The organism is Staphylococcus lloydii (genome assembly GCF_015775975.1).
In the GTDB taxonomy this organism is placed as follows: domain Bacteria; phylum Bacillota; class Bacilli; order Staphylococcales; family Staphylococcaceae; genus Staphylococcus; species Staphylococcus lloydii.
Genome location: NZ_CP064056.1, coordinates 288,358 through 346,028, shown reverse-complemented (window position 1 = coordinate 346,028; position 57,671 = coordinate 288,358). Strand labels below are relative to the sequence as shown.

51 protein-coding genes and 2 pseudogenes (2 of these 53 only partly in view) are annotated in these 57,671 nt (G+C 33.1%); 28 read left to right on the top strand and 25 right to left on the bottom strand.

The genetic code is table 11. From position 1 onward, the window contains the following. The 4 genes from fadD to ISP08_RS01495 all read left to right on the top strand — a co-directional run. On the top strand, positions 1–1,373 hold the 3' portion of the coding sequence (gene fadD / locus ISP08_RS01510; protein WP_195719097.1) for a long-chain-fatty-acid--CoA ligase FadD. The gene continues 151 nt to the left of window position 1, outside the view; the window shows 1,373 of its 1,524 coding nt (coding positions 152–1,524); its start codon lies off the left edge, out of view; its stop codon occupies positions 1,371–1,373. 81 nt (positions 1,374–1,454) lie between these two features. Then, positions 1,455–2,660 carry an acyl-CoA dehydrogenase FadE gene (fadE, locus tag ISP08_RS01505; RefSeq protein WP_048793723.1) on the top strand — a complete coding sequence of 402 codons (1,206 nt, stop codon included), beginning with the start codon at positions 1,455–1,457 and terminating at the stop codon, positions 2,658–2,660. Between the two features lie 34 nt (positions 2,661–2,694). Beyond that, the gene (gene fadB / locus ISP08_RS01500; protein WP_195719096.1) at positions 2,695–4,950 is read left to right on the top strand and encodes a 3-hydroxyacyl-CoA dehydrogenase/crotonase FadB; all 2,256 of its coding nucleotides are present in this window, start codon (positions 2,695–2,697) and stop codon (positions 4,948–4,950) included. Between the two features lie 31 nt (positions 4,951–4,981). After that, positions 4,982–6,166 (top strand): thiolase family protein, encoded by a 1,185-nt coding sequence (locus ISP08_RS01495; protein ID WP_195719095.1) that lies wholly within the window; start codon positions 4,982–4,984, stop codon positions 6,164–6,166. Between the two features lie 139 nt (positions 6,167–6,305). Here the strand turns inward: ISP08_RS01495 and ISP08_RS01490 are convergent, their stop codons facing one another. Further along, positions 6,306–8,297 (bottom strand): catalase, encoded by a 1,992-nt coding sequence (locus ISP08_RS01490; protein WP_195719094.1) that lies wholly within the window; start codon positions 8,295–8,297, stop codon positions 6,306–6,308. A 315-nt stretch (positions 8,298–8,612) separates the two neighbouring features. Here ISP08_RS01490 and ISP08_RS01485 point away from each other — a divergent pair, with 315 nt between their 5' ends. The 7 genes from ISP08_RS01485 to ISP08_RS01455 all read left to right on the top strand — a co-directional run bounded on the left by ISP08_RS01485 (position 8,613) and on the right by ISP08_RS01455 (position 18,414). After that, positions 8,613–9,992, top strand: coding sequence for an amino acid permease (locus ISP08_RS01485; protein WP_195719093.1), 1,380 nt, complete (start codon positions 8,613–8,615; stop codon positions 9,990–9,992). Between the two features lie 258 nt (positions 9,993–10,250). Then, positions 10,251–11,951, top strand: coding sequence for a dihydroxy-acid dehydratase (gene ilvD, locus ISP08_RS01480; protein WP_195719092.1), 1,701 nt, complete (start codon positions 10,251–10,253; stop codon positions 11,949–11,951). Between the two features lie 176 nt (positions 11,952–12,127). Next, positions 12,128–13,783: a 5'-nucleotidase C-terminal domain-containing protein gene (locus ISP08_RS01475; RefSeq protein ID WP_195719091.1), complete on the top strand. Its 1,656-nt coding sequence runs from the start codon at positions 12,128–12,130 to the stop codon at positions 13,781–13,783. 305 nt (positions 13,784–14,088) lie between these two features. Further along, positions 14,089–15,612 (top strand): DUF6583 family protein, encoded by a 1,524-nt coding sequence (locus tag ISP08_RS01470; protein ID WP_195719090.1) that lies wholly within the window; start codon positions 14,089–14,091, stop codon positions 15,610–15,612. A 24-nt stretch (positions 15,613–15,636) separates the two neighbouring features. Further along, complete coding sequence (locus ISP08_RS01465) at positions 15,637–16,803, top strand: ABC transporter permease (RefSeq protein ID WP_195719089.1); 1,167 nt, start codon at positions 15,637–15,639, stop codon at positions 16,801–16,803. Then, on the top strand, positions 16,800–17,723 hold the full coding sequence (locus ISP08_RS01460) for an ABC transporter permease (protein ID WP_195719088.1): 924 nt from the start codon (positions 16,800–16,802) through the stop codon (positions 17,721–17,723). Before ISP08_RS01465 ends, ISP08_RS01460 begins: the two co-directional genes overlap by 4 nt. Positions 17,724–17,733: 10 nt before the next feature. After that, the gene (locus tag ISP08_RS01455) at positions 17,734–18,414 is read left to right on the top strand and encodes an ABC transporter ATP-binding protein (RefSeq protein WP_195719087.1); all 681 of its coding nucleotides are present in this window, start codon (positions 17,734–17,736) and stop codon (positions 18,412–18,414) included. 69 nt (positions 18,415–18,483) lie between these two features. Here ISP08_RS01455 and ISP08_RS01450 read toward each other — a convergent pair whose 3' ends face one another. From ISP08_RS01450 to ISP08_RS01435, 4 genes are read right to left on the bottom strand one after another with little or no spacing between them, the layout of a single operon-like run. Beyond that, complete coding sequence (locus tag ISP08_RS01450) at positions 18,484–19,611, bottom strand: M20 family metallopeptidase (RefSeq protein WP_195719086.1); 1,128 nt, start codon at positions 19,609–19,611, stop codon at positions 18,484–18,486. 12 nt (positions 19,612–19,623) lie between these two features. Further along, positions 19,624–20,445: a MurR/RpiR family transcriptional regulator gene (locus tag ISP08_RS01445; RefSeq protein ID WP_195719085.1), complete on the bottom strand. Its 822-nt coding sequence runs from the start codon at positions 20,443–20,445 to the stop codon at positions 19,624–19,626. Positions 20,446–20,463: 18 nt separating this feature from the next. Further along, complete coding sequence (locus tag ISP08_RS01440; RefSeq protein ID WP_195719084.1) at positions 20,464–21,348, bottom strand: succinylglutamate desuccinylase/aspartoacylase family protein; 885 nt, start codon at positions 21,346–21,348, stop codon at positions 20,464–20,466. Between the two features lie 26 nt (positions 21,349–21,374). Continuing rightward, positions 21,375–22,757 carry a YfcC family protein gene (locus ISP08_RS01435; RefSeq protein ID WP_229294155.1) on the bottom strand — a complete coding sequence of 461 codons (1,383 nt, stop codon included), beginning with the start codon at positions 22,755–22,757 and terminating at the stop codon, positions 21,375–21,377. A gap of 246 nt (positions 22,758–23,003) precedes the next feature. On the opposite strand from ISP08_RS01435, the gene ISP08_RS01430 reads away from it, so the two are divergent. Then, positions 23,004–23,975 carry an SMP-30/gluconolactonase/LRE family protein gene (locus tag ISP08_RS01430; protein ID WP_195719083.1) on the top strand — a complete coding sequence of 324 codons (972 nt, stop codon included), beginning with the start codon at positions 23,004–23,006 and terminating at the stop codon, positions 23,973–23,975. 81 nt (positions 23,976–24,056) lie between these two features. Here ISP08_RS01430 and ISP08_RS01425 read toward each other — a convergent pair whose 3' ends face one another. Together ISP08_RS01425 and ISP08_RS01420 are read right to left on the bottom strand one after the other, a co-directional pair. Continuing rightward, positions 24,057–25,550 (bottom strand): hypothetical protein, encoded by a 1,494-nt coding sequence (locus ISP08_RS01425; protein ID WP_195719082.1) that lies wholly within the window; start codon positions 25,548–25,550, stop codon positions 24,057–24,059. 326 nt (positions 25,551–25,876) lie between these two features. After that, positions 25,877–26,641 (bottom strand): CHAP domain-containing protein, encoded by a 765-nt coding sequence (locus ISP08_RS01420; protein WP_048793707.1) that lies wholly within the window; start codon positions 26,639–26,641, stop codon positions 25,877–25,879. Positions 26,642–27,116: 475 nt separating this feature from the next. Between ISP08_RS01420 and ISP08_RS01415 the strand changes: the two genes are divergently transcribed. Next, positions 27,117–28,034 carry an AEC family transporter gene (locus ISP08_RS01415; protein ID WP_195719081.1) on the top strand — a complete coding sequence of 306 codons (918 nt, stop codon included), beginning with the start codon at positions 27,117–27,119 and terminating at the stop codon, positions 28,032–28,034. Between the two features lie 55 nt (positions 28,035–28,089). Here ISP08_RS01415 and ISP08_RS01410 read toward each other — a convergent pair whose 3' ends face one another. Beyond that, entirely contained in the window at positions 28,090–28,839 is a 750-nt protein-coding gene (locus ISP08_RS01410; protein WP_195719080.1) for a class I SAM-dependent methyltransferase, read from the bottom strand. Positions 28,840–29,032: 193 nt separating this feature from the next. Here ISP08_RS01410 and ISP08_RS01405 point away from each other — a divergent pair, with 193 nt between their 5' ends. Beyond that, a complete protein-coding gene (locus ISP08_RS01405; protein WP_195719079.1) occupies positions 29,033–29,605 on the top strand; it encodes a histidine phosphatase family protein in 573 nt (190 codons plus the stop codon). 240 nt (positions 29,606–29,845) lie between these two features. Here the strand turns inward: ISP08_RS01405 and ISP08_RS01400 are convergent, their stop codons facing one another. Continuing rightward, positions 29,846–30,319, bottom strand: a complete 474-nt coding sequence (locus tag ISP08_RS01400) for a peptide-methionine (S)-S-oxide reductase (RefSeq protein WP_195719078.1) — start codon at positions 30,317–30,319, stop codon at positions 29,846–29,848. A 119-nt stretch (positions 30,320–30,438) separates the two neighbouring features. Here ISP08_RS01400 and ISP08_RS01395 point away from each other — a divergent pair, with 119 nt between their 5' ends. After that, positions 30,439–31,371 carry a VOC family protein gene (locus ISP08_RS01395; protein ID WP_195719077.1) on the top strand — a complete coding sequence of 311 codons (933 nt, stop codon included), beginning with the start codon at positions 30,439–30,441 and terminating at the stop codon, positions 31,369–31,371. Between the two features lie 150 nt (positions 31,372–31,521). Continuing rightward, positions 31,522–31,893 carry a YbaN family protein gene (locus ISP08_RS01390; RefSeq protein ID WP_080985262.1) on the top strand — a complete coding sequence of 124 codons (372 nt, stop codon included), beginning with the start codon at positions 31,522–31,524 and terminating at the stop codon, positions 31,891–31,893. Positions 31,894–31,937: 44 nt separating this feature from the next. Here the strand turns inward: ISP08_RS01390 and ISP08_RS01385 are convergent, their stop codons facing one another. Continuing rightward, positions 31,938–33,971: a DUF4064 domain-containing protein gene (locus ISP08_RS01385; RefSeq protein ID WP_195719076.1), complete on the bottom strand. Its 2,034-nt coding sequence runs from the start codon at positions 33,969–33,971 to the stop codon at positions 31,938–31,940. Positions 33,972–34,263: 292 nt separating this feature from the next. Between ISP08_RS01385 and ISP08_RS01380 the strand changes: the two genes are divergently transcribed. From ISP08_RS01380 to ISP08_RS01365, 4 genes and pseudogenes are all read left to right on the top strand, one after another. Continuing rightward, positions 34,264–35,055, top strand: coding sequence for an arylamine N-acetyltransferase family protein (locus ISP08_RS01380; protein ID WP_195719075.1), 792 nt, complete (start codon positions 34,264–34,266; stop codon positions 35,053–35,055). 99 nt (positions 35,056–35,154) lie between these two features. Beyond that, positions 35,155–35,373 (top strand): hypothetical protein, encoded by a 219-nt coding sequence (locus tag ISP08_RS01375; RefSeq protein ID WP_048793701.1) that lies wholly within the window; start codon positions 35,155–35,157, stop codon positions 35,371–35,373. A gap of 211 nt (positions 35,374–35,584) precedes the next feature. Continuing rightward, positions 35,585–35,680, top strand: coding sequence for a type I toxin-antitoxin system Fst family toxin (locus ISP08_RS01370; RefSeq protein WP_195719074.1), 96 nt, complete (start codon positions 35,585–35,587; stop codon positions 35,678–35,680). A 432-nt stretch (positions 35,681–36,112) separates the two neighbouring features. Beyond that, positions 36,113–36,595 (top strand): annotated as a pseudogene (locus ISP08_RS01365) (recombinase family protein). Between the two features lie 213 nt (positions 36,596–36,808). Here the strand turns inward: ISP08_RS01365 and ISP08_RS01360 are convergent. After that, positions 36,809–37,495: an ArsR/SmtB family transcription factor gene (locus ISP08_RS01360; protein ID WP_195719073.1), complete on the bottom strand. Its 687-nt coding sequence runs from the start codon at positions 37,493–37,495 to the stop codon at positions 36,809–36,811. A 107-nt stretch (positions 37,496–37,602) separates the two neighbouring features. On the opposite strand from ISP08_RS01360, the gene ISP08_RS01355 reads away from it, so the two are divergent. Next, the gene (locus ISP08_RS01355; protein WP_195719072.1) at positions 37,603–38,979 is read left to right on the top strand and encodes an MFS transporter; all 1,377 of its coding nucleotides are present in this window, start codon (positions 37,603–37,605) and stop codon (positions 38,977–38,979) included. Positions 38,980–39,427: 448 nt separating this feature from the next. Here the strand turns inward: ISP08_RS01355 and ISP08_RS01350 are convergent, their stop codons facing one another. Then, complete coding sequence (locus ISP08_RS01350) at positions 39,428–40,396, bottom strand: amidohydrolase family protein (RefSeq protein ID WP_195719071.1); 969 nt, start codon at positions 40,394–40,396, stop codon at positions 39,428–39,430. Positions 40,397–40,568: 172 nt separating this feature from the next. Between ISP08_RS01350 and ISP08_RS01345 the strand changes: the two genes are divergently transcribed. Continuing rightward, a complete protein-coding gene (locus ISP08_RS01345) occupies positions 40,569–41,192 on the top strand; it encodes a TetR/AcrR family transcriptional regulator (protein ID WP_195719070.1) in 624 nt (207 codons plus the stop codon). A gap of 129 nt (positions 41,193–41,321) precedes the next feature. Here ISP08_RS01345 and ISP08_RS01340 read toward each other — a convergent pair. The 3 genes and pseudogenes from ISP08_RS01340 to ISP08_RS01330 form a co-directional block, all read right to left on the bottom strand. Continuing rightward, a pseudogene (locus ISP08_RS01340) lies at positions 41,322–41,513 on the bottom strand (rhodanese-like domain-containing protein); the annotation flags it as partial. A gap of 221 nt (positions 41,514–41,734) precedes the next feature. After that, positions 41,735–42,724 carry an alpha/beta hydrolase gene (locus ISP08_RS01335; protein WP_195719069.1) on the bottom strand — a complete coding sequence of 330 codons (990 nt, stop codon included), beginning with the start codon at positions 42,722–42,724 and terminating at the stop codon, positions 41,735–41,737. Then, positions 42,714–43,886 (bottom strand): MFS transporter, encoded by a 1,173-nt coding sequence (locus ISP08_RS01330; protein WP_195719068.1) that lies wholly within the window; start codon positions 43,884–43,886, stop codon positions 42,714–42,716. Before ISP08_RS01330 ends, ISP08_RS01335 begins: the two co-directional genes overlap by 11 nt. A 120-nt stretch (positions 43,887–44,006) precedes the next feature. Here ISP08_RS01330 and ISP08_RS01325 point away from each other — a divergent pair, with 120 nt between their 5' ends. After that, complete coding sequence (locus ISP08_RS01325; RefSeq protein WP_195719067.1) at positions 44,007–44,903, top strand: LysR family transcriptional regulator; 897 nt, start codon at positions 44,007–44,009, stop codon at positions 44,901–44,903. 300 nt (positions 44,904–45,203) lie between these two features. Beyond that, a complete protein-coding gene (locus ISP08_RS01320) occupies positions 45,204–45,299 on the top strand; it encodes a type I toxin-antitoxin system Fst family toxin (RefSeq protein WP_195719066.1) in 96 nt (31 codons plus the stop codon). Positions 45,300–45,573: 274 nt separating this feature from the next. On the opposite strand, the gene ISP08_RS01315 is transcribed toward ISP08_RS01320, so the two are convergent. Both ISP08_RS01315 and ISP08_RS01310 read right to left on the bottom strand, forming a co-directional pair. Then, a complete protein-coding gene (locus ISP08_RS01315) occupies positions 45,574–45,768 on the bottom strand; it encodes a hypothetical protein (RefSeq protein ID WP_229294154.1) in 195 nt (64 codons plus the stop codon). A gap of 103 nt (positions 45,769–45,871) precedes the next feature. Continuing rightward, positions 45,872–46,171 carry a DUF2089 family protein gene (locus ISP08_RS01310; RefSeq protein WP_195719065.1) on the bottom strand — a complete coding sequence of 100 codons (300 nt, stop codon included), beginning with the start codon at positions 46,169–46,171 and terminating at the stop codon, positions 45,872–45,874. A gap of 241 nt (positions 46,172–46,412) precedes the next feature. Here ISP08_RS01310 and ISP08_RS01305 point away from each other — a divergent pair, with 241 nt between their 5' ends. After that, a complete protein-coding gene (locus ISP08_RS01305) occupies positions 46,413–46,508 on the top strand; it encodes a type I toxin-antitoxin system Fst family toxin (protein ID WP_152906113.1) in 96 nt (31 codons plus the stop codon). 190 nt (positions 46,509–46,698) lie between these two features. On the opposite strand, the gene ISP08_RS01300 is transcribed toward ISP08_RS01305, so the two are convergent. The 3 genes from ISP08_RS01300 to ISP08_RS01290 all read right to left on the bottom strand — a co-directional run bounded on the left by ISP08_RS01300 (position 46,699) and on the right by ISP08_RS01290 (position 50,582). Then, positions 46,699–47,316: a poly-gamma-glutamate hydrolase family protein gene (locus tag ISP08_RS01300; protein ID WP_195719064.1), complete on the bottom strand. Its 618-nt coding sequence runs from the start codon at positions 47,314–47,316 to the stop codon at positions 46,699–46,701. Positions 47,317–47,701: 385 nt separating this feature from the next. Next, positions 47,702–48,940 carry an aminoacyltransferase gene (locus ISP08_RS01295; RefSeq protein WP_195719063.1) on the bottom strand — a complete coding sequence of 413 codons (1,239 nt, stop codon included), beginning with the start codon at positions 48,938–48,940 and terminating at the stop codon, positions 47,702–47,704. Between the two features lie 508 nt (positions 48,941–49,448). Further along, positions 49,449–50,582 carry an FAD-dependent oxidoreductase gene (locus ISP08_RS01290; RefSeq protein ID WP_195719062.1) on the bottom strand — a complete coding sequence of 378 codons (1,134 nt, stop codon included), beginning with the start codon at positions 50,580–50,582 and terminating at the stop codon, positions 49,449–49,451. Between the two features lie 283 nt (positions 50,583–50,865). On the opposite strand from ISP08_RS01290, the gene ISP08_RS01285 reads away from it, so the two are divergent. Then, entirely contained in the window at positions 50,866–51,222 is a 357-nt protein-coding gene (locus ISP08_RS01285) for a DUF488 domain-containing protein (RefSeq protein WP_195719061.1), read from the top strand. Positions 51,223–51,260: 38 nt separating this feature from the next. Here ISP08_RS01285 and ISP08_RS01280 read toward each other — a convergent pair whose 3' ends face one another. The 5 genes from ISP08_RS01280 to ISP08_RS01260 all read right to left on the bottom strand — a co-directional run bounded on the left by ISP08_RS01280 (position 51,261) and on the right by ISP08_RS01260 (position 55,690). Beyond that, positions 51,261–51,440 carry a hypothetical protein gene (locus ISP08_RS01280; RefSeq protein WP_048793941.1) on the bottom strand — a complete coding sequence of 60 codons (180 nt, stop codon included), beginning with the start codon at positions 51,438–51,440 and terminating at the stop codon, positions 51,261–51,263. A 391-nt stretch (positions 51,441–51,831) separates the two neighbouring features. Continuing rightward, positions 51,832–52,869, bottom strand: a complete 1,038-nt coding sequence (locus tag ISP08_RS01275) for a ferrated catecholamine ABC transporter substrate-binding lipoprotein SstD (RefSeq protein ID WP_195719060.1) — start codon at positions 52,867–52,869, stop codon at positions 51,832–51,834. A gap of 106 nt (positions 52,870–52,975) precedes the next feature. Beyond that, positions 52,976–53,776, bottom strand: a complete 801-nt coding sequence (locus tag ISP08_RS01270) for an iron ABC transporter ATP-binding protein (protein WP_048793943.1) — start codon at positions 53,774–53,776, stop codon at positions 52,976–52,978. After that, entirely contained in the window at positions 53,773–54,732 is a 960-nt protein-coding gene (locus tag ISP08_RS01265) for an iron chelate uptake ABC transporter family permease subunit (protein ID WP_195719059.1), read from the bottom strand. The genes ISP08_RS01270 and ISP08_RS01265 overlap by 4 nt, the downstream gene beginning before the upstream one ends. Beyond that, a complete protein-coding gene (locus ISP08_RS01260) occupies positions 54,722–55,690 on the bottom strand; it encodes an ABC transporter permease (RefSeq protein ID WP_048793945.1) in 969 nt (322 codons plus the stop codon). The genes ISP08_RS01265 and ISP08_RS01260 overlap by 11 nt, the downstream gene beginning before the upstream one ends. Positions 55,691–56,170: 480 nt before the next feature. On the opposite strand from ISP08_RS01260, the gene ISP08_RS01255 reads away from it, so the two are divergent. Continuing rightward, positions 56,171–57,337 carry a hypothetical protein gene (locus ISP08_RS01255; protein WP_195719058.1) on the top strand — a complete coding sequence of 389 codons (1,167 nt, stop codon included), beginning with the start codon at positions 56,171–56,173 and terminating at the stop codon, positions 57,335–57,337. Positions 57,338–57,353: 16 nt separating this feature from the next. Further along, positions 57,354–57,671, top strand: partial view of a metal-dependent hydrolase family protein gene (locus ISP08_RS01250; RefSeq protein ID WP_195719057.1) — the beginning only. 906 nt of this gene lie beyond the right edge of the window; only the first 318 of its 1,224 coding nucleotides appear in the window; it begins with the start codon at positions 57,354–57,356; its stop codon lies off the right edge, out of view.

The following is a 57,671-nucleotide window of genomic DNA, read 5'->3' as shown; positions in this document are numbered from 1 at the left end:
GCGGTGACGTCATAGGTATTTTCGGACCAAATGACGTTGCGATTTTAGATTTATTATTCGCTTCTATAAAATTAGGCGCCGTATTTCTACCTATAAATTGGCGTTTAAATCCAGAAGAAATTTCAACCATCGTAGAAGATTCGGGCGTTAAAAAAATTTTTTACGAGACTAAACATCTATCATCTCTAACTAAAATAGATGAGTCACTATTATATATGGATATCAATTCTCAGGAATACGATAATATCGTAGATCCTTCTCATCATAATGTATTTGAAAGTGTTGAATTACAGGGGGACGATTTAGCATCGCTATTATATACAAGTGGTACAACTGGAGTTCCAAAAGGTGTTATGTTCTCGCATGATTCTTTTGTAAGTAACGGCATAAATTTAAACCATACACTACCAACTTATCCGACAGACGTTTCAATAGTCGCGTTACCACTGTTCCACGTATTTGGTTTTAATGATTTAACATTACCAGCATTGTTCAATGGTGGCACACTTGTGTTGCAACGCTATTTTAACGCTGAAGAACTCAATAATCTCATGATGGAATATAAACCAGACTATATGTTACTTATTCCAACAATGTTATATGCAATGCTTGTGGCAGATAATTTTAATCCTGAAGGCTACCAAAGTGTACGTTATTTAATACAAGGTGGTTCTCCACCACTGCCAGCAGTACAGGCAAAATTATTAAATATGAATATTGCACTTATTAATGGTTATGGTCTAACTGAGGCGCCTATTGTTTCTGTAAATACAGTAAGCAATTCAAAACTTAAGCCTAAATCAATCGGAAATCCTGTCATTTTCACTGAAGTACGTATCTTTGATGATGATTTTAACGAAGTAGCGACAGGTGAAATTGGTGAATTAGGCGTACGTGGCAAAAACGTTACGCCAGGTTATTGGAACAAGCCAGAAGCTACGGCAAAAAGTTTTCATGATAATTTCTTTTTAACTGGTGATCTGGCGACAATTGATGAAGATGGTGATGTATATATTGTTGACCGTAAGAAAGAGATGATTATTACCGGAGGGGAAAACGTACTACCATCAGAAGTTGAAGCGGTATTATCAGAGCATCCATTAGTCGCACAATGTGTCGTCGTAGGCTATACAAGTCCTAAATACGGCGAATCCGTATCGGCTGCAGTAGTTTTAACGGAAGCGGATGACAATTTTGAAGAGAAATTAGATGCCTTCGCACGTGAAAAACTAGGTGGCTATAAAGTGCCTAGAATGTATTTAAGTATTAATCATATGCCATTAAACTCAACATCCAAACCAGATAAACTCGCATTACAGCAACGTATGAATGAAAAAGCTGAGCAATTACATCAAGGTGATGAGTTGGCATAAATGCAACACCTACTTAAATACTATAAAAATTTTTACCTGTCTATGTAAGCGCTATCATAACAATTATTGGAGGTTTTATATATGTCCACAAAAACTGAAATATTAAAAGAATTATATCCAGAAGATACGTTAAATATCGCTAAAGAATTAACTGAAGGTGAAGTTAAATTTTTAAAACAGTTAGACGACATGTTAGAAAACAATTATCGTGATTCAATTAATGATCACTGGGCTAATGCCACAATTCCAGAAGGCTTCTTCGAAGAATTAGGCAAATTAGATTATTTTAATAATCCCCTACTCTTTGAAGGACGTGGCGATGCAAAGACTACAAGCCAAATGTTCCAATTTTTCTTATCTTATACAGTAGCAAGATTTGACGTCTCACTCGTTACTTTATTAGGCGTACACCAAGGCTTAGGCCATAATGCATTCTTATTTGGAGGTAGTAAAGAGCAAGTTGCTTATTATGTTCCAAAATTGCAATCTCATGAACTACGTACTTGTTTTGCATTAACTGAGCCAAACCACGGCTCTGACGTAGCAGGCGGTTTAGAAACTGTCGCAACAAAAGATGGAGATAAATGGGTTCTAAATGGTGAAAAGAAATGGATTGGTGGCGCACATTTATCAGACGTTATACCAGTATTCGCAGTTGATGCAGAAACTAAAAAGCCTAAATGTTTTATCGTTCGTCCAGAACAAGAAGGCGTAGAGATTGATATTCTTCAAAATAAGATCGCATTAAAAATTGTGCCTAACGCACATATTAAATTAACAAATGTCGTCGTTGAAGAACAAGAACGTCTACAAAATATTAATAGCTTCAAAGATGTGGCTAAAATACTTTATTCAACTCGTGCTGGTGTAGCATATATGTCTACTGGCGCTATGGCTGGAGCTTTACGTGCCACTTTAAAATACGTTAAAGAGCGTAAACAGTTCGGCAAAGAAATTAGTAAGTTCCAATTAATCCAAGAAAAATTAGCCATGATGCAAGGTAACTTATCACAAGCAATGGCTATGTCGGCACAACTTGCACGCATGCAAGCAAATGGCGAGTACGATGAAGTAGCAACTTCAACGGCTAAAATGATGAACTCATTACGCTTCAGAGAATCCGCTGCAATGGGTCGTGGCATCACAGGCGGTAACGGCATCTTAGCTGAATACGACATCGCAAGATTTTTCTCAGACGCAGAAGCAATTTACACATATGAAGGTACACACGAAGTGAATGCTTTAGTTATCGGTAGAGCTCTTACTGGCGACTCTGCATTTATCTAATATGACTAATTAATAATCACTTGGAGGTATTTATATGACTATACGCAAAGCAACAGTATTAGGTGCTGGCACAATGGGCAGTCAAATCGCTGCCCTATTCGTAAATGCTGGTTTGAAAGTAAAATTGTTAGATATCGTAATAGATGACAATGATCCAAACAAGATTTCTAAAAAAGCATATGAAACGATTACCAATAAAAAAAGACCGATGTTATTTAATTTAGATTATGCTTCGAATTTAACTTACGGTAACTTTCAAGAAGATTTAGCCCATGATGATGCAGACATTTATATCGAAGCAGTCAAAGAAGATGTAGACGTTAAACACCAAATATGGCAACAAGTGCAACAACATGCTAAAGAAGGCGCAATCTTTGCAACGAACACTTCTGGTATCCCTATTGAATCTATCGCGCAAGCGTTCAATGACGACACGAGACAAAGATTTTTAGGATTACATTTCTTTAATCCACCACGCATTATGAAATTAGCAGAAATTATTCCTAATGAGCATACAGAAAACGCCGTTATTGAGAGCGTTAAATCTTTTGCCGAAGACATATTAGGTAAAGGTACTGTCGTAGCAAATGACGTTGCAGGCTTTGTTGCCAATAGAGTCGGTACGCAATCTATGAATGATGTGATGTACAGAGCAGAGCAACAAGGTTTTTCTATTACAGAAGTCGATGCGCTAACTGGACGTGCTATCGGTAGACCTAATACGGGTACTTATGGACTTACTGATTTAGTTGGTCTTGATATAGCTCAAACAGTAACGGACGGTATGCGACGCGTGCCTGAAGAGCAACCCTATTTCAAGGAAGTTCAATTAAGTAAGAAACTTTTTGAAGCTGGCGCATTAGGTCGTAAAACAAAACAAGGTTTTTACAAGAAAGAAAATAAAAAACGACTCGTATTGGACCCTGAAAAAAATGAATATGTAGAACCACAACAGCCTACAATTGATATCTTAGGCCAATTCAATAAAGATTTAGCACACAATCTAGACGTTATTTTCAACGCTACAGACGATGCCGGTAAATTTTTATGGGAAACATTAAGAAATAATTTCTATTACGCGGCAATTAACGTTCCAAAAGCCGCAGCCGATTTTAAAGACATAGATCGTGCTATCGTTTGGGGCTTCAACTGGAAAAAAGGACCTTTCCAATTATGGGACTTAATGGGCTTTGACCGAGTTAAAGACCGCATTAAAGACGAAATTGGTGATTTACCTGATTGGGTCGACAAACAACAAGGTTCATTCTATGCTGAAAATGAATCTATTGAACGCGTAACTGATGTTTCTAACTTTATCGACAGCGAAGTTTGGGACAAAGAAGACTCAAATTTATCTGTAGCTAATAAAGATCAACTATTATTAAAACTACAAAGTAAAAATAACGTTATCACAAATGAATTTGTCGAAGATTTAAATGACGCTATAGATACATTGGAAAATGGTGATTACACAAGCATGGTTATTTATGCTGATGGCAATAACTTTAGCGTCGGTGCTAACTTATTTATGATGAAAAAGGCACACGAAGATGGTCTTGTAGAATCACAAGTTAAACCAGCAGTAGAAAGACTACATTATGTGTTTAGTCGTTTAAAATATGCGCTTAAGCCTATCGTCACTGCGACACAAGGTAAAACTTTAGGTGGCGGTTGCGAACTCGTTATGCATTCACCTTTCGTCGTAGCATATAGCGAAACATATATAGGCTTAGTCGAAACTGGCGTTGGCTTATTGCCAAGCGGTGGTGGACTTGCAGAAATAGCTACAAGAGTATTAAGTGCAGATCATCAAAACGATGATAAACAAGCTACAATGAGCAAAATTTTGATGAATATTGGCTTAGCCAAAGTAGCAACTAATGCACATGAGGCTGTCAGATATGGTTATTTAAAAGAGACAGATACAATCATAATGAATAAAGAAAAACGTATCGAAATCGCGCTCAAACGCGCACGTTATGAATCAGAAACAAATTACATGCCTGCACCAAAAGAAAACTTTATCGCCCTAGGTAAAGACTTTAAAGCATTGGCACAAGGCCAATTAGATGCACAACGCTTAGGTCACTTTATTAGTGATTACGATTATGAAATCACGCTTAAAATCGCAGACATCTTAGCTGGCGGTGATTTACCACGTAATACCTATGTGAACCAACGCTACTTACAAAATTTAGAAAAAGCTGGATTTGTTGAACTACTACAAAATAGTAAAACGTATGACAGAATTTCTCATATGTTAAAAACAGGCAAACCATTACGCAACTAATTATAAGTAAGAGAAGAGAGGATGAAGTGAAATGCGAGATGCATATATCGTAGCTTATGGTCGTTCGGCAGCAAGTAAGGCTAAGGGAGGTGCTATGTTTCATGAAAGACCAGATGAAGTGGCAGGACAAGTACTTAAAGGCGTACTTGAACGCGTAGATGGCCAATTTGATCCGAGTATGGTTGAAGACGTGATTGTCGGCAATGCCTTTCCTGAAGGCTTGCAAGGTCAAAACATTGCACGTACGATTGCCCTATTAGCTGGCATGCCAGATAGTGTACCTGGCCAAACAGTAAACCGCTATTGTTCATCCGGTTTACAAACAATAGCTACTGCAGCAAACCAAATTAAAGCTGGCCAAGGCGACATATTAGTGGCTGGCGGCATAGAATTGATGAGTGCGGTACCTATGGGCGGGAATGAACCAACGAATAATCCAATTTTACAAGATGAAGACCGTGGTGTGTCTTATCCAATGGGCTTTACAGCGGAAATGGTCGCAGAAACTTATAATGTTTCACGTGAAGACCAAGATGCTTACGCCGTTCAAAGTCATCAACGTGCAAAAGCAGCACAAGATGCGCATAAATTTGATGACGAAATTATACCTATTGAAGTTAATGACGTGAATTATAACAGCAACGGGCCAGTCGTATCCAAAGTTCAGTTTAAAACAGATGAAATGATTCGTCCTGATACTAATATAGAAGACTTATCACAATTACGTACAGTCTTTAAAGCGGACGGCACAGTAACTGCCGGAACTTCTGCACCATTAACAGATGGTAGTGGTTTCGTTGTACTTATGTCTGGTGATAAAGTTAAAGAATTAGGTGTGACACCTATTGCACGTTTCGTTGGGTTTAAAGCAGTCGGTGTTGATCCAAAACTTATGGGTATCGGCCCTGCTTACGCTATTCCAGAAGTATTGAAAGAAAGTGGTTTATCTATCGAAGATATTGACTTAACAGAATTAAATGAAGCCTTTGCTTCACAAACGCTTGCATCAATGAGAGAAACTGGACTAGACAAAGATAAAACAAACGTTAACGGAGGCGCTATCGCCTTAGGTCACCCATTAGGTGCTACTGGTGCGATGTTAACTAGTCGCTTACTAGCAGAAATGAAAAAACGTCCAGATACTAAATACGGTATGGTAACGATGTGTATCGGTGTCGGCATGGGTGCAGCAGGCATTTTCGAATACGTACGTTAAACTTTAATTTCTAAATAGCAACAAAGCCTAGCAGATTTGTGCTTATCTGCTAGGCTCTTTTTATATTCAACTGCTTATATTTGAATTGTCGCTCATAACAAAAAGAGAACTGAAATAAATCAGTTCTCAATGAATCAAATTATCTATCCCAATATCTTGCACGGCCAAATGCTTCAACAATCGTTTCAGGATTGTCTGAAATAAAGACACCTGGCGCATCTAGTTTTAATTTTGCTTCTTTTAATTGCTCTGCAGCCTGTTCATTAAACACTAATGGTTTGTTGTGTTTATAAGCCATTTCAGCAAATGATTCTGCATCTGGATTTAAGTCTGAACCGTCTGATAATACAATTAGACTATCAAATAATGTTGGATGTGCAGTTGCATAAGTTTCTGTAACGCCAAAGTCTTCATCAATATCTTTAGGTTGCTTACCTACAAATGCATAGTTTAATTTTTGTTGTGTGAATGTTTTGGCATAAGATTTTAACGTATCTTCTGAAATATCTCCATTTAATAAAACCGCAACTGAATGTCCAGCTAATGGAATATCAAATTTTTCCATAGTCAACTTACTATCTTTAGCATCAGAATCTACTTCTTCATTTTGCTCAGGTACTTTAACACCAACATTTTCAGCCACAGTTTCAGCTAGTTGTCTATCAACTTTGTTTAATTGGCTAACTGCATTTTCTTTTACCATGATAGATTTACACATGCCAATTTCGAATGAGAAGCCATCAACCATATGCTTATACTCAGCTTCAGTTAAACTATTTAAATATAACTTAGGTTGTGAGTAATAATCTTTGAAACTTTCGCTTCGTTTTCTAATCTTTCTACCTTCTACTTTTTCTTGATAATGTTCATAGCCACCTTCTTCTTTTGATGTCGTATGTGGCTCATTATCATTTAAAGCATTGTTGTGATATGCCGTTTGCCCTTTATGCACATGTTGTTGGTGCATTGCATCACGTTGATTATTGTGAACTTCATTGACTGGTCTATTGATAGGAATTTGATTAAAGTTTGGTCCACCAAGGCGTGAAATTTGAGTATCTGTATAGGAGAATAAACGCCCTTGCAATAATGGGTCGTTAGAGAAATCAATACCAGGTACAATGTGACCAGGATGGAACGCAGCTTGTTCAGTTTCATCGAACACATTGCTTACATTTTGATTTAAAGTCATTTTACCCACGCGTTGCACTGGCACTTGATCTTCTGGCCAAATCTTAGTCGGATCTAAAATATCAAAATCAAAATCAAATTCTTGGTCTGGCGTAATGATTTGTAAACCTAATTCCCATTCAGGATAATCGCCTTTTTCGATTGATTCATATAAATCTTTACGATGGAAGTCTACATCTTTACCATGTAGGATTTGTGCTTCATCCCATACAAGAGATTCTAAACCTTGCAATGGTTTCCAATGGAATTTAACGAAATAAGACTGTCCTTCGCTATTTACTAAGCGGAACGTGTGGATACCAAATCCTTCAATTTGTCTGAAGTTTTTCGGAATACCTCTATCACTCATCGCCCACATCGTTGTGTGCGTAGATTCTGGATTTTGTGCGAAGAAGTCCCAAAATGTATCGTGTGCAGAACCACCTTGAGGTACTTCATTGTGTGGTTCTGGTTTAACAGCATGGATTAAGTCTGGGAACTTAATTGCGTCTTGAATAAAGAATACTGGTATATCGTTACCTACAAGGTCAAATATACCTTCATCCGTATAAAATTTTGTGGCAAAACCACGTACGTCTCTTACTGTATCTGGAGAACCTTTTGACCCTTGAACAGTTGAGAATCTTACAAATACAGGTGTCGTTTTATCTGGATTTGTTAAAAAATCTGCATACGTATATTGTGATAAATCTTCATATACTTTGAATTCACCATGTGCGCCGAAACCACGTGCATGCACGATACGTTCTGGAATACGCTCATGGTCAAAATGCATTATTTTTTCTCTAAAACGAAAGTCCTCTAATAAACTAGGTCCGCGTTCACCAACAGTTAAAGTATTCTCATCTTCACTCACTTTAACGCCGTTATTTGTTGTCATGGCTTTACCGTCATTATTCTTTTCATCTTGTTTTAACTGATCGAGTTTTTTATTTGTCATAATAATCCTCCTTTCTATTTATAGATACCCCTTGTGTTTATGAAAAAACTGAAAAGTGTATTACATAATTGTGAAATTAATATATTGTAGCAATCATATTTCGTTTTCATATAAATTTAAGATTATAGATAAATAAAAATTACTTTATTTTCGATTTATTTATTAGTCGTATAAGTCACATTACTCACGGTTAATAACCTTTTCATTAAATTAATCAGCCCAAAGATATTTGAATTATTAAAAAAAGAGTGGCAGTATATAAAAAAACAAAGTATTATGAAAGCGCATACATTTTATAATTTAAGGGGTAAAGATATGGAAGATAAATTACAAAGAGCACTCAGTAATAGACATATTCAATTAATTGCGATTGGGGGCGCAATTGGTACCGGATTGTTTTTAGGTGCAGGTGAATCAATTCACCTCACTGGTCCATCAATATTATTCACGTACATGATTGTTGGCTTAGCATTATTTTTATTCATGCGTGCGATGGGAGAAATGTTGCTATCCGACACAAAGTTTAATTCATTTGCTGATATTACTAATGAATTTGTTGGACCGTTAGCAGGATTTATTACAGGTTGGTCTTATTGGTTAACTTGGATTGTTTCTGGCATGGCAGAAGTTACGGCTGTTGCTAAATATGTATCCTTTTGGTTCCCAGACATTCCAAACTGGTTAACTGCATTAGCTTGTGTGTTATTATTAATGTCATTTAATTTAACGAGTGCTAAATTATTTGGTGAATTAGAATTTTGGTTCTCAATTATTAAAGTACTTACAATATTAGCGCTAATCGTTATTGGTATTATCCTAGTTATTATGGCGTATAAAACACCATATGGTACTTCAAGTTTTACAAATATTTATAGTCATGGTGGCATGTTCCCTCATGGCATATCTGGTTTCTTAATGTCTTTCCAAATGGCTATTTTTTCATTTTTAGGTATTGAGATGATCGGTATTACTGCAGCTGAAACGAAGAATCCACATAAAACGATACCACAAGCAATTAACAACGTACCTATTAGAATATTATTATTTTATGTTGGGGCGATTGCAGTCATTATTTCAGTTATACCATGGAATCATTTAAGTCCAGATGATAGTCCTTTCGTTAAAGTGTTTGGTCTAGCAAGCATACCTTTTGCTGCCGGAATTATTAATTTCGTCGTTTTAACTGCAGCTGCATCGGCTTGTAATAGTGGTATTTTTGCGAATAGCCGTACATTGTTTGGTTTAGCTGATAGAAAACAGGCACCACCTAAATTTCAAGCAACCAATCGTAGAGGTATTCCAGTTATCGCTATTTTAATCACATGTGGTATGTTATCAATTTCAGTAATACTCAATTACGTTATCCCTAATGCCACAACGGTATTTGTTTATATTTCTACCGTTTCAACAGTATTAAGTATATTCATCTGGACATTGATTACAATTGCCTATTATAGATATACAAAAAAGCGCCCTGAAGAGCATAAGAATAGTAAGTTTAAATTGCCAGGTGGTCGTGTAACATCCATTATTATTATCATATTCTTTATCTTTATCTTTGGTATATTATTGGTTAATCCAGATACACGTACAGCGGTTTACTTTACACCAGTATGGTTAATTATTTTGTCACTGATGTATCTCAAATACTCTAGAGAAAAAGCAAAAGAATATCATGAACAAAACAAGTATTAATTAAATTAACGACCACACACGATTTAACAGTGTGGTCGTCTTTTTATTCTATTTTTTACTTTGCCCCCTATTATCATTCATTTAAAAGTTTATAACATTCGATATAGGTTATATATTATAAATAACTTTCTAAGATGATATATATAAATCGCCTATTACCTTAACAAACTTATGTATGTTATCATGGCTCAATATTATATATAAAATTTGATCACCTCAGATATGCAAAAGTAGTTTATTTTACTAGGAGGTAATATTATGAGTTGGGAGAAAAATGACACTAACGAGGGAAAAGATTTACGTATTAAGAGTAAGGTGATTAGCGAAGGTGTCAATCGTACACCGAACCGTTCTTATTTACGTTCACTCGGTTTTGAAGACGAAGATTTTCAAAAACCGATGATTGGTGTTGCAAGTACTTGGAGTGAAGTGACACCTTGTAACGTACATATCGATGGTTTGGCTCGTGCTACAAAAAGAGGCATAAGTGAAACAGGTGCCAATCCGTTAATATTTAATACCATTACTGTTTCTGACGGTATTTCAATGGGTACTGATGGCATGCGATTTTCATTACCAAGCCGAGAATTAATCGCGGATTCTATCGAATCAGTTGTAAGTGCTGAAAATTTAGATGGCGTGGTCGCCATTGGTGGTTGTGACAAAAACATGCCAGGATGCATGATTGGGATAGCACGTCTCAACTTACCTGCCGTTTTCGTTTATGGTGGTACAGTATTACCTGGGAAATTAGATGGCAAAGACTTAGACGCGGTTTCAGCATTCGAAGGCGTTGGCCAATATAACAATGGTGAAATTGATGACAAACAATTGCATAAAGTTGAGTGTAACGCATGTCCAGGTGCAGGTTCATGTGGCGGCATGTTCACTGCCAATACGATGTCTTCGGCAATCGAAGCTATGGGTATGAGTCTGCCAGGCAGTGCTTCTCATCCAGCTGTATCTGCAGACAAAGCTAAAGACAGTCGTGCTGCAGGTAAAGCCGTTTATAACTTACTAGAAAAAGGAATTTATCCTAAAGATATTATGACGAAAGAAGCATTTGAAAATGCGATTACTGTTGCGATGGCACTTGGTGGTTCAACGAATGCTATTTTACATTTATTAGCAATTGCCCACACTATCGAAGTAGATTTAACTTTAGATGATTTTGAAAAAATTCGTCAACGTGTCCCTCACATTGCGGATTTACGTCCTAGCGGTAAATATGTAATGTCTCATCTTAATGATGTAGGCGGCGTACCTGGCGTGATGAAATTATTATTAGATAAAGGTTTAATTCATGGAGATTGCTTAACAGTTACAGGTAAGACTGTCGCTGAAAACTTAGCCGAAGAAGACGCACTCTCGGATGATCAAGAAATCATAAACTTTGACGAGCCTAAACACCCTACCGGCCCACTCGTTATTTTAAAAGGTAATTTAGCGCCAGAAGGTGCTGTAGCTAAAATTTCAGGACTTAGCGAAACATATATTAAAGGTCCAGCAAAAGTATTCGATACTGAAGACGCTGCAACTAAAGCGATTTTAAATAATAAAATCAAACCTGGTGATATTGTCGTAATAAGATATGCAGGTCCTAAAGGCGGACCAGGTATGCCTGAAATGTTATCTGCTTCATCTATACTTGTTGGTAAAGGTTTAGGCGAGTCTGTAGGTCTATTAACAGATGGTCGTTTCTCTGGTGGTTCACACGGATTAGTTATTGGCCATGCCGCACCAGAAGCACAAGTTGGCGGACCAATGGCATTATTAGAAGAAGATGACACGATTACGATAGACGCTGAAAATCGTGAAATCACATTCGATGTTTCTGATGAAGAACTTGAACGTCGTAAAGCCAACTGGACTCAACCGCAACTAAAAGTATCACGTGGTACTTTATACAAATATGCAAAACTTGTATCTTCAGCCTCAAAAGGTGCTATTACAGATTAATATGCCATAGACATCACTGTCTTACTACAAACGTTACTATGCAAAAGTTCTACTTTTGGTAGTAACGTTTTTTTATAACTATGACACTTCAAAAAGTTTTCAATTTTATGTTAGTTATGCGTTATTTAGTGAATGTATTAAACTATAAAGTTCTATTTGAATTGGAGGTTTTAGTTATGCAGAAAATAATCGGAGCCCTTCTGGGCTTATTACTATGTTGTACGATCATTTCGACAGGGGCATTTGCAGCTGCAAAGCAACAATCACACCACTCTAAAAAGACGACTTCACAACATACTATCTTACATACGAATGATATTCACGGCAGAATGGTTGAAGAAAAAGGTTCTATCATTGGCATGGCCAAACTTAAAACTTTAAAAGATCAACAGCATCCAGACCTTATGTTAGATGCTGGTGATGCCTTCCAAGGTTTGCCCGTTTCCAATAATTCTAAAGGTGAAGAAATGGCAAAAGCTATGAATAGCGTCGGTTATGATGCGATGACTTTAGGTAACCATGAATTTGATTTTGGTTACAAACAATTATTACATTTGAAGAAGCAATTAAACTTCCCTATTATTTCGTCAAATGTTTATAAAAATGGTAAGCGCCCTTTTAAACCGTCTACGGTTATTAAAAAAAATGGTGTGCGTTACGGTATCGTAGCAGTTACTACGCCTGAAACAAAAGTTAAGACAAGACCCGATAGTATTAAAGGCGTTAAATTTGCCGATCCAGTAAACAGTGCTGAAAAAGAAGCGAAGAAGCTACATAACAAAGCTGACGTCATTGTCGTACTCTCTCATTTAGGTGTAGATCCAGTGACTAAGAAATCTTGGCGTGGCGACAATTTAGCACAACAATTGAATGCCAAAAAATCAATCAAGCAACCTGTTATTGTCATAGATGGACATTCTCACACTGTTTTAGACAAAGGTGAAAAATTCGGCAAAGGGATTTTAGCACAGACAGGAACCGCGCTAGAGAACGTAGGCGCTATCACATTTAATTATTCACAAAATAAAGTGAGCCATTTAGCCGCTAAAATGATTAACGTTAAAGACGTAAGTAAACTTAAAGGTAATCAAACAATCGCACATCAAGTTAATAGCGCGAACAAGAAATTCTTAAAACAGACTTCAAAAGTCGTAAGAGCACATAATAATGTTAAATTTGAAGGCGATAAAAACATCGCAAGAACTAAAGAAACAAATTTAGGTAATTTAATTACAGATGCTATGGAAAGTTATGGTAATAAAGAATTTAAACATAAACCAGATTTTGCCGTAACAAATGGTGGTGGCATCAGAGCATCAATCGATAAAGGCAAAGTGACACAGAATAATATTATCACCGTCTTACCATTTGGTAATACTATTACCCAGATAAGCGTTAAAGGTAGCGACGTTGAAAAAGCATTTGAACATAGTTTAAGCTCACCTACTAAAACGGAAAATCATAAAAAAGTATTAACGCCTAATGGTGGTTTCTTACAAGCTTCCAAATCTATTCGTGTTACTTATAATTTAAATAAAGCAAAACAACATCGCGTCACTTCAATTAAAGTATTAGATAAAAAATCAGGTCACTTTAAAAAATTAGATCCAGACAAAAAATATTACGTCGCAACTAACGACTTCACCGCTAACAAAGGCGACGGTTATAAAATGTTTGGTGGTAAAAGAGAAGAAGGTATTTCTTTAGATGAAGTCGTAGCTAAATACTTCAAACAAGCGAAATTAAAACAATATGACACAAGCGAGCCACAACGCGTTAAAGAACAGAAATCAGAAAAAGAAAAATCCAACCAAAAAGATGAAGCAGCATAACAAAATTCAAATCATCACAACCCTATTGTTATTAAACATAGGGTTGTTTTTTTATACCAAACAATAGTTATTATAAAAAATATAAATTACTCTTTTTATTACAAAGTATACCGCAACCATTTTTTTAATAACTTTAAAGTTTTTTCACTTTCAATGAATCTTAATTTAATACAAAAAATATTTTTTTATAATTATGCCTTTGTTTTTATTTTCAAAAATTAATTAAAAAACAAAATTTTCTATTACATTTTACATTAATTGTGCTATTATGTGTACAAGCAACTAAACTGGGGAGGTAGACGACAATGTCTAAATTAGTGAAAATTATAATTGCTGCGGTTATTGCATTGCTGCTTATTGTAGGAATTGGGGGCGCAATAACATACTATTTAGTGAAGAATACGCCTAAGAACACCTACTTGTTGAGTGAACAAGAAACAGCCAAGAAACTTCAAGATTATGGGAAAGATCGCTTTAAGAATGAATTTAAGTTTCAAGATAAGTTGAAAGATAGTGCCTACTTAGTAAACATGAATCTCAGTGCAGATGTACCAGAAAAATTATTGAAATCTTCTGACATTACAAAATCTACTGTTGATTCATCAAAAATAAACTTAAAAGTGGGACACGACCCTGATAAAGATAAATCACTGTTAGCCTTGAATCCAACAATTGCTGATAACGAAATCGGCAAATTCCAATGGGCCGCTGATAGTAAAAACCAATATTTTGAAGCACCTATTTTGGATGATAGTTACAAAGCAAAAAATAGTGAACTTGTAGATGTTTATAAAAAAATTACAGGCGATTCACCTTCATCGTCTAGTTACTCAAGTTCATCAAAATATTCAAGCGGTCAAAACAATATCACAAACGATAGCTTAAACTTAAATACTATTTTGTCTAGTGCTCAAATTTCTAATGACGACGTAAAAGATATTGGGAATCATTACAGTAAATTTATCGTTGATAAATTAGATAAAGACAATTTCAAAAAAGATAATGCGAAAGTTACTGTAGATGGTAAAAAAGAAGATGTTAAGAAAGTTACGATGAAATTAAGCCGTGGCGAAACGAAAAAATTAACGGTAGCTGTCTTGAAAGAAGCAAAAAAAGATGGTGACATTAAGAAAATTGCTAAAGATAAATTCCAAAACAAATCATATAAGCAATCTATCAACAAAGCATTAAAAGATGCTAAAAAAGCCGACTCAGATAAATATCCGAAAATCACTTCTACAATTTGGGAAAAAGACAATCAAATTTTAAAACGTGACCTATTACTTAAGGGACAATATGGTTCAGACGTCAAAGTTACAGGTACAAGCCGCATTAGTGATGATAAACTATTTGTAGACTACAAAGTAAAACAACGACAAGATACATTTAGCATTAAAGGTAACTCTAAGAAACATGGCGATAACTATACAGACAAATATACATTAGGTTCAAAAAATAGCTACAAATCAGATGCTATTGTTATTTCCAATAAAGAAAAACAAAATGGTGATAACCGTACTGACAAAGGTGATATCAAGAAGAAATCAAAATATGATTCTGCTTCAGTAAAATACAATAATGTATTAAACAGTGATCCAAAAAATAATACACAAAAACAAAAACTTGATATTACAACTGATGTCGAAGACGAACCAGTTACATTTACATTAGATGGTAATGTTAAACTTAAAAAACCAATTAACTTCAGTACTTCAGGTGCTAAAGACTTAAATACTATGTCTGACTCTGATTACAAAAAAGCACAAAAAGCAATTTCTAAAAATACTGGCGATTTAGTAAAAAAATTACAAAAAGACATTAAAAAATAATTAACTATCTAAAGGAGTGATTAAATGAAAACATTACAATTGTTTCGCATTTATCACTCCTTTTTATTAAAAAAATGGTATTTATTACTTTATATCGCAGTAATCATTATCGCCCTTTTATCAACATTACTTATTATTCAACATGTTAAGCAACAAGATGCTAAATTTAATATTGGCATTGTTGATGAAGATCATTCCAAAGAAACAAAACTAATATTAAACTCTATGGGTAATGGTAAAAACTTAAGCAAAGATATTCGGTTAAAGCAATATAATAAGCACCAAGCACACCGACTATTACAACAGCAAAAACTTGAAGGCTATTATGTTTTTGAACCCGGTATGACGCAAGCTTTTTACCATAGTGGTAAGCTGCCAATTACCGTGTATACATACGATACACAATCTACAAAAAGTATTGCTATTCATCAGTTAACCGATTCTGTTTATAGTAGATTAATGCAAGCAATGGGTGGAGGTCTAGCCTACACTAGCCTTACACCACATGCGACTAAACACCAAACTTTTATCTTACTAACAGATTTATTATTTACAGGCTTAAATCGTACAGGTTCTTTCGATTATCATCCTTTAAAGCTCTACGATACCGGTAGTTATTACGTTATTACTGGGTACTTGATTTCAATTTTCATCGTCTTTTTATCGCTATTTTCTATATTAAAAATGAATCAAGACACTGCGCTTAAAAACAGGTTAAGCATGTTTCACTTTTCATTTGAAAAATTAACTTTAATTCGCAGCCTATTTAGTCTTAGTTATACGATAATTTGGACTGTTATTGGCTATTTGTGGATTTTGCACAGTTTACCTCATACATTTGAAAGTTATAATTGGCCGACAGTCGTCATTCACTTAACCTATTACGTCAGCATGATTACAATATGGTTAACAATTATCGAATTAATTAGCTTCGGTTGGCTTAATTATCTGTTTAAAATGATATTAACGTTATTTATCGTATTATGTTCAGGCATGACTGTGCCAACGATATATTTCAAACATTTATTTGGCGGTTTATTTATTGCACAACCGTTCAGTTTAGTGACGAATCAAATGTTAGAAATTACTCTAAATAACTTTATTTTAGATACTTCACCTGTATTTTATAGTAGTCTTATAATTTCTATTATTTTGCTCGCTATAACCCTCGTTTGGAGGTATCGTCGATGATGAAATCATATGTATATCTCGTAGTTATAAAACAATGGAAACACTATTTAGCATTAATTGGCATCTTACTGTGCGTGGCATTTATTATTTGGGTCGTTCAACAAAACTTAAATAAAACTTTACGTATCCCCGTCGCAGTACAAGATATGAGTAACAGCCCACAATCAAAAGAACTCGTTAATAAATTACGTCATCATGATATTATTCAACTGGAAAAAATACCGAAAGACGATGGTTATATTGATGAACGTGTATCCAAAAAAGAAGCCGTCGTTAGTATGAAAATACCAAAGGATTATGCGACTAAACTTACTCATAATCATTTACAACATTCAATTAACTTATACGCCCGAGATGATTTTATTGGCAGTATTGCCCTGGAAATAATTAGCAAATCCATATATGAACAACAAATACCGAATATCGTTAAAAAGCATACTAAGTCAGCGCATAAAAACTACACCCTGACGACTATCAAACAACGTGTAACGGATAAGACTCCTTCTTCCAAAATAGGTTATCAAGCATTAAAGCATACATCTAATCACTCTATATCCGTAAGCGTCATTTTTGCTTTATTACTATGTGTGAGTACAATTCAAATCATCCTACATCAACGATTGAAACAAAATGCAGCATTAAATCGTTTAGCGCTCTTTCGATATAGCAAGGCTAAATTGTACTTAACCTATATTTGTACCCATACATTACTCTTAATGTGCTTTTTAGGAATCATTGCTTTACTTATGCAGCAACAACTTAGCTTTATATTTTATTTACGCTCATTATTAATTATTATAATTTTCGAATGTGGCATAGCTTGGTTACTATTCAAAGTTAACACCTTGAGCCATCGACTTTTTATGTCACTAATATACGGCGTGACGATTGCTATAATCTATATCTTTTTACAATTTTAGGAGTGACTCTATGATTGAACTTACGAATATTAATAAAAGTTTTCGCAATTTGCATATTTTCAACAATCTGAATATGACTTTTAACGATAAACAGTTAACGGTATTACTCGGTGAAAATGGTGCAGGTAAATCAACCTTACTCCGATTAATCGCCACGTTAGAAAACCCTAATAGTGGTACGATTCAATACTTTGGCGAACATTTGAATAAACAAAGTGTACGTCATTTAATCGGTTATATACCTCAAGATATTGCTTTATTCGAACATATGACTGTGAACGAAAACATTAATTGCTTTAAAGCATTATCCAAAAATCCAATTTCTGACTCAACCATAGACAATTATGCGCAACAACTTAATTTAACTGAAAGAGAGTCAATAGTAGCTAACTTATCCGGTGGCACTAAACGCAAAGTAAATGTGTTAATTGGTTTATTGAGCAACCCTAAAGTACTTATTTTAGATGAACCGACGGTAGGTATTGATTTGAAATCACGTTATGATATTCATCATTTACTTAACAATATGAAATCACAACGTCTTATTATTCTAACGACGCATCATTTAGATGAGGTAGAAGCGCTTGCTGATAATATTAAAGTTATTGGTAGCGATCCTTTTTATCGTGAAGTATTAAAAGAGAAAAATTGGTCATTCGAAGTGTATGATAATACACAAGAAGCACATTAAAATAGCCTAGCAGATGTTGTTATCTGTTAGACTATTTTTTCTTATAAGGGAAATTTAAACTCAAGCTTATTATAATTGTTCAAATAGCGTAGCTAAAAGCGATGTTCTATCAACGACATATGTCTTATTAATATGTTCGTTACGGGCATGAGGGCCTCCTCCTACACCACCTAAACCGTCTAATGTCGGCGTACCTTGTGCGGCAATAAAACTACCATCGCTACCGCCACCTACGGCAACTTGTTCTAATTCAAAATCTAAATCTTGAGCAAGTGCCTGTGCGTGTTGAAATAACTGCTCTGTAGCATCTGTTTTTTCCATCACGGGTCTAACTTCTCCACCATCAATAGTTACTTCTATTTTTGAATTTTGCGGTTCTAAACCTTGAATACGCTCATCTATTTTTTGACCTTCCTCGTTGTTCTTCACGCGTACGTCTACTTTAATTTGAGCGCTATCTGGTCTAACATTTATCCCTGTTCCACCTGTTATTGTACCAACGTTAACTGTAGTACCTGTATCATAATTTGTGAAACTTTCTAAACGTTCAATAAAATGAGCCGCTTCTAAAATTGCACTTTCACCTGCTCGGTGATCATTACCAGCATGAGCACTAATGCCTTTAAAATCTATCGTATATCGGTAAATTCCTTTACGAAAAGTTTTCAACGCACCACTTTCACCTGTCGCTGCTTCAGCAACTAAACCATAAGCACTGTTGCGTGCTTCTTCTTCGATATAAGGTCTTGAAGTTGGAGACGCAATACCTTCATGGTCTCCATTGAATAAGACGACAACTTTTTTAGTCGTTGGGATATTTTGTTCTTTTAAGGCACGTAATGCCCATAGCACTTGAACGACACCGGTTTTCATATCGATAACACCCGGACCATAAATTGTATCGCCATCTTCAATCAGTGCTAGATCATCAAAGCCCCATACCGTATCAAAATGACCACTTACTAAGATTTGTTCATCACCTTCACCCATGTGAAAACGAATATGGTTACCCGTATGCTGTTGTTCGATGATTTCTGGTTCAATATCTAAATAGCTTTTGATTTTATCTTGAATCCATAACCCTGCCGCGTCCACAGCCTCTTTTTGCGCTGTTGGTGACTGCTTTTGCACTAGGGCTTTTATGTCTGCGATAATATCTGCTTCATGTTCAGCAATATAGTCTTTTATTCGTGACAAATCACTTCACTCCTATTCCACTAAATCTTGATTTTCATCATTTAATTGTTCCAATTGTTGAATACGCGTTTTTACTTCATCGTTATAATTTTCTCTATATTGTGTGATGATTACGTTAAGTAAACTAATAATCGGGGCTATTTCGTTATAACCACTCACGTCTCTATTGGTTTTCGCAAAAAACACCGTATCAGCCAATTTATATATTGGTGACACTTGATTATCCGTAATACTTATAATACGGGCTTGTTGTTTCACAGCATTTTTTACAAACGCCGTCGTATCTTTATGGTATCTCGGAAAAGAAATGGCTACGACAACATCATTATGCTGCATGTCTAACAAGTATTTATTCATCTGTTGTTTCGTCACGACAGTGACATTTGATTTATACGTACCTAATACATAGCCAAACCAGTGTGCCGCACCATATGATGTATTATTTCCTATAATATATACATGTTGTGCATCATGGATGAATTGCATTGCTTGCTTTACAGCTGGTTCATCCAACGATGACGCTACATCTTGAATTAATGTAATATCTTGGTTAATAGGCTCAAGTATCGATGACGTATTAGGTTCCGCCTTTGATTCCGTATCAAACACATATGCTCTAATCGCATTTTGCATCTCCGTATATCCAGCAAATCCCACAGTATATGCAAATCTTATAATTGTTGCTTCACTTACTTGTGTCGCTTTTTGTAATTCAGCTAATGTCATATAACTACATGCTTTCGTATAATTTAAAATATATGTTGCAACCTTTTTCTTCCCTGCCGATAATGCGTCATATTGTTCTTCAATTGCCTTAATGATATCTTTTGACATTTAAGCTCCTCCAAAACGTCAGTCTTTAGTTTTTGCTATACGCACCATTCTTTCCCCAGAAAAACAATATCTTGGATAATTGATTGCTGCGATATAGCAATCAAATGGTGCTGTTATATTTTCATTATTAAGTTTACCAAGAATTGTACCATGTTCATAATGTACTCCCGCATTAACATAAGGTACAAATAACCCATGGTGTTCAGCTTTTAAAGTTGTCATACGTTCGTGAAAACGTACAGGATGTGCTTTTACAATTTTATCAATATCAGTAGTTGCGATATTGCCAGTATACTTGAAGAAATTTAATAATTGCTTAAAACATTTATCTGCTGCATCAAAATCGATCATACCGTCAGGCTGACCACCCTTCAACTCAACTAATAGAGCTTGTTGACCCGCTTCACATGCTTCTAAAAACAATTGACCTCTCGCACCACCAGAATGTACCACATCAGGAAAACCTAATAATTTTACTAAAGCAGACTGATGTTCAAATTGACTATAGAGGGACATCACATACGTAGAACCATGCTGACCACAACAATGTAAGTCGATAATATAGTCAGCGCCTCGTGTATCTTGCCAAATACTGTGCGCTAATTGCATTGATTGTGTTCCATTTGCATCCCCAGGAAAGATACGGTTTAAATCTAATTGGTCATATGGCGACGTTCGCGTACGATTAAAATACGCTGCTTGATTACATACTGGAATAATCTTAACTTTACCGTTCGCGCCATGGTCTTCAAAATATTTAACAAATAGGCGCGCCACATAAATCGCAGTTTGTTCTACTCCATGAATACCTGCTGTAATAACGACTTCAGTTCCTTCGCCATTGCCAAATTCATATATATCGTATGTTGATAAACTAGGGTCTTGATACGTTACAGTTTCCATTACTTTTCACCTTCTTATAATTGTTATTATGCCGGTCCATAATTAATCAATACTGCTATAATGACAAAGATAATTGCAATAATTGACCAAATAATTACTAATGGAAAAGCAAATCTTACCCATTTTGCAAATGGTACGCCACCCACTGCTAATATAGCCATTAATGTACCAGACACTGGCGTAATCATATTCGTAATACCGTCACCTAATTTGAAAGCGATAACTGCTGTTTGTCTTGTGATATGTAACACGTCTGCCAATGGTGTCATTAAAGGCATAACCACTGCTGCTTGACCACTACCAGAAGGTACGATCAAATTGAATAATACGTTAAAAATAAACATCGCAATTGCACCTAACATCGGTGTTAAATGACTTAACGGGATAAAAAGTCCATTAACTAATGTGTCTAAAATCTTTGCGTCTTGCATCAATATAGTAATAGATCTAGCCACACCTATAATCAGCGCACCAAACAATATATTTTTCGCACCAGTCATAAATGTTTCTATAAATTCATTCGGCGTTTGGCGTGCAACAATTGCCGTTAAAATACCATCCATTAAAAATAATGCTGACAATTGATTTACGCCCCATCCTAATTGTAGAGAACCATAAACAAATACGAATATAGTCATAAAAAATAATATGATTATTATTTTATGCGCCGTTGTGAAGTTTGAACGCGCTTCTACCTCTTCATCGACAACCTCTTTTTGGAAACGTTGTTTACCCATAATACTCTTGCTTGGATCTTTAGATATCTTTCTTACATAATGTATAACATACAACAATGTCACAATCATAAATACAATAAACATATATACACGCAACATTGTTCCAGAGAATATCGGCAACTTAGCTATCGTTTGTGCAATACCTAATGCAATCGGATCGAATATCGGTGCAACCGCACCAACATAATAACTTAAATATACGATAGCTACACCGGCTATCGCATCAAGATTCAACTTGCGTGCCAAAATAACACCTAATGGAATAAAAGCAATAACTGCATTGGCACTAACACCAAACGCATGAATTAAACCAAAAGTAATACCAATTACAACAATTAATAAATATATATTGCCACCGGTTTTATCTACGAGTTTTTGAACCGCTGAATTAAAAGTACCTTGTTTTTCAATAACTGCTACTGCCCCACCCATAATTAATACTAAAAACACTAAATCAGAAGTATCAATTAGTCCTTTCGGAATTGACATAAACAAATCCATGACATTAACAAATCCACCATTAATATATTTAAAACTACCTGGAACCACTGTATGATTACTCCCAGTTGTTTTAAATTCACCAGATGGAATTATAAAACTCAATAGCCAAACTATTATGAGAATAACGAATAATATTACAAACGTATTCGGCATATTAAACTTCTTTTTCATCGTGACAGCCCCTTTTAAAATGAGTAAGCGCTTACAAAATAAATGATTTTTTATACTTCACAATCATTATTTGTGAAGTATTTACTACACTTTAACATATTACACTTCATGTTCAAAGAAATATTTTCATTTTAATATATTTTTTCACATTAGCGTTTTGCTAAAATTTGCTTTATACTCGCCTTAAATGCACAATATCAAATGATATAAATCGTTATTTCACAATTTTTAAAGGGGATGGATACATTGTCAGAACAAAATTTACCTGCACTAACTTATACAGGTGCGTCTAAATCTGCAGTACCAATTATTAACGAAAGTGAATTGCAAACTATTACAGCTGAGCCATGGGTTAAAATTTCAGATGAAGGCTTACAATTAGAAGGATTATGTTTCGATAGAGCACATAATTTATTTCTATGTGAAGTTTTTGGCGGCAAAGTATTTCGCGTAGACTTACCAGAAAAACAAGTTTCTACTGTTTTCCAATCCACTAAAACCAATCCTGCTGCAGTAAAAATCCACAAAGATGGCAAACTCTACGTATGTTATTTAGGTGATTTTGAAAGTAGCGGTGGTATCTATGCAGTGGATGATACAGGCAATAACTTTGAAGATATTATTAATGATATTACAACGGAGTATTGCATAGACGACCTTGTATTTGATAGTAAAGGCGGCTTTTACTTCACAGACTTTAGAGGGTACTCCACTAACCCACTAGGTGGCGTCTATTACGTTTCACCAGACCACCAAACAATTACCCCTGTAATTCAAAATATATCAGTAGCGAATGGTGTAGCGTTGAGTACTGACGAATCAGTTTTATGGGTCACTGAAACAAATGCCAATCGTTTACATCGTATTGAGTTACTTGAAGATGGTGTATCTATTGCACCATTTGGCGCTTCTATTCCTTACTATTTCACAGGACATGAAGGTCCAGATTCTTGTTGCATCGATAGTGATGATAACCTTTATGTCGCTATGTATGGCCAAGGCAGAGTATTGGTGTTTAACAAACGTGGTTATCCAATTGGACAAATTTTAATGCCTAACAGAGACGAAGGGCATATGCTTAGATCGACACATCCAGCTTTTATCCCTGGCACAGATCAACTGATTATATGTGCTAACGATATTGAAGCAGGTGGTGATTCTTGGTTATTTACTGCACGCGGTTTCGCTAAAGGACATAACAGTTATCAATTTCAATAAATTTAATGCCTACAAAAATAGAGGTTGCGACAATCAACTGTCACAGCCTCTATTTTATATTGCCTCCACAAATTTGTTTGGCTAAATGTCGTCTCTTTTCACGCTATGATAAGGGACAAATTTGATTTTTATATCCTGGGGAACATTCCAATATTGTTTAAATAACTTTTCATATTTTTTATTATTGGGCGTCGGTTGTTGTAAAAGTTGTTCAAACGGTAATTTTTCAACTTTATATGAAGTTAATAAAGGATCATGATGATAATCATATTTTAACTGGCCAATACGGACATCGTTTGTGTAATCCACATAAAACATAATACAAATATACGTACAACATATTGTTGTCACCGCACTATTTACCGCAATGGCAAACCACTTTCTCTGTAATTCAAGTTGTGCCAATAATATTAATAATATAATAACCCATATGATATAAGTAATATAGAAATAGCCATGTTCAATGTCGTTATAAAAACTATACGTAGTCATTAAAAATACGAGTGAACCACATAAAATATGTAGTGTTTGTTTAAGGTGTTTAGCAAGCGCAACATAATTAATAGCAATGACTACAGATATTAAAAAGATGAGCGCCATAAAGAAATTAACGATATTTAAAATGATAAGATGTTTATACTCGTGGAAATTGAAATTTTGATAAATGATAACTGTATAACATTGAAATACGACCAACCCACTACAAATAAGCACTTTCTCCCATAATCCCACACTTCGAAAATCATCACTAGGTATTAACAAAACGATTAATACAATAGTAATTAACGTTAAAATAATAATATTATTGAAAAACACACCATTGGTAATCGATACCGTTAAATTTTGAAAACTGCGTATAGCTAACGTTGTAAATTCATTGCCACTTTGAGGTATTTTTATCGCACTATGCAATTTGTCATACGTCGTATTCGCATAAAGAATAATTACGCCTATGAATGTTAAAACACCGCCTAAAGTTAATTTAGGATGTAGGCGATAATACCGAGAGCTATAAATTATTAAAGCACTAGTTATTACTATGACATTAAATAACGTGGCTTGCTCCAAAAATAATTGACCACATAAACTTACGCCATAATAAATTATGTGATGCCTTGTCGTTAATATAGCAACATCATTAAAAGTTGAAATAACATACCATAAACTATAAATCACACATACAGTAGCCGGTACATAATTATAAAAACCTTCAAACCATCCATAAGTGTGACTGAAAAGAGATGGAGGGATGAGCAACATTAAACCAAAAGTGAGCATAAAATATAGTGCTTTTTGCTTAACTTTTATAAACTGTACAATTGCGAAAATGATCCCTAAGCTAAAAAAACTATAAGTCAACCAACGTATAATTTCGCTCCTCACAGCATAAAATTCCAATAAATTACTCAAATAACGTCCATTAATATCGACGAAATGATTGCGCAACAATTTAATGCCATAAACACTATGCCATTGCCAATCACTATGCACGAGTGGTACCCACATGACAAAAACAAAGTAAAACAAGAAACAAAAACTATAGTATTTAATGAGTCCTGGCTTCATTGGCATCATATTAATGCACCTCTATAATGATTATGATTTTTAGTATATGTCGCAGTTTATTCATTGTAATGTCTCTCCCAAATATTACTTCTATCAAAAGATTATTATAACCATTGCTAAGCTAAAAGTGACCGTGACTGACAATGACCTAAAAAATAAAACAGAATGAAGTAAAAAACACAAAATCATAACATAAAAAGCTAACAGAATATTTCTGCTAGCTTTTTTAGAGTTTGCTGGTTTTATAATGACGTTTGCATCATCAACTTCTTATTATTCGACATTTAAAAAAACCCGTAAATTCACTCAAGAATCTACGGGAAATGGGTTATTACTTATTTGATGTAGTTGTATGAACTTGCTTCACTTGCAGAAATTGTACGTGAAGTTACAACGCCAGGTCCTTTACCATAGTTCATTTCTGATACTTTTACTGAACCGTCACTGCTTACGCTATCTACGTATGCAACATGGCCGTAAGCACCTTGTGAAGTTTGTAGGATTGAACCTGATTTAGGCGTGTTATCTACTGTGTAACCAGATTGAGCAGCTTTGTTTGCCCAATTATTAGCGTTACCCCAGTCAGAACCGATTTTTCCACCTACTTTATCGTAAACGTAGTAAGTACATTGTCCTGCATCATATGCATTGCCACCGCCTGATGTTTTACCAGAAAATGCTGTTGAATCATCATTTGATTGAGGCGCACTTTGTGTTTGTACTTTTACGTTTTTGTCTGAAGTGCTATAAGATGCACCTTTTCCGCCAGCATTATTAGCTGTGTAAGATTGTGTTTGGTTATTTGTACCGTAGTTGTAGTTATAGTTTTGTTGACCTTGGTTGTTTTGTTGTCCAGCTTGTCCTTGTTGCGCTTGTTGATTTTGTTGTCCTTGTTGTGCTTGGTTTGGACTCCAATTACCTTGCCATTTGTAATGATAGTTACCTTGTTGGTCTATATTATATGAATAGCTGTAAGATGATGGATCGTTAGGGTTGTATCCACCTTGTCCATTATTTTCTGCTGCGTCAGCATGTTGATGTGCCATTCCTAAAGTTGCGATACCTGCTGTTGCTATTGTAGCTGTAGCGATCTTTTTCATAATTAAACATCCTCCATAGATATAGTTAAAAATTTTATTAGTTAAATGAGAATCTCGTGGCTCATAAATTACATGTTTACTTTATAATTGTATTTTTTCATCGTTTTTTAACGACAAGACACACACTAACAGATAAATTTAACTTTGTGGGCGCTGTTATTACATTGTAATTGACGCATAATAATTTTCCGTGCGTTGTAATTTTTCTGCCTTTTCTGTAATTTAATTACAAAATTGGCACCACGGTTTTTAGGCTTTCATTTCTCTTTCAAAGTATTACGTCATGTAATAAGTAATGTCATTTGAAGTATGTAACATATGGTACAAATTAATATTTTATAACTTTTAGTTATCGCAAAACATTATAAACCATTACTTAAACTTATGAATATTGTATGCTAAGGTTAAAGTAATCACTACAATGCAAGGGTAGGCACGTTTATTTAGAAGGATTTATATAGATAAGAGGGATACTATGTTTGTTTTTATTTTATTACAAGTTATTTTACCAATTTTAATATTGATTGTTGTGGGGGCTTTAATTCAAATAAAATTCGTTTTTGATTTAAAACAACTTTCTACTTTAATTACTTATTGTTTAATGCCAGCGGCAGTTTTCATCAATATTATTGATATAAAAGTAAACATGAATGTTATGATGCATATTATTTTCTATTTAATAATTTATACAATCATTTTAATGTTGTTAGGAAATGGGCTTGCAAAGTCACTAAAGTTGGATAAACCTCAAGGTGCAGCTTTAAAAAACAGTATTTCTTTAATGAACTCAGGAAATTATGGATTGCCTGTCAGCCAACTCGTATTCGCACACAACCCAATCGGAGTCTCTATACAAATATTCATTCTTATTTTCCAAAATCTATTAACTTATTCTTATGGACTTTATAATTTACTTTCTGCAACAACAACTTTACGTGGGATTATTATTTCACTGTTAAGATTACCTATTTTTCATGCACTTATTTTAGGCATTGTTTTTCAAGTCTTCAATATTCCATTACCTGAATTTGTCCATATTCCTTTAAAAGAATTATCTGATGCTTTTGTTGCAGTTGCGCTACTATTATTAGGGGCACAACTAGCTAAAATACGTTTGCGTTTCTTACATCGAGTTATTACGTGGTCGTTAATTGGCCGTTTGATTATTGGTCCTTTACTTTCACTAGCTATCATTTACATCTTGAAAATTGACGGTGTCGTAGCACAATCACTATTCGTTGCTAGTTCCTTCCCTACTTCTAGAAACACCTCTACGATTGCAATGGAATATGATGTAGAACCAGAATTACATGCACAAGTCGTACTCTATTCCACATTACTAAGTGTCATTACAGTAACTACTGTCATCTATCTCTCAAGAATCATGTTTTAAATTACACATTCAAAAAGGCACTGACGCTAAGTAATAGCGCAGTGCCTTTAATAATTTATTTATATGCAAAGATACGAACTCTTCTATAATCAACGGTCCATTGTCCCGCTTCATATAAATCATCTCGTAATAACCTCGAACATTCTTGATAGACATTTTGTTTCTCTTTATCTGTAAAATCTTTAAGTAAATTATCACTAAACATCACTAACCAATTGACGAGTCCATCTTCACCTTCCAACGGTGTCGGGCGATCAAAGCTTTCTACAGTAACGTCTTCAAATCCTACTTTAAGTAAATCATTTTTAATATCTTCATCTTGTCTAAAATTCCACGGGAAATAATCTGGTCGATATGTATAACCTAAATTATGAATCGCATCTTCAATCGCGTCTGATACCCTTTTAATATTATGATAAGCGCCAAATTCAGCTATAAACCTTCCATTATCTGTTAATGCGTTATAACAATTTTCAAATATCTTTAAATGTTCAAACGTCCAATGAAGTACAGCATTTGAAAATATCGCATCATATTGTTGTACGTCAGATAACCTTGATGCATCTGCAACTTCAAAGTGTATATCAGGAAACTTTTTCTGTGCTTGAGTTATCATTTCAGGAGAAGCATCGAGACCAGTTACCGTAGCACCTTTCTGTGCAATCTTAGCAGTTAAATCTCCCGTGCCACAGCCTAAATCGAGTATATTATCTCCATTTTGTACATTTAAAAATGAAGCAATACCTTCCCCATATTTTGCTACAAAACTATGTTTATCATCGTATAATTCAGAATTCCATTTCACACTAACCACACTCCCTCATATACAAAATCATTAATTTAAAATATCTACAGTGTACATGATTAAATTAAGTAATTGCAATCTCTTAGTTAAAACTTCGCCTACAATGCTTTACTATTCAAATGAAATTTTATTACAATAGAAAATAATTAACTTAACAAATGCACACGTAAACTAAAAATAAGGAGCTGTTACGATGACTGAAGTATGTTTAGTCAGACATGGAGAGACAGATTGGAATAAGGCGGGTAAATTACAAGGGCGTACTGATGTCCCATTAAATGAAACAGGTAAATTACAAGCCCAAGCATGCGGCAATATATTACAACAACAATCGTGGGACGTTATCATTTCAAGTCCTTTATCTCGTGCCAAAGATACAGCAGAAATTATTAATACATATTTAAATATACCTTTACGTGTTATGCCAGAATTTATAGAACGTGGTTTTGGAGGTGCAGAAGGATTAACAGAGCAAGAACGTCGTGAAAAGTTCCCTAATAAATATAGCAATAATACGGAATCTGCTGACGCACTAAACCAGCGTCTTACAGATGGTTTAAAAACAATTAGTAACGATTATCCAAATCAAAAAGTTTTAATCGTAACGCATGGCGCTGCTATTCATCAAATTTTAGATATATATGATACTGACAATAAGCACAAGCGTGACGCTAGGCTAGCAAATGGTGGTTTGAGTAATATTTATTTTCATGAAGCTAAGTGGCATATTAAAGACACAAATCAAATCGCTCATTTAACCGATTAAATAAAAAATGTGGAATAGCCATCTACAATTAAGATAGCTATTCCACACTTTTTATTCATATATCTGTCGTAAGTAGCTTATTTTTTCTTACGTTTCTTTTCTTCCAATATAGCCATAACTATAAATAATACTATTAATAGCGGAGACATCATAATAAATATCATGCACACAACACCTCATTTTTACAACAAATTATATTTGCTATCATTAGTATCTAACATGAGATGTATTTTTACAACGTTATTGTTTATATTTTTCCATTAATGTGGCAGGAATATGACAATAATCATTGGGATATTTATCTAGCCTATCTTGATGTTCCTCTACGCTCGGAATATAATTCGCCAGCGGTAAAACTTCTACTGCAATTCGGTCCCTATCTTCACGCTGTGCAATAAATGCCTTAGCAATTTGTAAATGTTGTTCATCATCACTATATACACCTGTGCGATATTTTGGGCCAACGTCTTCCCCTTGTTGGTTGATACTATATGGATCAATAATTTCAAATAAGTATGCTATTAACTCAGTTGCCGATACAACATGAGGATCAAACGTCGTTTTTACACATTCTACATAACCATCATAATCACTCGTTAATGATTGCGTTTGTCCATTTGCTCTACCCGCTTCAGTGTCGACAACGCCTGGCAATGTTTTAACAAATGCTTGGACACCCCACAAACATCCGCCTGCCAAATAGATAACTTCCATTATTTCCCCACCTTTATAGTTACTTTTCTAATTAATGTCATTATTCTATCGTACTATAAACTTAAAAACTATCATTACTGTTGTTTTTAGTATATTGTTTCATTAAAAGGAGGATATTTATGAACATTATTGGCCACCATCATATTTCTATGTATACAAAAGATGCACAAGCAAATAGAGATTTTTATGTAAATGTATTAGGTTTACGTTTAGTAGAAAAATCAGTCAATCAAGACGACCCTTCGATGTATCATTTATTCTTTGGAGATGAAATAGGTACGGAAGGCACGTTATTAAGTTTCTTTGAAATTCCTAATATCGGCCAAAATCGACCTGGTACAAATTCTATTTATCGCCTATCATTGCTCGTACCAAGTTTAGAGGCATTACAATTTTTCAAAAAGCGTTTAGAACACGCTAACATTACAACGACAACAATGACTTATGTAGGTCGACCTGCATTATTATTTAAAGACATCGACGATTTAGAAATTATGTTAGTCGTCAATGACGATTATAAAGTTCCTAACAAATGGCGCAACAATAGCTATACCGACGTGCCAGTCGACTATCAGATTCTTGGTTTAGGCCCTGTCGAACTTAGATTACGTGATAAAACACCTACGCTCAACTTTTTAACTGATGACTTAGGTTATAAAGTTAGAAATAATTTAAGTACAGCAGAAACTGTTGTAACTTTAGACGAAGATGGCTTATATACGGACTTTGTTATTATTGAACAACAAGGAGAGAGAGTTAAACCGGGACGAGGATACGTACACCATATCGCTGTAAATACGCCTAACGACGCTGATCTCACAGCAGTTTATGACAAAATTAATACGCTACCACGCAATAATTCAGGTATTATCAATAGATTTTTCTTTAAATCATTATATTATCGTCAAAATTCAATCATGTATGAATTCGCGACTGCAAAGCCTGGTTTCACAGTAGATACTACTATAGAAGATTTGGGTAAACATTTAAATTTACCAGAATTTCTTGAAGATAGAAGAGCAGAAATCGAAGAAAACTTGCATGACTTATAAGATGAAAAGTCAGCTTGACGAAATGAATAGCGGCGCTGACGCAAATGATTGTCTTGCAAACTTATCATGCTTTGCATGTGTTTCAATATTGACAAGCCATGTGATATCACATAAAATATGTCAAAATCTTACTTAAATAAGGATAGAATCATGAGAATATTATTAATTTGTTTAGGTTTCTTTTTTACTATTTTAGGTTTTTTAGGTGCCATTTTACCTTTATTACCAACTACCCCATTTATCTTACTTGCCGTATTATGCTTTGCTAGAAGCTCACCAAAATTTCATGACTGGCTCGTTGCCACCAAAATTTATCAAGAATACGTGCATAATTTCAAAAAATATCGGGGTTATACACTCAAACAAAAATTTAAAATGTTAATCAGTTTATATATCGTAGTCGGTTTTTCAATTATTATGGTAGACATTATTTTAATAAGAATAGGACTTGGCATCATGCTGGTCATACAAACTCTTGTCTTATTTTTAATAGTAAAGACATTGCCGGCAAATTACGAATAAAAGAGGAGTACATCTAGATGTACTCCTCTTTCTTTTACTTATTATTAAAATCTATAATCTTCAGAATCTGTATCTTTTTCAACATCGTCTTTGTTTTTATTCACACGATTTTTGAATAAGTTATTATTATAGTTTTCTTCTTGATTAGTCGAGCCTTCATCATCGAAAGCTGATTTTTGTTGATCGTCTACGCGACGTTCTTTTGAATTTACGTCTGTCGTATTCTCTACATTGCTACGTAAATTGGAATTGTCTCGTGTTTCACGGCTATCACGATTACTAATATCTTTGTCATTGCCTTTATTCTCTGTTACGTTGCTTGGTCCAGATTGTTGGCTTTCTGTATCATGTTGCGTACTTGCATCCACTTTATCTTCTTGACTGTGGCTGTCGTCATATTGATATTGACTTGTTGATGATTGCTCACTTCCACCAGCTTGTTCAAAGCTATTCGTCATATCTTCATGTACGTCTTGGTCACCTTGGTTGCTAAACTGTTGATTAGCATTGTTTCTTCCTTCGTTATTGCTAGTGTTACCAAAATCGTTATCACTGTCTTTACTATTTGTTACGAAACTAGATGAAGATTGCTGACTTTCTGTATCATGTTGTGTGCTTGCATCCACTTTGTCGCCTTGACTTGAAGTACGTTCAGGACGTTCACCAGATTGATGGAAGCTATCATTAATATCTTCATGCACACCTTGGCTATCTGTTTCGCCTGAATGATAATTTCCATTAGTATCATCATTACTTTGAACAGTTGATGAAGTATTATCATTTTGTTGTGCTGAACTAAAATCTTTGTCATTGCCTTTGTTATCAGTTACACCAGCATTTGTAACGTTTTGCGTACGTTCGCCACCACGATAATTATTAGAACTCACATTTGTATCATGTCCTTTATAATTATCACTTGTTGTTTGTTGGCGATCATCAACGCTGTCATTACTCGTATTATTATTTTGTAGATTATCATTACTCGTGCTGTAAGATGATTCGTGTTGATTTTCACCTACATGACGATAAGCATAAGCTGAATCGTTATCGCTATCTTTGTTATCTATTACGTCGATATTTTTAATATCTTGGCTTTCGTCTGCGCTATAATTATTTGCGCTTGAGTTCGTATCATTGTCATTAAATTCTGTGTCACGTGCTTGTTCATTTGGCTCTTGCTGACGATCATCAATGCTTGTACTTGCATTGTATGTTTCATCATTTCTACCGTCAGTTGTAGTTCTATCATTGTTGTTTACATCTTGACTGTTACCTTCTTCACGACGGTCATTTGAATAAACATCTTTGTCGTTACCTCTGTTGTCAGTTACATTATTGTTACGTTGTTCTCCATGACGTTCGTCTTCACGTCTTTGTCCAACACTATCTTTGTCATTACCTTTGTTATTCGTAACATAACCACTTTGTTGGCGATTGTTATGATCTGTTTGTGATTTATCGCTCTGATTATGTTCGTCATTTCTTTCTTGTACATCATCTTTATCTTCTTTTGGAGAGGCTGCAACGGCACCAGTCGCTGCTGCACCTGCTGCAGCTCCACCAACCGCTGCGCCTGTTGCTTTTTTATTAGAACCTTTATCACCATCATGACCTTTTTCGTCAGATTCGTTTGCGTTATGAATATCGTCTTCTCGACCATCTGGACCATGTGAATCATCAGTAGGTTTAGGTTTTCTTACTAATAACATAATACCAGCGATAATCCATAAAATTGCACTAATCCAGTTAAATAATAGTGATACAATACCTAAAATTAATAAGATTACGCCTGCTAATTTAGCTTTCTTTTTAATTAGTAATGCAGCGATAATCGCTAAAATTAATACAATAATGCTAATGACAATGCCCGTTGATACAAAACTTTTCAACATACCTGTCATATTCGTCACGTCGGACGATGTTGCAGAAGGATTGTTTTCTTGAATACTTGTCGTTACTTCACTTTTAAAGCTTGAGTTACCCATGAATAAAGATGTAATTGCTAGTCCAATAACGAGTAGAAATTGTACTACAATACCTATCCAGGTTAATACTTTTTCACCAGTTCTTTTAATCATAGTCAAAACCCTTTCATTGTTTATTTTTATTACAATAATGCAAATGGAACTAACCACGTTACTTCCATTTTATGTGTTATCTAAATTTACGACTCAACTACAATTTTTATAATTTTATTGTTTTGAGTGTCAAAAAACTATTATGTAGATTAATAAAATAATAATTTTTATTCTTTTATCCTATTTAAATGTTTTCAAACCTATAATTTTAAATCGTTCTAGTTGTAATCCGAAAACGAACGTTATAATCTGAAGATATTACAATAACCATTAAATCAGGAGGTTATTATCTATGAATATCAAAGTATTCGAAAAACATTTGAAAATTGACAACAACATGTATGACACACCTACATTAGATGCACTTCATTATTATTTACAACACTTTATGCTCACTGTGCCTTTTGAAAATATAGATGTACAAAACGGCGTACCTATTTCGGTCGACATTAATCACCTTTTCGACAAAGTGGTTAATCAAAATCGTGGCGGCTTTTGTTATGAACTAAACACATTATTTAAATATTATTTAATCCAACAAGGTTATACTGCAGAAAGTGTGTCAGCAACGATTCATACACCCGATGGTGGACGCAGCCGTCCTGGTTCTCACATGTCTACACTTGTAACAATTGACGACGAACAATATATTGCTGATGTTGGTTTCGGAGACTTACCATTAAAAGCATTACGCATAACGACTATAGAAAACACAGAACCAGTTATAGATATTAGTGGTCAATTTCGTGCTATATTAATGGAAAAAAACAATGTTCACCTCCAAAAATTAATAGACGACCAATGGCAAACGTTATATGAGGCAGAATTAGTACCGAGATCTATTGATGAATTTGAAGACAATATCGATTATAACCAATCGAACCCAGAATCTATTTTCGTACAGCGCCTACTCGTGACTCAGCCACAATCGTTTGGCAGAGCTACCATGTCATTCAATCATCTAACTTTAACAAAACAAGGTCATAAAGAACGACACAATGTAACTTCTAACAACTATCGCCAGTTATTAAATGATTATTTTGATTTAGATGTGACAATTAAAAAGTTAGAGTCAGACTTATAAGCCATTAAAATATTGTGAATAACTTAATTTTTACTGTGATGATTTAGCGCTACATTTATAGGGAAAATAATTACAAGTAACAAAATGGAGGGATTCATGATGAGTAAAATTGATGACAGAATGGAAAAAGATATAGAAGAAAAACCTTCACGCGCCGACGGAGATTGGAATACACAACAAGAAATGCAGCAAAACGCATTTGAACGCTTAGGCAAAGATTCAGTAATTATCGAAACTTTAGTAATTATGAACATCGTCTTCGCCGTATTTACATTTAGTTTAATCGGCGTTTTAGCATATATGTTAAAAAGTAAATAATTGAATAGATATAATAGAATATTCTATCCTTAAATCAATTAAGTGCGCCTAATGACAATTCATTAGACGCACTTTTTATTGTGATTTTTAACTTTGTTTTCATATATTCCAATTTATAGGTAGTACATAAGTTTGTACATTCGCAGATGGTATAATAAAGGTGTCGCCTATCTCTCAGGCGTCAATTGACGTAGAGAGGAGGTGTATATCAATGTGCGAAGCTTTTGTTCACATCACGACCACAGTCATCAGCGGTTGCATCGTTACTTTGTTTGCGTATTGGCTACGTAAGCGTAACGATAAGTAAATAGGCGACAATAGCCACACCAACAAAACCCCTCACTACTCGCAATAGTGAGGGGTTTGGTGCATATATGCACGAAGCTTTTGTTAAAAGTATTATAACATCATAGTGGAAAGGAATGCAAAATCATTTAAGAGTTATATTTGCTTTTTGAATGCTTCTTTACCACCTTCAATATTTCAAATACAGTTTCTCTAATATCCTGTGAGTGTAATGTAAATGCTATTGAAATAGTGTTCTTAAAATTATTTTCAATGCAACATTTACATAATTAATATTTCGTTAATTATATGCACACCCTAAACGAACAAAATAAATTGTTAAAATTATCGCAATTAAAATGTATGATTAGGGTGTATATTAATGTTGAAGTGGATATAAATGATTATAGGCTATGTGCGAGTATCTTCGATAGATTAAAATTTAGAAAGACAATTGGATAATTTAAAGACGTTTGGCGTGGAGAGAATATTTACAGAGAAACAGTCCGAGAAGTCAGTGGAAAATAGACCTGTATTTCAAAAAGCCCTTAATTTTGCAAGAATGGGAGATCGGTTCGTTGTGGAGTCTATTGAACGTTTGGGACGTAACTATGATGAATGAAGTAATTGGTAACCTATTACTGGATGAGTTTATGAAAGATTTAATCGTTCTAATTTTAGCAATGGTTTCAGAACAAGAAAGAAATGAAAGTAAACGTCGACAAGCACAAGGGATTCAAGTTGCGAAAGAAAAAGGTGTATATAAAAGCCGTCCTTTACTTTATTCGCCGAACGCGAAAAATCCTCAAAAACGAATTATTTATCATAGAGTGGTCGAAATGTTAGAAGAAACAAAGCCATTAGTAAAATTGCGAAAGAAGTAAATATTACAAGACAAACTGTTTACAGAATTAAACATGATAAGGGATTATCTTGATAAATGGATTGTTAATGCAAATGAGAGCTTCTCACAGCGTCCTAAATTATATGTTATTCATCTATTATGAGATTTTAATAATAAGACAAGAAAAGAGAGCGTAAAAACGCTCTCTTTTTTCTATATTCTTTTTCTCAATAATGACCGTTTATAACGACCTCATCCATGTATTAGCAATTAAATTTAATATTAACAGCAATTGTTAAAACACTTTTATAAATTTATTCCTAATTCTTTATACAAAAATGCTTCGCCACATCTAGTAAGTATAATTTCTCTTTTCATGTTTCCTTCTTTTATCCATCCTGAATTTAAAAAATGTTTAGTCAAAGCTAAAGATAGAGGACCAGCTAAGTGATTTTTTCTCATCGTCCAGTCAATATGCAAAGCAAGGTAATCAGTTTGGATATTTAAATTTGATATATTAATACCTAAATTTTCAAACCATATTTTCCCATATTTAGTAAGTTTATAGTAAGTGCTATCAGATTCAAGTAAGTATCCCTTTTTAATTAAGCCTTCTGTAATGGCAACACCTAATTCTCCTGCTAAATGTCCATAACAAGTTCTGGCAAATTCTAACTTTTTCTTTTTAGAAGTGCTATTTAATGAGTTAGCCACTAAAGGACCTGAAATATTAGCAATAGATTCAATTGCTTGAGCAACATTTTCACTAGCAAGTTGATAGTATTTATGTCTACCTTGTTTCCTCGATATAATTAAATTACCTTCAATCAATTTTTTTAAATGAGAGCTTGCTGTTTGGGGCGAAACTTTAGCAGATTTTGCTAACTCCTTTGCTGTTAAAGAATGCATACCTGATAATTCCATTAACATAGACATTCTTGTGGCATCACTTATTAATTTAGCCGTTTGAGTAATATTGTCATACACATTCATATTTATCACCTCATTATTTGAACTATTATAACAATGATTTACTTCGGCCTTCATTTAACTATTTATTCATTATACTTAAGTTAAAATGTGAGGAGGTAAATTTTGTTATGAAAATTATTAATACAACTAATGAAAAATTAATAGTACTCGTTACATGTCTAGGTATGTTCTTATCAACACTAGATACTGGTATTATCAACGTAGCACTGCCTACATTAACAAAAGAATTCGATTCAAATTTGACTATACTAATGTGGACAGTCACTTTATATACCCTTATGTTAGTATCTTTTATCATAATGTTTGGTAAATTAGGAGATGCGATTGGCAAGATGAAAATTTTTAATTTAGGGGTTATTTTATTCGGTTTCTCATCTTTATTATGCGCTTTATCTTCTACTGAATTTTTACTTATTGCTTTTAGAGGGATGCAAGGAATAGGCGCATCTATGGTTCAAGCAACAGCCGCAGCATTAATAGGCACACAAATTTCTAACCAAAAACAAGGGAAAGCTTTAGGTATATTCAGTATAGCTATAGGACTTGGTCCTATATTTGGTCCAAGTTTAGGGAGTTTTTTATTAAATTTTAGTAGCTGGCCTATGCTTTTTTTAATTAATATACCTTTTGTTTTGCTCATCATAGTAATTAACCAGTTTCTAATGAAAAACATAAAAGAAAAAACGGGAAAATTAAATTTTGATTTTTTAGGTAATGGTTTATTAATTATTATGTTATCGACATTAATTTTGGCTATAACTTTTTTAAAATCTAAAGTAGCATTAATACTTATAGCGGTGTGTTTATTATCATTGTGGTCCTTCATTAAATACGAGAAAAGAATTATGAATCCGTTAGTACCTTTATCTTGGTTAAGTAATAAATATTTATTATCTTTATTATATGGCATATTTACTTTAGGTGGATCTATGGCTTTAGGTTTTGTTATTCCACCTTTTTATATAGAACAAAATTTAAAATTGAATTCATTAATTGTTGGCTTTGTAAATCTTTCGGCCCCTTTAGGTATGGTTATATCATCTCACTTTTCTAATAAGTTAATTAATAAATTTCATAATCAATCACTTTTAATGATTAGTATCATGCTTATGGGATTAACTTATTTAATAATAGGTTTAATTCAAGATAATATATTAATATGGCAATTAATTGTTTTATTAACGATGTTTGGTATAGGTTGTGGTATTTATTTACCTATAAATACAGGAAGTTTATTGAATTTAGTAAAACAATCACAACAAGCTACGGCAGGATCTTTACAAAGAATGGTTCAAAATTTAGGTATTGCCTTGTACTCTGCAATATCTTCTTTTGTGATAACAATAAGTAATAATTATGGAAATTCAATTCAAGGGTATAAAATTTTATGGATTACAGCATCAATCACATTATTAATCAGTTTCATTGTAACCTTAAAGATGTTGGTTAATAATCAAAATATAAATAAAAAGCTGAACCGTTAGCTATATAGTTAACGGTTCAGCTTTTTAATTTACATAATAGACCATTATCAGAAATATACTCTATTTAAATTTTTTAGTAGCATTAAATATCTTAATGCGGCAAAAATAGCTATTTCTAAAAAAGAAACGCAACAATATATAGAATATTAAAGAAAATTACTGCAATATAAAAAGGAAAGTGAAACTTTTTGTTTAGTACTATTGAAATTTTGTCTTAAAAACGAACCTATTAGGAAATTAAAACCATAAGCCTCTGCTATAATAAAGTACATTAAAAGAGACTCCTTTTTAATAGGAGTCTCTTTATCATTTCGTAACCCAATTTCTTCTTAATAATGAACAATTAAGGGCTATCTATGATGAACATAATTCAGCAATAATATTTGTTGGTATGCTAGGTATAGAAGAAAAGTACTCTGAAAAATTTTTATAGAGTGTTGGAAACAAATTATTCAAATCTTTTAAATAATCTTAAAGCATTGTTTCTTTCAATATTTTTAATTTGGCTATTACTGAAATTTTGATAGTTTTCTAATCTTTCCACCATTTTTTCCGACCAATTTTCTGGCGCATAATGTGCATCACTACCAAATAAAATATGTGATTCTTCTGTTGTATCTTTCAATGCTTCAAAACTTGCTGGTTGTGTTGATATGGCTGTTTCAAAATAAAAATCAGCGATATACTCTTCTGGTTCTTTATTTAATTTTACATAATCATTTTCATCTAATGTTTCTTTCATCCAACGATACGATTGCCCAATTCTCCATTTTAAATAAGGGAGTGTTCCACCAGCATGAGCTAGAATAAATTTAATATTAGGGTAACGTTCCGTTGTTCCACTTAGTACTAAATTGGCTGCAGCTCGTGTTGTATTAAAAGTAAATTCTGCCATGAAATCAACTGTTAAAAATTGAGGTCTTGGCATGTCTTTAGGTGCAGCACTTGGATGGATAAAAACTATAGCTTCTCTTTTATTAAGTTCACTCATAAGTTCTTCGAAAATAGGGTCTCCTAAGAAATGTTCATTATAATTAGAAAGTAATCCCACACCGTCCAATTTCAAATCATCTAAAGCATATTTTAATTCTTCTATAGCATTTTCAATATTAGGTAACGGTAGTAACGCAAATCCTCCAAAACGATTTGGATAATTAGATATTAAATCAGCTTGAAACTCATTGATTTTACGTGCAGTTTGCTTTCTATCTTGTTCATTTAAAGGGATTAAACCGGGATCAGAAATTGATCCTATACCTACTTCTATGCCTAAACGGTCCATCATTTCTATACTGTCCTCAGGTGTCCAATCTTTAATAGGCATGCCTCCAGCGTCGTCAATACCACTTCTTTGTAGCGCTAATTTATACTCTTTTGGAATAATGTGATGATGAACATCAATAATACCTTTTGACATAATATCACTCCTTATTTTATATACAAAGTGTTTACTAGTAGACATCTTGTATATAAAATTATATCATTAATAACAATTAGTTCAATGTACATTATTTTTAATAATGTACATTAAAACTCAATTTACTTTAAAATGTAAATAAATTCTTAAATCTTAGACAAGGAGATTAAATATGAATAAAAAAGAATCTATGGATCCAAGAGCAAAAAGAACAAAAGCATATTTTATTAATGCCCTTATTACATTGCTTAATAAGAAAGACTTAAACAAAATTACTGTGCAAAATATTGCAGATGAAGCAAAATTGACAAGAGGAACATTTTATCTACATTACCTAGACAAACAAGATTTCTACTCTAGTGTTATTAATGATGTTTTAGAAGAATTAATTGTACATGTAAAAGATAATGCAGCTTCACAAATAATAGAGAAAAAAGATAAAATCTATGCACATCCTTCTTTTATAAAGTTATTTGAATATATATATGATCATAAAGAATTTTTTAAAGTAATGTTAAGTGATAAAGGGATACCAGAATTCAGAAGACGTTTGCAAAATATCGTAGAAGAGAAAATATATGAAGAACTGGTAGATAATATCGTAGATTTAAATCAATATAATAATATTCCCAAAGAAATATTATTTAGTTATATTACATCTGCACATATTGGCGTAATAAGTTCATGGTTAGATAACAATGTGAAATATAGTCCAGAGTTTATGGCACATTTATTATATGATTGGACATTAAAGGGGGTTATAAATGAAGTAACCACAGAAAGGAAATATTACTAAAGAAGTCCTATATTAATATGATGCTCTTCTTTAGTAACTAACATTTAAGTCAATATATACAGAAGCACCTTTTATTTGACTCTCTAATTCTCTCTCAAATGAAGGTTAAAAAAAGAAAGGTTTTAGTGACTATACAACATTTTCTAAAGGTAATTTCATACCTTTCCAACCTTCTAACGCTCCAGCTAATTCATAAGCTTCATAATTATTTTTGTATAACTCTAACAATGCTTCTTTTCCTAAAGTAGTTCCTCCAGTTCAATCGTAAACTACATATATTTTTTCTTTAGATACGTCACTCAATTGATTCTTAAGATATTTAATTGTCAATTATTTTCTTATAGTTTATTGGTAAATAGGTAACCAATCATCGTAATATCAGTATAAAATGTTGTGTTTTCTTACTTAGAAAAGGTTGTTTTGTTATATTAATATATTCTATAAGATAAACAAGTTACAATAATATATATTTATACTTTATTCCTGGAGAATAAAGTATAAATAGTAATTGTTGGTTAAATTTAACGTTAGAGTACGGAATTCTATAGTTCTTTAAAAAACGAATCTAATTTATCAAATGGGATTTTTTCTTTTTTATCATATAAATCACAGTGATCTGAATCAGATATAATCACTAACTCAGTTTGATTTGGAATTAAGTTAGCAACCTCTTCAGAATGATATTTAGAGTGTGCATTATCACCAGCAATTAATAAAACTTTCCTATCCTTGAGTAACTCGATATGACTATACATATCAAATGCAAAGAAACTATATGGCGTTGTTGCTGTCCATGCACTATTCGAATTAATTGAATGTTCATGATAACCACGTTCCGTTTTATAATAATTAAAAAACGTTTCTAATACAGGATCTGGATTATCCGGAAGTTCATCAGGTAAGATTTGTGGTGGTGTCATTAAATTACCATTATCATCAAAATTCAACTCATGAGGCGCAATATCGTATTTATCATTTGTAATATCTTTAGAACGTTGTTTTGATAAATAGTCAATAATTTCTAATCTTTGATCAAACGTGTAACTATTTTTATATCCTTTTCCAATAGAATTAGACATATCGTACATTGATGCTGTAGCGACTGCTTTAATTCTTGAGTCAACAGTTGCAGCTGTAATAGCCATGCCGCTCAAACCACAAATAGCCATTGCACCAATTTTTTCATTATCTACAAAATCTAAAGTTGTTAAATAATCGACAGCAGCACTAAAATCTTCAGTAAAAATTTCAGGTGATGCAACATTTCTTACTTCTCCACCAGACTCACCAGTAAAACTATTATCAAATGCTAAAGTTATGAACCCTCTACTAGCTAATTCATTCGCATATAATCCCGATGCTTGTTCTTTAACAGCTCCAAACGGTCCAGAAACAACTAAAGCACTGATTTTTTGCGATTCGCTCTTAGGTATATATAAATCTCCTACTAAATCAATACCATATCTATTTTGAAATTTTACTTTTTGACGAGTGACATTACTATTTAATGAAAATGTGTAATTATTTTTCATTAGCGACAGCTCCTTTTTTATTAGTTATATGAATTCGAGTAAAAATAAAAACAAGGTTAAGCAAACTTATAATAATACCTACACCAACTACAAAATTTGAACCTAAGATACTAATTAATATACCACCTAAAAAAGTTCCTACTGTAGTACCTAAATTAACGGAAGATAAAAATATGCCGTTTGATAAATCTGGTGCATCAGGCGCTGATGAAGTAATAACATATTGAGTAACATTAGCAGTCATGCCAGCTAATATACCTAAAATAACTGAAATAATAATCATTAAAACACTAAATTCACCAAATATAAACATTAATAAGAATGATCCTATTAATAAAAATGGTAGAACTACCAACGTTTGCTTAGGATAATTTGTTAAGGTATGACCTGCAATGATATTACCTATAATATTTGATATACCATAAATGAATAAAATAAGTGTGACCATTAATCCTTCAGCATGAGTAACTGAACTTAAAAAGTCAGTAAAATAACTATAAACACCAAATATAGCAGCATTAAATAAAAATGATACGATAATAGAAATCCATGTTAGCGGAAATTTTAAGATATTTAATTGTTTTCCATAAGTTAATTTTGAAGATACTGGCATTTTTGGTACAAATATGAATACCAATATTAAGACTGCAAAATTCACTACAAAGAAAAACAATAATGCTAATTGTAAATTAAAATTAGAAGCTAAATAGTTAACTACTGGAACACCTAATACCATTCCAGCTGACACACCTATAAAAATACGTGAAACTGCTTTTGGTGTATCTTTCTCATCAACTGAATCAGCAGCTACAGAAAAAGCCAATGATATAAATACAGGATGAAATATAGCTGGAATGATTCTAGTTAGTAACAATATTGAAAAGTTGTTAGTCAATAATACGACGGCGTTACTTATTACAAAAATAATAAGTATAAAAATCATCACTTTTTTTCGTTCAATTTTAGATAATAATAACGGCATAATAGGACCTGATATAGCAATGCCAATAGCAAATCCAGATATAACCCATCCTGCCATGGATACGCTTACGTGAAACTGATTGGAAATGTATGGAATCAAACCGATAAATCCCATTTCTGTATTTAATATTCCAAAAACACCAATTGTTAATATTAATATTACTAACTTTTTATTTCTCATTTGCTTTCCCCATTTAATTTTTGATATTTCCAAGTATAGGTTATACTGATAGAAATGACTAATGCTTATTTCTTATTTTAAGAAATGCTTTAAAAGCATCATTTATATGGAGGGTATGATATGGAATTAAGAGTCTTACATTACTTTTCAATCGTTGCACAACAAAAAAATATTACAAAAGCAGCAAACACTTTGCACATCACACAACCTACGTTATCTAGACAACTCAAACAATTGGAAGAAGAATTAGATGTTAAATTGTTTAATAGAAAGAATCACAATATTAGTTTGACAGAGGAAGGAGAATTACTAAATCGAAGATCTAGAGAATTATTGGATATGTCTAATAAAATCCAAGAAGAATTTAAAGTTATAGATAAACCTATAGAGGGTGACATTTATTTAGGATGTGGAGAAACAAAAGGTATGAAATACATAGCTGATATTTTCAAGCGCATTCAAATTAATTACCCCAATATCAAATTACATATTTTTAGTGGTAATGCTGAAGACATTGCCTATCGTCTAGATAAAGGATTCCTTGATTTTGGCATTTTTATCGAACCTGTAAATTTAAATAAATATGAATCTTTAAGTTTACCGACTTATGACCAATGGGGCGTAATTGCAAGAAGAGACAGTCATATAGCTCGAAAAGAATGTATCACAAAAGAAGAAGTATCAAAATTGCCTCTCATTTGTTCTAGACAAGCAATTGATACTAACCAAAAGAGTAATGAGTTTATTCGGTGGTTCGGAGAATTATATTCACAATTAAATATCGTTGCTACATTTAATTTAGCTTATAATGCAGGTTTGCTAGCTCAACAAGAGATTGGGTATGTATTAACTTTAGATAGTATTATAAACACTTCATCAGAAAGTAATTTGTGTTTTGTGCCTTTTCAACCTATTTTAGTTGCAAAACATAATATTGTATGGCGTAAGAGCCATCATTTCTCAAAGGCTGCTCAAATATTTATGAAAGAGTTAAAAAATGTATTAATTGATGAATAATCTTTTTTAATGGTGAGTAGTTTTTTATTCATTCATTTTTACTTTAGCAAAAAGATAAAGGGCTTAGGAGATTTCCCCCAACCGTCAGGTGCTGTTGCCACGTCAGTAGCTAGCAAATCCAATACTTGCCAAACCTCTCTAACGAGGATAAACGCCCTAATATCAGTTCTTATTCTCGTGTTTTAAGTTAACATAATTGATGATTATCAGAAGTACATACATTTGTATATTTTCAGATGGTATAATAAAGGCGTCGCCTATCTCTCATGCGTCAATTGACGTAGAGAGGAGGTGTATAAAGTGATACTTATTTTCGTTAACATCATAGCGCCAGTCATCAGTGGCTATGCCATTGCGTACTATACTTATTGGCTAAGTAAACGCAATAAAAAATAGGCGACATTTAGCCACACCAACAAAAATCCCCTCACTACTGGCATAGTGAGAGGATTGTGTATAAGTGATTACTTATTTTCGTTACACGTATTATAACATCATAGTGGAAAAGAATGCAAAATCATTTAAGAGTTTTACTTGCTTTTTTAACTGCTTTTTTACCACTTCAAATATTTCTTATATAACAATTTACTGAAACAAAGTTCTATACTTGAAGCTTTGGTATGTTAAAATACCACTATCTTTTTTAAAGTTTGTCTAGTCCTTTTAAAAATCACTTTAAATCTTTGCCTTTCATTTTATTTAATTCTTTTTGTTCTTTCTCTTTATTATCTTTTTGAGCACTATCCCACTGACCTAATAAGAATAATAATCCTATTACACCAAAAATAAGAGTTCCCCAAATATTTAATCCCAATTTACCTGTCGTATATAAAATCACTATTGCTACTATAAATAATACAGGCACAATTCCACCTATTACCTTCTTTCAGTCTTGGATAAAAAATATTGTATCGCAAATAATACGGCATATAAAATTGCTGGTAAAAATGTTAATAAATTACTCAAATTCACTCAATCTCCTTTTCCTGACTATATATTTCTAATAATTGTTTAGCGTCGTTCAAATCTAATCTTTCCTCGATAGCTAACTTTCTTACATAATTAACTAATGAACTCTCTTCATTGTCTTTTGCAGACTCTATTCTTTCTATCACACTATTTAATCTATTTCTCACAGTTGGATATGACACTTCATAATATTTAGCTAGTGATTTTAGAGATCCAGAATTAACAACAAAATTTTTAATAAACTCAAAATCTTCTTTTTCTAAATTCATCATCCATTTAGGAATATCATTGGTTTTCAATATATTCACTCCTTAAATATAAGTTACCACAAAGTTTAACATTATTCAATTTTATTTTAATAATGTTAAACTTTTAGTTAATTTTTGTTATTTAATATTTATTATTATTAATCGAATGGGTTGCTAATTCTCTAAAAAAGGATCTGAAATAAAAAATTTTTAGTACCATTATTGATAGTATAATAAAGACGTCGCCTATCTCTCAGGCGTCAATTTGACGAAGAGAGGAGGTGTATACACAATGTCTGAAATCTTTGTAAACATCATGACTACAGCAGCAAGTGGTTGTCTCATTGCGCTATTCGCGCATTGGCTACGCAAGCGTAATGACAAATAGGCGACTAGTCACACCAAAAAATCCCCTTACTACGGCCATAGTAAGGGGATTTGGTGCATACATGCCTGATAATCCTTGTTGAATGTATTATAACACCATAGTGGAAAGGATGCAAAATCATTTAAGAGTTTTACTTGCTTTTTTACCACTTCAATATTTCAAATACAGTTGCTGTAATTTGTAATGAATATTACCTTTCAAATGCTGCGACTATTTGATTTGTAAAATCATCCATAAAGTCGCTCCAATTTTCTCTATCTTCTCTACTTTTTTTATTGTATTTAGCATTTTTAAAACATTTCTTCCTTAATCCAGACGTCAATTCAAGTTGTACACCTGCACCTGATTTACAACAATTAATAATATTATTGTCATTTACCCCAGATAAATTAGAAGGTGAATCCTCAGTTTTAACACCTATTTTTTGGAAATTTTTAACTAACTTAGATAGTATTTCGTCGTCTTTCCCACCGATATAAACCACCTCATCTTCACCTTTACAACCATGGATGGCTAAAGCATATTCTTTTTCAGCAATTAATTTGTTTAATACCGGTTCATCGTAATGATGGGAAGTTACATGTAGTTCTTCATTATTTTTACTTTTTATACCTTTAAAGTTATAAAAATCAAAGCCGCCTTTTTCCGAAATTAAATCAGCAATTTCAGTTGTTCCTGGTTCAATGGCCCCTCCATGAATAGCTGATATCAAAACAGCACTATTTTTTTCACGCGTACTACGTTCCCAATCTACGCCTTCTTCTGTTTTATCTTCTAATTCAGTCATTGAACTATATTTATCTGACATTCGTTAAGACCCCTTTCATACTTTTTCATTATACAATTCCCTGAATTTTAATTTAATATCTTAAATAACAGTAAATTTCATTAAGATTTTGTTTATATTATAGTGTGAATTTAATATTAAATAGAGAGCACTTATTTATTGAAAATTGTGAGTCAAACCAATTAGAAATTACTACTATTATATTATTAATTAACATAACCGTTGAATTATCAGAAGTTCTATACACATAAAAAACACGACGAATTTATAAACTCGTCGTGCCTTTTTAATATATTTAATTACCAAACAAACGACTGACTCCAAAATCACTTTTCAGATGGTGTTCTACTTCATTGTTAAGCTCAATCTCTTGTTCATCAGTTCGCACCTCTTCACGTATAGAATATTATTTTATTAATGAATATATTTTATAAAATAATGGTCGTATTGGTTTAATAAAATCTCCAATATATTCTTCTACATGTGCATTAAATCCTGCTTTGAAATTTTGTACACCTGCATCTTCAGCATTTTCACTAAAATCTCCTGTTATACCATAAAAATTATAACGATCAATATTATTTTCTTTCGCAAATTTTATCATTTCCCATTGTAATCTATAGGCCCCCATATATTTATTATATTTAGGGTTAGAGCCACTTGAAAGATAGTAAACTTCATAATCGTTATAAATATAAAGTGCAGCTGCTAAATCCAGTATAGTTCCATCAGTTTTGATTAACGTTTCTGTTTCATCTATTTTCTTTTTTTGCGCTTTTATTTGTTGTAAATTTTGCTCATACTTATTTTTACTTTTTTTTGAATTAGGATTACTCTCTAAGCTATCTTTAATATTTTCTAAATCATTATTTAACTTTTCTAGTTGGTTATTTTGTTTTATTAACAATTCTGACAAGTCAATATAAGCCAGTTTTAACATCCCATTATCTTTATAAATGTTTTGCATTTCTTCAAAATAGTTCTCATCTCTAAACTTAAAACCGTGCTTTTCTTCGGCCATTTTAAATAATTTAAAAAATCTATTTGTTTCTTCAATGGGAAGTGTACAAACTTGGACATCCATCTCATATGTTTTCTTAATGTTTCTTCGTGTTTGATAATCCATGTCTTGTAATAATTCTTCTTCTGTTTTATTTTTTAAATCTAAAACAGATAGCCAACGAATTTGGCTTATTTGAGAATAACCTACCGTATATCCTTGATGCTTATAACCTAGACTTTCCATAGTCTTTATAAGAGGTTGATTATTGTAACTTTCTATTATTTCACCTTGAGTATTTCTTATATTTTCTAATGTATATGGATCAGTTAAAACATACAGACCACGATGTTTTTTTAAATATTTAGTCAAATTTTTATAAAAATATCTTACTAATTGATAATCTGTAAAATCTAAAACAGGTCCACGGTGAGTATAAAAATATTTAAAGAACTTTAGTGAACGTGCTTCATTTAAAAGGCAAGCTGCTATTACTTTATTGTTTTCATCTTTAACACCGACTAAATGCACATCATTTTTATGTTGTTTTCTATAATTATAATGGTTAAAACTTTGTGTATAGTGAGCATCATGATTACTAATAAAATCTTCAAATTCATCAACTTTTAATTGCGTGAAATACATTGTAAGCCTACCTTCTTTTCTAATTTATAGTAGTATTACATTAATTATAACATAAAAGAAACCCAAGTCCTTAAAAAGACCTGATTGACTGATGTTAACGGTGAGAGTAGGATTCGAAGTAGTGCAAGCAACATGTTTTTAATCAATTATAAATTTTAATTTTCCTTAAGACAGAGTGAGGCACTCCTCCATAATTTTCAATCATTATATTAGAAGATTTATTTTTTAAGATGAATACTTTTTAAAATACTTACAAATTCCAAAGATATGTATACTATATTAAAAGATTGCTTTGAACTATCTATATTAAATTAGCCCCTTTTTATCCACTGTCCATCCTGATAATAAATTTATTGAGATATTATATACGGAAATTAACAAATTCTTGGTTTACCATAACTCATACTAAAAAGGGCTCCTTATTGAATAAGGAGTCCTTTAGTGGATTCAAAAACAACTATTGTCTGAATGTAAAATTTTAAAATATTTTACTTGTTTGTTTTGAACCTTAATTATTTTCTTTAAAAAATGATATAAGTTTATGAGGACTATCTTTTCCTAACACGTTATCTAATGCTTCATGAGACTCTATAGCTTCTTCTTCACTACGAGGGTACATTTTATTTTCATATGCCTCAATTGCTGTATCAATATTATTGTAATTATTTTCAATAGCATTAGCTAGGTCATACGCATCTATCATTGCCAAATTTGCTCCCTCTCCAGATGGTGCCATTAAATGTGCAGCGTCCCCAATAAGTGTAATACCAGATTTAGGAGTCCAACGATGTTTATCTGGTAGTGCATAAATCATACGCGGTACAATTTGAGTTTCGCTATCAACTATCAATGACAATAGTTCTGGCGCCCATCCTTCAAATTGTGATGAGATAGTATCAATTGACGCTTGTTTATCTGAAAAATCGATGTTTTTAATCCACTCTTCTGCACAATTTAATTGAATATAAGTATGAATCGTATCATTAGGCTCACGATGTGCTGTCATGCCTTTATTAGGAGATAGTGCAAAACAAGATCCTGAACCTATAATTTTTGCTGTTGCTGGATACTTTTCATCAACATTATATAAATAAGCATCTAAAAATGTAGTTCCCGCATATTCAGGTTTAACATCTGTTAATACCTTACGTACTTTTGACCATGCACCATCCGCACCCACGAGAATATTACTTACTATAGAAGTGTTGTCTTGGAAATCAACTTGATATTTTCCGTCTGCTATCTCTTGAACATTACGAACTTTTTTATCCCATATAATCATATCTGAAGGTAAAGAGTTTATTAATATTTTTCTTAAATCTCCTCTTAAAACCTCTGGACGCACATTTGAATCATCGCTTGGAAGGTCTAATAGTATGTTCCCATCAGTATCTAAAAATCGTACAGCGTCAGCACCTTCATGAATTATAGAAGTGAATTCATCCCATAACTTTGCTTCTTTTAGTGCTATTTGGCCATTATAATCATGAATATCTAATTGGCCACCTTGTGTACGCGCATTTGGTGAAGCATCTGATTCATATACTTTTGCAGGAATTCCTTTAACGTATAAAATTCGAGCTAATGTTAATCCACCAATGCCTCCACCGATAATTGTAATTTCATTTGATTCTTTATTCATTATTTAATCTCTCCTTTATTTTTCAATAAATCTTGTAAATACATTTCATAGTTTCGATATATCGTTACTATAAACGATATATCGAAACATGTCAATTTTAAAATTTTAAACGCACTGCTTGATTAAATTTCACATTAAAATTTTCAATCTGCTTATCGTTAACTCATTATCCTTGCAGGTTCGTTATATAGATTTTTTATATGCTATTTTCTACAAATTTAATTTTATTATCTACCCTTTAATTTTTATTTTCCGGGTAATGTATTAATAGAGGGTGATAAAGATGACAGTAACTATTAATCGAATTTATGATGCGAAGAATGATAAAGGGACACGTATTCTTGTGGATAGAGTTTGGCCTAGAGGTATCTCTAAAGAGGATGCCAATCTGGACCATTGGTTGAAAGAAGTTGCGCCGACGAGTGAATTAAGAAAATGGTTTAATCATGATCCAAAGCTTTATGCTGCATTTAAAGAAAAGTATGAAAAGGAATTGCGTGAAAATGATGAACAAAAAGAGGCGCTCGATGAATTAAAAGAGATTGCGCGTTCAAATAACGATATTGTGTTGCTATATGCAGCAAAGGATACAGAACATAATCAAGCAGTCGTTCTAAAAGAAATATTAGAAAATAAATAAAGACGCAGTATTGTTATTACTGCGTCTCTTCATTTATATTATTTTTTATCCATTTTTAAATAAGTCATGTATTTGAGCCCGAGTGCAAATAATGTATAACCTAATAATATTTGATGTAGTGACTTTTTAACTTTGAAACTTCTTGTTAGTAATTGTGGAATGACATTACATAATGCATATAAAACAAAAACTTTAACGTATCTTTTGTTCATAATTATTAACTCCTTTAATTAAATTATTCCAACAACTGTTAATTAAATAGCAACTTAATTCCTTTATAATACTGATATGAGTTACTTTCAACCGGTGAAGCTATTTTTTAATTTTAAATTCATAATATTGATTATAAATATTCACAAAGTCTTCAAATAAAGGTTTCATATATGATGAGGTGTTAATATGAAAGAATTCGTCGGTCAATGTGAACGGTGTCATAAAAATGTATATTGCTTGGATGGTTTTCTTAATGGTGTCTACCAAGACAATCACTTGTATTGCTTTGAATGTGCTACTAAATAATAACAAACACCCTACATTTGTCTTATCAACTAGACTCTTTGCAGGGTGTTTATTCATTTATGTGTACTTATTAGAAGATGCGCTATGCTATTATTTTTTATCTAGTGCTTTTTTAACTTCGTCAATTTGTTTTATTAATGTTGTTGTTGAACCAGTTGAGAAGTACCAAAGCTTAGGATCTAATTCGATAATTTTATTGTTTTTCACTGCGTCTACATTTTTAATTACGTCATTGCTTAATGTTTTCTTCGCAGTTGATTTACCACTTACGACTTGGCCACGGTCCATCGCAAAGATAATGCTTGGATTTTTTTGTGCAATATATTCATTTGTTATGTTTTGACCGTGTGTGCTGCCTTTAATTTTGTTATCAGCAGGTTTGAAGCCCATAGTATCAAAGATAGCAGAGCCGAAACGTTGTCCTGCACCGAATGTTGATAATTCGCCTTCGTTAACTAATAAGAACATTGCTTTGTCGTCTTTTAATTTTTTAGTTTTTTCTTTGATGCTAGCGATTTTATCGTCTAATTTTTTATTTAACTCTTTAACTTTGTCTTCTTTACCATAAATTTGTCCTAATTTTTTCGCGCTGTCTTTCATTGAATCTACGCTAAATTTATCGTCAGGACCAACATATACAATTTTGGCTTTTGGTGCTGCTTTTTTGAATTCATCTAGATTTTTTTGATTTGCTACACGACCAGAAATGAAGATAACTTCCGGTTTTGCTTCTGCTACTTTGTCGAAATTAACTTCTTTTAAATTACCAGTATTTATGTATTTATCATCTTTAAAATCACTTAAGAAGTCTGGTAATGATTTGTTACCTTCACCTTTGGGAACTCCTTTAACTTTATCTTCAAGGCCTAATTCTTTCAATGTATCTAGTGCACCATAATCAAACACAATTGCGTTTTTAGGATTTTTAGGTACTTTAACAGTTTCTTTGACACTTTTCGCGTCACTACCGTCTTTTTTCTCACCGCTTGCTTGGTAATTATTTTCAATCTTCACTGTGTCATTTTTTGACTCTGACTTAGTTGATTTATCCTCACTTGATTTATTGTTGTTACAAGCTGCTAATAAAACCATTAAACCTACAATAAGTATTAAAGCATATTTCTTCATATCTAAACTCCTCTATAATTTTTTTACAAACTGTCCCCCTGATATACACCCTAAACTTGTAATAAATTTAAAGTGGCCTCACTCCCTTCAAAGCACGTTGCCATATTTAGATGGTTTGGGCTGAATATGTCGCTTCATCCACTGATGTTTCGTCAAAGTATATACATATACGTTGGCCCATAACTTCTTCAATACGCACTTCCATATCATATAAAGTATTCAAGACGGTAGGTTGAATCACTTCATCTTTTTCATTTGCTTCGATAATTTCACCGTCTTTCAGAGCTATAATGTCGTCTGAATAACATGAAGCAAAGTTTATATCGTGAATAACGACAATAATTGTTTTATTTAATGATCTTGCAAGCTGACGTAACGTTTGCATAATTTGTACGGAATGTTTCATATCTAAATTATTTAACGGTTCGTCTAACAAGATATAATCTGTATTTTGTGCAATCGTCATGGCAAGATATGCACGTTGTCTTTGTCCACCAGATAATGTTTTTAAATAGCGATCTCTAATTTCTTGTAATTGCAAGATTTCGAGCGCGTATTCTACTTGTTCTTTGTCTTCCTTTTTCAAACGTCCTTTAGAATATGGAAAACGTCCAAATTCTACTAATTGCTCTACCGTAATATTTAATTCTGTATGGTTCGTTTGTTTTAAAATAGATAATTTTTTAGCTAAGTCATTGCTTTTATAGTCATGAATCGCCTGACCTTCGATTGTCACTTCGCCATCATCACATTCTGTAAGGCGTGTAATAATCGATAACAATGTACTTTTACCGGCACCATTAGGACCAATCATAGAAGTTAAGCGACCCTTTTTAATATCTACATTAATATCTTTTAAAATTGGCTTATCTTGAATCGTTTTGTTAAGACCTTTAATACTGATCAATTTGTATGCCTCCTTTTAATTAATAGGTAGATAAAGTAGCTACCACCGACTAAATCGATAATGATGCTAACCTGTGTCGTTGCTTCAAATAAATTTTCGACTATGCCTTGTGCAATAAATAAACTTAACCAACTCAGACAAATCGTCGCAGGCAAGATATATTTATGCTTAAAAGTCCCTAGCATTTCACGCGCTAAGTTAACCGTTAGTAATCCTAAAAAAGTAATTGGCCCAACTAATGCAGTCGATACTGAAACGAGTATTGCGACAAGTATAAGTAATAGACGCGTCAACGTAGCATAAGAAATACCTAAATTTATCGCCTGACTTCTGCCTAATAGCAGTACATCTAAATAAGGAATAAAATATACGGTAATTAGTACTAAGACAATAAGTATCACTGTACATATCAACATCAACTTACTATTAGATGCATCAAAGTTAGCAAACATAGAACTTTGAACGGCTAGAAAATCTTCAGGATTGATAATTAATTCTAAAAATCCTGTCAGACTTCTGAAAAATGTTCCCAAAATAACGCCGATCAATAAAATAAAGTAGACCGAGACGTTAGACATTCGAAAAATGCCTTGAAACAGAAATAATGAAAATGCGACCATCACTACCAACGTAATAAGAAAACTATAATACGTATTTGTCACTAACACCGATTGCACTCCAAACACAACGACGATTAATACTTTTGCAAACATATAGATGGCATCGAGACCAATAATCGAAGGTGTTAATAGGCGGTTATTTGTAATCGCTTGGAATACAACTACTGATGCTGCTATAGCCCCTCCGACGATAAGCATTAAGCATAATTTTCTTAAACGGCTGAAAAATTGATACTCAAAAATATCAAAGTTGATGCCTACGATAAGATAAAGCCCTCCGACGATTATCGTTAACAACACTAATAAGAGTAATTTTGTTTTATCACTAATTTGCATAATTGTGTCGTCCTTTCATCAGCAAAATTATAAAAATAATAGTGCCAAAGACGCCGATAGTTAAACCAATATTGATTTCATACGGGTAAACGACAACTCTACCAATAATGTCAGAGAACATTACAAAGATTGCACCTAACAACGCCGTTTGAGGCAGTGCATTTTTCAAGTTATCACCTTTAAAAATTGACACGATATTTGGGACGATTAACCCTAAGAAAGGTAAAGTTCCTACGGTTACCACAACAATTGCAGTAATGACCGCTGCTATAAACAATCCTATATTTACGATTTTTTCGTAATTAACACCCAAGTTACTGCTAAAGTCTTTGCCCATTCCTGCAATAGTAAAATGATTGGCAAATATATATGTAAGAAATAATAACGGAATACTTAAGTATAAGATTTCGTATCTGCCACTAGTGATAATCGCAAAGTTACCGTTCAACCAGTTACCAATACTTTGTACCGTATTGGTCTGTAAGGCAACAAACGTTGATAAGCTAGAAACGATACCGCCAAGCATAATACCAAGTAACGGAATGAAAATAACGTCCGTGAAACGAATATATTGTACTAATTTCACAAACACGTATGTGCCACAAATGCTTAAACCAACAGCAAAAATGAGTTTAATCAAAATGTTTTCTTGCGGGAAAAAAATCATCGAAATGAGAATACCTAATTTCGCCCACTCCATCGTTCCAGCAGTCGTTGGACTCACAAATTTATTTTGCATCATTTGTTGCATAATTAACCCTGCAAGCGCTAAAGTACTCCCAGAAATTAAAATGCTAACTGTTCTAGGTATACGACTTGAAACGATAATGTTCGTTTGCGCTTTGGTTAAGTGGAAAATATCAGTGATTGATACTTTACTGACACCAATAAATAGAGAAAGAATTGTTAATAACAGTAAAATAATAAATAGAAATGTACTACTGAAGAAGAATTTCATAATGACTTACCTATAACCTTTCGGAGAAAATGCTACAAAACTACATGAAAGTGACATTGATAATCATTTTCATTAACTTAATTCTAACATTCTATATATTAAATACAATAGGCATTTAATATATTTTTATCATTAACATATTTAAATAAGATTCAAAAAACGCCTACATAATAGTCTTTGTAAACTATTAGAGGCAAAGAACAAAAAATTAAAAAATGGCGGGAAATATAATATTATGCGAAATATTTAGGTGTAAATACACACATAAATAAAGATAATTATGTATTTAAAGAATTATTACATAAACCTGAAAATTTAACGATTAATTTCAATATTTTGGGCTAAATATCTGATCCACCTAACAATAATTAATTTATCAAATGAAAAATATATTTTCTGAAAATTCTAAATTTAATGTTAACAACTTACTTTATAAGTGCTATGATACTTATTAACTCAATTTGGGGAGGGGGAAGTTTTATGTGGAGTGAACCTATTATATCTGCAACTGCATTATTTGCGTTAATTGCACTTGGGGAAGTTATTTCGACCTTATCTAAGGCAAGAATACCAATGTTACTTACGGCAATGGTCAGCTTTCTACTGCTCAAATGGTTCGGCGTATTTCCTAAGAACATCTTGGATTCGGCTGTCATCCCGTCATTGGGCGCCCTAGCAATTGCGCCAGCGATTATGCATATGGGTACAATGATGCCACTAGCAACATTAAAGAAACAATGGAAAGCCGTCGTTATTTCTATTTTTGGCATTATTGGTTCTACCATAGCTATTTTAGTTATCGTGTCACCCATATACAGTTTCCGTATTGCCGCATCAGGTGTCGGACCTATTTCAGGTGGCATCGTGGCCTTATTAATAACTATCGATAAATTAAAGGAATTACATTTAGGCTATTTAATCGTCTTACCCGCTTTAGTTCAAGGGTTACAAGGCGTTATTGGTTTACCGTTAAGTTCAATTATTATGAAACGTTACAGTAAACACTTTTTGGAAAATGAATACAACTCAACTGAAGAAGCTGCTAAGGTCGAAGAAGAACAACAGTCACTATCAATACACGACCGTTTTCCTATCTTACAAAACGACATATTACGATTATTTATTATGTTTGTGTTAGCAAGTTTGGCGTTTTTAATTGGTGAAGTAACACATATTCACTATTCATTAATCAGTTTAGCCTTTGGGATTATTGGTTTGAAATTAGGACTATTCCAACAAGCGGAGTTAGAGAAAAACAAATCATTCTCACTCATTCTTGTAATGATTATGTTAATCGTTATCGGTTCTATGGGTGACGTAACACCTCATGATTTATGGCATCATTTACCAGCAATTTTACTCATATTACTAATAGGTACGATTGGCATTTTAATCGGTGGCGCAATTGCCGCTAAACTTATCGGTTGGCGTTACAGTAAAGCTTTACCTGTAGCATTAACTGCCTTATATGGTTTCCCTGGTGACTTTATGTTGTGTGAAGAAGTGAGCCGTACAATGGCTAAAAATAAAAAAGAACGTGAAGCCCTATTTAAAGAACTATTAAGTCCAATGTTAATTGGCGGCTTTACTTCAGTAACCGTAGCTTCGGTTCTTTTAACAGGTATACTAATGAACTTTATGAAATAACAAATGGAGGGATACAATGTTAATTAAAAATATTAATTTGATAGATGGAACAGGACGCGAGGTACAAAGTAATGTAGATGTGCATATTCAAGATGATGAATTTGTTGCGATTGGCACAAATATTAATGTCGAAGATAATGATGTCATTGATGGTCAAGGTAAATATTTATTACCTGGCATGATAGATAGCCACGTGCATATTATGGAAGAAATGAGACCTTTAGCACAAAAATTAGCTACACCATTTTCATATACTTTTTATCAAGCAATCGACAATTTAAAACGTACCGTTAAATGTGGTGTCACAACCGTGCGTGATGCTTTAGGTGCCGAT

What these genes read in the sequence shown, in the direction of transcription:
- ISP08_RS01425 (WP_195719082.1), bottom strand. Translation starts at nt 25,550, where the DNA reads ATGATGCCAATGAAGCCAGGACTCATTAAATACTATAGTTTTTGTTTC.
- fadB (WP_195719096.1), top strand. Translation starts at nt 2,695, where the DNA reads ATGACTATACGCAAAGCAACAGTATTAGGTGCTGGCACAATGGGCAGT.
- ISP08_RS01485 (WP_195719093.1), top strand. Translation starts at nt 8,613, where the DNA reads ATGGAAGATAAATTACAAAGAGCACTCAGTAATAGACATATTCAATTA.
- ISP08_RS01415 (WP_195719081.1), top strand. Translation starts at nt 27,117, where the DNA reads ATGTTTGTTTTTATTTTATTACAAGTTATTTTACCAATTTTAATATTG.
- ISP08_RS01330 (WP_195719068.1), bottom strand. Translation starts at nt 43,886, where the DNA reads ATGAGAAATAAAAAGTTAGTAATATTAATATTAACAATTGGTGTTTTT.
- ISP08_RS01255 (WP_195719058.1), top strand. Translation starts at nt 56,171, where the DNA reads ATGTGGAGTGAACCTATTATATCTGCAACTGCATTATTTGCGTTAATT.
- ISP08_RS01305 (WP_152906113.1), top strand. Translation starts at nt 46,413, where the DNA reads ATGTCTGAAATCTTTGTAAACATCATGACTACAGCAGCAAGTGGTTGT.
- ISP08_RS01445 (WP_195719085.1), bottom strand. Translation starts at nt 20,445, where the DNA reads ATGTCAAAAGATATCATTAAGGCAATTGAAGAACAATATGACGCATTA.
- ISP08_RS01460 (WP_195719088.1), top strand. Translation starts at nt 16,800, where the DNA reads ATGATGAAATCATATGTATATCTCGTAGTTATAAAACAATGGAAACAC.
- ISP08_RS01490 (WP_195719094.1), bottom strand. Translation starts at nt 8,297, where the DNA reads ATGACAAATAAAAAACTCGATCAGTTAAAACAAGATGAAAAGAATAAT.
- ISP08_RS01370 (WP_195719074.1), top strand. Translation starts at nt 35,585, where the DNA reads ATGTGCGAAGCTTTTGTTCACATCACGACCACAGTCATCAGCGGTTGC.
- ISP08_RS01265 (WP_195719059.1), bottom strand. Translation starts at nt 54,732, where the DNA reads ATGCAAATTAGTGATAAAACAAAATTACTCTTATTAGTGTTGTTAACG.
- ISP08_RS01465 (WP_195719089.1), top strand. Translation starts at nt 15,637, where the DNA reads ATGAAAACATTACAATTGTTTCGCATTTATCACTCCTTTTTATTAAAA.
- ISP08_RS01470 (WP_195719090.1), top strand. Translation starts at nt 14,089, where the DNA reads ATGTCTAAATTAGTGAAAATTATAATTGCTGCGGTTATTGCATTGCTG.
- ISP08_RS01260 (WP_048793945.1), bottom strand. Translation starts at nt 55,690, where the DNA reads ATGAAATTCTTCTTCAGTAGTACATTTCTATTTATTATTTTACTGTTA.
- ISP08_RS01440 (WP_195719084.1), bottom strand. Translation starts at nt 21,348, where the DNA reads ATGGAAACTGTAACGTATCAAGACCCTAGTTTATCAACATACGATATA.
- ISP08_RS01300 (WP_195719064.1), bottom strand. Translation starts at nt 47,316, where the DNA reads ATGTCAGATAAATATAGTTCAATGACTGAATTAGAAGATAAAACAGAA.
- ISP08_RS01335 (WP_195719069.1), bottom strand. Translation starts at nt 42,724, where the DNA reads ATGAAAAATAATTACACATTTTCATTAAATAGTAATGTCACTCGTCAA.
- ISP08_RS01380 (WP_195719075.1), top strand. Translation starts at nt 34,264, where the DNA reads ATGAATATCAAAGTATTCGAAAAACATTTGAAAATTGACAACAACATG.
- ISP08_RS01345 (WP_195719070.1), top strand. Translation starts at nt 40,569, where the DNA reads ATGAATAAAAAAGAATCTATGGATCCAAGAGCAAAAAGAACAAAAGCA.
- ISP08_RS01405 (WP_195719079.1), top strand. Translation starts at nt 29,033, where the DNA reads ATGACTGAAGTATGTTTAGTCAGACATGGAGAGACAGATTGGAATAAG.
- ISP08_RS01350 (WP_195719071.1), bottom strand. Translation starts at nt 40,396, where the DNA reads ATGTCAAAAGGTATTATTGATGTTCATCATCACATTATTCCAAAAGAG.
- ISP08_RS01295 (WP_195719063.1), bottom strand. Translation starts at nt 48,940, where the DNA reads ATGTATTTCACGCAATTAAAAGTTGATGAATTTGAAGATTTTATTAGT.
- ISP08_RS01375 (WP_048793701.1), top strand. Translation starts at nt 35,155, where the DNA reads ATGAGTAAAATTGATGACAGAATGGAAAAAGATATAGAAGAAAAACCT.
- ISP08_RS01325 (WP_195719067.1), top strand. Translation starts at nt 44,007, where the DNA reads ATGGAATTAAGAGTCTTACATTACTTTTCAATCGTTGCACAACAAAAA.
- ISP08_RS01275 (WP_195719060.1), bottom strand. Translation starts at nt 52,869, where the DNA reads ATGAAGAAATATGCTTTAATACTTATTGTAGGTTTAATGGTTTTATTA.
- ISP08_RS01385 (WP_195719076.1), bottom strand. Translation starts at nt 33,971, where the DNA reads ATGATTAAAAGAACTGGTGAAAAAGTATTAACCTGGATAGGTATTGTA.
- ISP08_RS01285 (WP_195719061.1), top strand. Translation starts at nt 50,866, where the DNA reads ATGACAGTAACTATTAATCGAATTTATGATGCGAAGAATGATAAAGGG.
- ISP08_RS01395 (WP_195719077.1), top strand. Translation starts at nt 30,439, where the DNA reads ATGAACATTATTGGCCACCATCATATTTCTATGTATACAAAAGATGCA.
- ISP08_RS01420 (WP_048793707.1), bottom strand. Translation starts at nt 26,641, where the DNA reads ATGAAAAAGATCGCTACAGCTACAATAGCAACAGCAGGTATCGCAACT.
- ISP08_RS01390 (WP_080985262.1), top strand. Translation starts at nt 31,522, where the DNA reads ATGAGAATATTATTAATTTGTTTAGGTTTCTTTTTTACTATTTTAGGT.
- ISP08_RS01290 (WP_195719062.1), bottom strand. Translation starts at nt 50,582, where the DNA reads ATGAATAAAGAATCAAATGAAATTACAATTATCGGTGGAGGCATTGGT.
- ISP08_RS01495 (WP_195719095.1), top strand. Translation starts at nt 4,982, where the DNA reads ATGCGAGATGCATATATCGTAGCTTATGGTCGTTCGGCAGCAAGTAAG.
- ISP08_RS01455 (WP_195719087.1), top strand. Translation starts at nt 17,734, where the DNA reads ATGATTGAACTTACGAATATTAATAAAAGTTTTCGCAATTTGCATATT.
- ISP08_RS01400 (WP_195719078.1), bottom strand. Translation starts at nt 30,319, where the DNA reads ATGGAAGTTATCTATTTGGCAGGCGGATGTTTGTGGGGTGTCCAAGCA.
- fadE (WP_048793723.1), top strand. Translation starts at nt 1,455, where the DNA reads ATGTCCACAAAAACTGAAATATTAAAAGAATTATATCCAGAAGATACG.
- ISP08_RS01475 (WP_195719091.1), top strand. Translation starts at nt 12,128, where the DNA reads ATGCAGAAAATAATCGGAGCCCTTCTGGGCTTATTACTATGTTGTACG.
- ISP08_RS01435 (WP_229294155.1), bottom strand. Translation starts at nt 22,757, where the DNA reads ATGAAAAAGAAGTTTAATATGCCGAATACGTTTGTAATATTATTCGTT.
- ilvD (WP_195719092.1), top strand. Translation starts at nt 10,251, where the DNA reads ATGAGTTGGGAGAAAAATGACACTAACGAGGGAAAAGATTTACGTATT.
- ISP08_RS01355 (WP_195719072.1), top strand. Translation starts at nt 37,603, where the DNA reads ATGAAAATTATTAATACAACTAATGAAAAATTAATAGTACTCGTTACA.
- ISP08_RS01360 (WP_195719073.1), bottom strand. Translation starts at nt 37,495, where the DNA reads ATGAATGTGTATGACAATATTACTCAAACGGCTAAATTAATAAGTGAT.